General features: G+C 71.2%; 52 protein-coding genes. 30 read left to right on the forward strand and 22 right to left on the reverse strand.

What is annotated here, in order from left to right; all coding sequences use genetic code 11:
- Positions 1-822: 822 nt before the first annotated feature.
- The gene (locus tag ACE3Q2_RS08885; protein WP_374473766.1) at positions 823-3,696 is read right to left on the reverse strand and encodes a TonB-dependent receptor plug domain-containing protein; all 2,874 of its coding nucleotides are present in this window, start codon (positions 3,694-3,696) and stop codon (positions 823-825) included.
- A gap of 141 nt (positions 3,697-3,837) precedes the next feature.
- Complete coding sequence (locus tag ACE3Q2_RS08890; RefSeq protein ID WP_374473767.1) at positions 3,838-4,635, reverse strand: sulfite exporter TauE/SafE family protein; 798 nt, start codon at positions 4,633-4,635, stop codon at positions 3,838-3,840.
- Positions 4,636-4,693: 58 nt separating this feature from the next.
- On the opposite strand from ACE3Q2_RS08890, the gene ACE3Q2_RS08895 reads away from it, so the two are divergent.
- Genes ACE3Q2_RS08895 through ACE3Q2_RS08905 form a run of 3 tightly spaced genes read left to right on the forward strand, consistent with a single transcriptional unit; the run spans position 4,694 to position 8,830 of the window.
- Positions 4,694-6,667, forward strand: a complete 1,974-nt coding sequence (locus ACE3Q2_RS08895) for a transglycosylase SLT domain-containing protein (RefSeq protein ID WP_374473768.1) — start codon at positions 4,694-4,696, stop codon at positions 6,665-6,667.
- A complete protein-coding gene (locus tag ACE3Q2_RS08900; RefSeq protein ID WP_374473769.1) occupies positions 6,664-7,605 on the forward strand; it encodes a complex I NDUFA9 subunit family protein in 942 nt (313 codons plus the stop codon). The genes ACE3Q2_RS08895 and ACE3Q2_RS08900 overlap by 4 nt, the downstream gene beginning before the upstream one ends.
- A gap of 4 nt (positions 7,606-7,609) precedes the next feature.
- Entirely contained in the window at positions 7,610-8,830 is a 1,221-nt protein-coding gene (locus ACE3Q2_RS08905; protein WP_374473770.1) for a multifunctional CCA addition/repair protein, read from the forward strand.
- A 3-nt stretch (positions 8,831-8,833) separates the two neighbouring features.
- Here ACE3Q2_RS08905 and ACE3Q2_RS08910 read toward each other — a convergent pair whose 3' ends face one another.
- Both ACE3Q2_RS08910 and ACE3Q2_RS08915 read right to left on the reverse strand, forming a co-directional pair.
- Positions 8,834-9,217, reverse strand: coding sequence for a VanZ family protein (locus ACE3Q2_RS08910; protein WP_374473771.1), 384 nt, complete (start codon positions 9,215-9,217; stop codon positions 8,834-8,836).
- Positions 9,217-10,401, reverse strand: coding sequence for a class I SAM-dependent methyltransferase (locus ACE3Q2_RS08915; protein ID WP_374473772.1), 1,185 nt, complete (start codon positions 10,399-10,401; stop codon positions 9,217-9,219). The genes ACE3Q2_RS08910 and ACE3Q2_RS08915 overlap by 1 nt, the downstream gene beginning before the upstream one ends.
- A gap of 58 nt (positions 10,402-10,459) precedes the next feature.
- Here ACE3Q2_RS08915 and ACE3Q2_RS08920 point away from each other — a divergent pair, with 58 nt between their 5' ends.
- A complete protein-coding gene (locus tag ACE3Q2_RS08920) occupies positions 10,460-11,200 on the forward strand; it encodes a pteridine reductase (RefSeq protein ID WP_374473773.1) in 741 nt (246 codons plus the stop codon).
- A gap of 1 nt (position 11,201) precedes the next feature.
- On the opposite strand, the gene ACE3Q2_RS08925 is transcribed toward ACE3Q2_RS08920, so the two are convergent.
- Positions 11,202-12,035, reverse strand: a complete 834-nt coding sequence (locus ACE3Q2_RS08925; RefSeq protein WP_374473774.1) for a DUF6159 family protein — start codon at positions 12,033-12,035, stop codon at positions 11,202-11,204.
- Positions 12,036-12,150: 115 nt separating this feature from the next.
- On the opposite strand from ACE3Q2_RS08925, the gene ACE3Q2_RS08930 reads away from it, so the two are divergent.
- A complete protein-coding gene (locus ACE3Q2_RS08930) occupies positions 12,151-13,818 on the forward strand; it encodes a hypothetical protein (RefSeq protein WP_374473775.1) in 1,668 nt (555 codons plus the stop codon).
- Here ACE3Q2_RS08930 and folK read toward each other — a convergent pair.
- Genes folK through tsaD form a run of 3 tightly spaced genes read right to left on the reverse strand, consistent with a single transcriptional unit; the run spans position 13,815 to position 15,726 of the window.
- Positions 13,815-14,306, reverse strand: a complete 492-nt coding sequence (folK, locus tag ACE3Q2_RS08935; RefSeq protein WP_374473776.1) for a 2-amino-4-hydroxy-6-hydroxymethyldihydropteridine diphosphokinase — start codon at positions 14,304-14,306, stop codon at positions 13,815-13,817. The genes ACE3Q2_RS08930 and folK overlap by 4 nt on opposite strands.
- The gene (folB, locus tag ACE3Q2_RS08940; protein ID WP_374473777.1) at positions 14,306-14,659 is read right to left on the reverse strand and encodes a dihydroneopterin aldolase; all 354 of its coding nucleotides are present in this window, start codon (positions 14,657-14,659) and stop codon (positions 14,306-14,308) included. Before folB ends, folK begins: the two co-directional genes overlap by 1 nt.
- A gap of 14 nt (positions 14,660-14,673) precedes the next feature.
- The gene (gene tsaD / locus ACE3Q2_RS08945) at positions 14,674-15,726 is read right to left on the reverse strand and encodes a tRNA (adenosine(37)-N6)-threonylcarbamoyltransferase complex transferase subunit TsaD (RefSeq protein WP_374473778.1); all 1,053 of its coding nucleotides are present in this window, start codon (positions 15,724-15,726) and stop codon (positions 14,674-14,676) included.
- A gap of 137 nt (positions 15,727-15,863) precedes the next feature.
- Between tsaD and rpsU the strand changes: the two genes are divergently transcribed.
- From rpsU to ACE3Q2_RS08965, 4 genes are all read left to right on the forward strand, one after another.
- The gene (gene rpsU / locus ACE3Q2_RS08950) at positions 15,864-16,079 is read left to right on the forward strand and encodes a 30S ribosomal protein S21 (protein ID WP_002808376.1); all 216 of its coding nucleotides are present in this window, start codon (positions 15,864-15,866) and stop codon (positions 16,077-16,079) included.
- 76 nt (positions 16,080-16,155) lie between these two features.
- A complete protein-coding gene (locus ACE3Q2_RS08955; protein ID WP_374473779.1) occupies positions 16,156-16,602 on the forward strand; it encodes a GatB/YqeY domain-containing protein in 447 nt (148 codons plus the stop codon).
- A gap of 216 nt (positions 16,603-16,818) precedes the next feature.
- Complete coding sequence (gene dnaG / locus ACE3Q2_RS08960) at positions 16,819-18,552, forward strand: DNA primase (RefSeq protein WP_374473780.1); 1,734 nt, start codon at positions 16,819-16,821, stop codon at positions 18,550-18,552.
- A 128-nt stretch (positions 18,553-18,680) separates the two neighbouring features.
- Complete coding sequence (locus ACE3Q2_RS08965) at positions 18,681-20,627, forward strand: prolyl oligopeptidase family serine peptidase (RefSeq protein ID WP_374473781.1); 1,947 nt, start codon at positions 18,681-18,683, stop codon at positions 20,625-20,627.
- 60 nt (positions 20,628-20,687) lie between these two features.
- On the opposite strand, the gene ACE3Q2_RS08970 is transcribed toward ACE3Q2_RS08965, so the two are convergent.
- From ACE3Q2_RS08970 to ACE3Q2_RS08995, 6 genes are all read right to left on the reverse strand, one after another.
- Complete coding sequence (locus ACE3Q2_RS08970; RefSeq protein WP_374473782.1) at positions 20,688-22,340, reverse strand: TonB family protein; 1,653 nt, start codon at positions 22,338-22,340, stop codon at positions 20,688-20,690.
- Positions 22,330-22,698 carry a BlaI/MecI/CopY family transcriptional regulator gene (locus ACE3Q2_RS08975; protein ID WP_374473815.1) on the reverse strand — a complete coding sequence of 123 codons (369 nt, stop codon included), beginning with the start codon at positions 22,696-22,698 and terminating at the stop codon, positions 22,330-22,332. Before ACE3Q2_RS08975 ends, ACE3Q2_RS08970 begins: the two co-directional genes overlap by 11 nt.
- 143 nt (positions 22,699-22,841) lie before the next feature.
- Positions 22,842-23,771 (reverse strand): heme o synthase, encoded by a 930-nt coding sequence (cyoE, locus tag ACE3Q2_RS08980; protein WP_374473783.1) that lies wholly within the window; start codon positions 23,769-23,771, stop codon positions 22,842-22,844.
- Positions 23,768-24,916 (reverse strand): heme A synthase, encoded by a 1,149-nt coding sequence (locus ACE3Q2_RS08985; protein ID WP_374473784.1) that lies wholly within the window; start codon positions 24,914-24,916, stop codon positions 23,768-23,770. The genes cyoE and ACE3Q2_RS08985 overlap by 4 nt, the downstream gene beginning before the upstream one ends.
- Positions 24,917-24,925: 9 nt before the next feature.
- Complete coding sequence (locus tag ACE3Q2_RS08990; protein WP_374473785.1) at positions 24,926-25,477, reverse strand: hypothetical protein; 552 nt, start codon at positions 25,475-25,477, stop codon at positions 24,926-24,928.
- On the reverse strand, positions 25,474-26,178 hold the full coding sequence (locus tag ACE3Q2_RS08995) for an SURF1 family protein (RefSeq protein WP_374473786.1): 705 nt from the start codon (positions 26,176-26,178) through the stop codon (positions 25,474-25,476). The genes ACE3Q2_RS08990 and ACE3Q2_RS08995 overlap by 4 nt, the downstream gene beginning before the upstream one ends.
- A gap of 57 nt (positions 26,179-26,235) precedes the next feature.
- On the opposite strand from ACE3Q2_RS08995, the gene ACE3Q2_RS09000 reads away from it, so the two are divergent.
- Complete coding sequence (locus tag ACE3Q2_RS09000; protein WP_374473787.1) at positions 26,236-26,454, forward strand: twin transmembrane helix small protein; 219 nt, start codon at positions 26,236-26,238, stop codon at positions 26,452-26,454.
- Positions 26,455-26,515: 61 nt separating this feature from the next.
- Here the strand turns inward: ACE3Q2_RS09000 and ACE3Q2_RS09005 are convergent, their stop codons facing one another.
- The 6 genes from ACE3Q2_RS09005 to ACE3Q2_RS09030 are packed head-to-tail and all read right to left on the reverse strand — an operon-like array spanning position 26,516 to position 31,226.
- Positions 26,516-27,391, reverse strand: coding sequence for a cytochrome c oxidase subunit 3 (locus tag ACE3Q2_RS09005; protein WP_374473788.1), 876 nt, complete (start codon positions 27,389-27,391; stop codon positions 26,516-26,518).
- A 32-nt stretch (positions 27,392-27,423) separates the two neighbouring features.
- Complete coding sequence (locus tag ACE3Q2_RS09010; protein ID WP_374473789.1) at positions 27,424-28,005, reverse strand: cytochrome c oxidase assembly protein; 582 nt, start codon at positions 28,003-28,005, stop codon at positions 27,424-27,426.
- Positions 28,002-28,130 carry a hypothetical protein gene (locus ACE3Q2_RS09015; RefSeq protein ID WP_374473790.1) on the reverse strand — a complete coding sequence of 43 codons (129 nt, stop codon included), beginning with the start codon at positions 28,128-28,130 and terminating at the stop codon, positions 28,002-28,004. The genes ACE3Q2_RS09010 and ACE3Q2_RS09015 overlap by 4 nt, the downstream gene beginning before the upstream one ends.
- Before the next feature lie 40 nt (positions 28,131-28,170).
- Positions 28,171-29,802, reverse strand: coding sequence for a cytochrome c oxidase subunit I (gene ctaD, locus ACE3Q2_RS09020; RefSeq protein WP_374473791.1), 1,632 nt, complete (start codon positions 29,800-29,802; stop codon positions 28,171-28,173).
- A 26-nt stretch (positions 29,803-29,828) separates the two neighbouring features.
- Positions 29,829-30,704, reverse strand: coding sequence for a cytochrome c oxidase subunit II (gene coxB / locus ACE3Q2_RS09025; protein ID WP_374473792.1), 876 nt, complete (start codon positions 30,702-30,704; stop codon positions 29,829-29,831).
- A 15-nt stretch (positions 30,705-30,719) separates the two neighbouring features.
- The gene (locus ACE3Q2_RS09030) at positions 30,720-31,226 is read right to left on the reverse strand and encodes a DUF2244 domain-containing protein (RefSeq protein ID WP_374473793.1); all 507 of its coding nucleotides are present in this window, start codon (positions 31,224-31,226) and stop codon (positions 30,720-30,722) included.
- 183 nt (positions 31,227-31,409) lie between these two features.
- On the opposite strand from ACE3Q2_RS09030, the gene putA reads away from it, so the two are divergent.
- Entirely contained in the window at positions 31,410-34,565 is a 3,156-nt protein-coding gene (gene putA / locus ACE3Q2_RS09035; RefSeq protein ID WP_374473794.1) for a bifunctional proline dehydrogenase/L-glutamate gamma-semialdehyde dehydrogenase PutA, read from the forward strand.
- Between the two features lie 63 nt (positions 34,566-34,628).
- Here the strand turns inward: putA and ACE3Q2_RS09040 are convergent, their stop codons facing one another.
- Entirely contained in the window at positions 34,629-34,910 is a 282-nt protein-coding gene (locus ACE3Q2_RS09040; protein WP_374473795.1) for a hypothetical protein, read from the reverse strand.
- 202 nt (positions 34,911-35,112) lie between these two features.
- Here ACE3Q2_RS09040 and ACE3Q2_RS09045 point away from each other — a divergent pair, with 202 nt between their 5' ends.
- From ACE3Q2_RS09045 to ACE3Q2_RS09135, 19 genes are all read left to right on the forward strand, one after another.
- Positions 35,113-36,723, forward strand: a complete 1,611-nt coding sequence (locus ACE3Q2_RS09045) for an AAA family ATPase (RefSeq protein WP_374473796.1) — start codon at positions 35,113-35,115, stop codon at positions 36,721-36,723.
- Positions 36,723-37,355: a general secretion pathway protein GspB gene (locus ACE3Q2_RS09050; RefSeq protein ID WP_374473797.1), complete on the forward strand. Its 633-nt coding sequence runs from the start codon at positions 36,723-36,725 to the stop codon at positions 37,353-37,355. The genes ACE3Q2_RS09045 and ACE3Q2_RS09050 overlap by 1 nt, the downstream gene beginning before the upstream one ends.
- A gap of 10 nt (positions 37,356-37,365) precedes the next feature.
- Positions 37,366-38,043: a rhomboid family intramembrane serine protease gene (locus ACE3Q2_RS09055; RefSeq protein WP_374473798.1), complete on the forward strand. Its 678-nt coding sequence runs from the start codon at positions 37,366-37,368 to the stop codon at positions 38,041-38,043.
- A gap of 23 nt (positions 38,044-38,066) precedes the next feature.
- Entirely contained in the window at positions 38,067-38,390 is a 324-nt protein-coding gene (locus tag ACE3Q2_RS09060; protein ID WP_043801019.1) for a DUF1820 family protein, read from the forward strand.
- A 5-nt stretch (positions 38,391-38,395) separates the two neighbouring features.
- A complete protein-coding gene (locus ACE3Q2_RS09065; protein ID WP_374473799.1) occupies positions 38,396-40,195 on the forward strand; it encodes a tetratricopeptide repeat protein in 1,800 nt (599 codons plus the stop codon).
- Between the two features lie 109 nt (positions 40,196-40,304).
- Positions 40,305-40,484 (forward strand): hypothetical protein, encoded by a 180-nt coding sequence (locus ACE3Q2_RS09070; RefSeq protein WP_374473800.1) that lies wholly within the window; start codon positions 40,305-40,307, stop codon positions 40,482-40,484.
- A complete protein-coding gene (locus ACE3Q2_RS09075; RefSeq protein WP_374473801.1) occupies positions 40,484-40,870 on the forward strand; it encodes a hypothetical protein in 387 nt (128 codons plus the stop codon). The genes ACE3Q2_RS09070 and ACE3Q2_RS09075 overlap by 1 nt, the downstream gene beginning before the upstream one ends.
- Positions 40,871-40,930: 60 nt before the next feature.
- Positions 40,931-41,122: a hypothetical protein gene (locus ACE3Q2_RS09080; protein WP_374473802.1), complete on the forward strand. Its 192-nt coding sequence runs from the start codon at positions 40,931-40,933 to the stop codon at positions 41,120-41,122.
- A gap of 31 nt (positions 41,123-41,153) precedes the next feature.
- Positions 41,154-41,492, forward strand: a complete 339-nt coding sequence (locus ACE3Q2_RS09085) for a hypothetical protein (RefSeq protein ID WP_374473803.1) — start codon at positions 41,154-41,156, stop codon at positions 41,490-41,492.
- 31 nt (positions 41,493-41,523) lie between these two features.
- Positions 41,524-41,793: a hypothetical protein gene (locus tag ACE3Q2_RS09090; RefSeq protein WP_374473804.1), complete on the forward strand. Its 270-nt coding sequence runs from the start codon at positions 41,524-41,526 to the stop codon at positions 41,791-41,793.
- A gap of 9 nt (positions 41,794-41,802) precedes the next feature.
- Positions 41,803-42,114, forward strand: coding sequence for a hypothetical protein (locus ACE3Q2_RS09095; protein WP_374473805.1), 312 nt, complete (start codon positions 41,803-41,805; stop codon positions 42,112-42,114).
- 31 nt (positions 42,115-42,145) lie between these two features.
- Positions 42,146-42,505, forward strand: coding sequence for a DUF6404 family protein (locus ACE3Q2_RS09100; protein WP_374473806.1), 360 nt, complete (start codon positions 42,146-42,148; stop codon positions 42,503-42,505).
- Between the two features lie 26 nt (positions 42,506-42,531).
- Complete coding sequence (locus tag ACE3Q2_RS09105) at positions 42,532-43,791, forward strand: serine hydrolase domain-containing protein (RefSeq protein WP_374473807.1); 1,260 nt, start codon at positions 42,532-42,534, stop codon at positions 43,789-43,791.
- 25 nt (positions 43,792-43,816) lie between these two features.
- A complete protein-coding gene (locus ACE3Q2_RS09110) occupies positions 43,817-44,353 on the forward strand; it encodes a flavin reductase family protein (RefSeq protein ID WP_374473808.1) in 537 nt (178 codons plus the stop codon).
- 12 nt (positions 44,354-44,365) lie between these two features.
- Positions 44,366-44,785 carry an MAPEG family protein gene (locus tag ACE3Q2_RS09115; protein ID WP_374473809.1) on the forward strand — a complete coding sequence of 140 codons (420 nt, stop codon included), beginning with the start codon at positions 44,366-44,368 and terminating at the stop codon, positions 44,783-44,785.
- Positions 44,782-45,624, forward strand: coding sequence for an EamA family transporter (locus tag ACE3Q2_RS09120; RefSeq protein ID WP_374473810.1), 843 nt, complete (start codon positions 44,782-44,784; stop codon positions 45,622-45,624). Before ACE3Q2_RS09115 ends, ACE3Q2_RS09120 begins: the two co-directional genes overlap by 4 nt.
- A 60-nt stretch (positions 45,625-45,684) precedes the next feature.
- On the forward strand, positions 45,685-46,107 hold the full coding sequence (locus ACE3Q2_RS09125) for a GFA family protein (RefSeq protein ID WP_374473811.1): 423 nt from the start codon (positions 45,685-45,687) through the stop codon (positions 46,105-46,107).
- Between the two features lie 66 nt (positions 46,108-46,173).
- The gene (locus ACE3Q2_RS09130; RefSeq protein WP_374473812.1) at positions 46,174-46,443 is read left to right on the forward strand and encodes a hypothetical protein; all 270 of its coding nucleotides are present in this window, start codon (positions 46,174-46,176) and stop codon (positions 46,441-46,443) included.
- A gap of 36 nt (positions 46,444-46,479) precedes the next feature.
- A complete protein-coding gene (locus ACE3Q2_RS09135; RefSeq protein ID WP_374473813.1) occupies positions 46,480-46,944 on the forward strand; it encodes a DUF4262 domain-containing protein in 465 nt (154 codons plus the stop codon).
- 3 nt (positions 46,945-46,947) lie between these two features.
- Here the strand turns inward: ACE3Q2_RS09135 and ACE3Q2_RS09140 are convergent, their stop codons facing one another.
- Positions 46,948-48,216 (reverse strand): S41 family peptidase, encoded by a 1,269-nt coding sequence (locus ACE3Q2_RS09140; RefSeq protein ID WP_374473814.1) that lies wholly within the window; start codon positions 48,214-48,216, stop codon positions 46,948-46,950.
- Between the last annotated feature and the right edge of the window lie 175 nt (positions 48,217-48,391).

Raw genomic sequence — 48,391 nt, forward strand, 5'->3', positions numbered from 1 at the left:
TCGCCCCCACAGTCCAAAACAGACTAGCGTTGCGATGACCGGTTGAGACCGCCGCCTTTATTTCGCGGGAATCGACCCTCGCCTTCACGGCGCGTCCGGACCGGGGCACCCGGTTGGCTGGACGAAAGGCCCGTGGCTGTCCGCTCCGATGCTTGCGCGTCCCGCTCGGGGCCGGAGCGAGGCATTTTTCTTGCGGATCAGGCTGGGCTAAGTCGGTCCGGGCACGAAACAGGGCATGACCTGTCGTTCGCGTCCCGCCGGACGCGGGGTGTGGCTGCCTCGCCAGCATGGAAGACGGCCAGTACGAACCGGCTCGCCGCCCGGCGGCGGGTGTGGGTTCGCGGCGGGCACACCGAAGCCTCCGGCATCTGAGCAGACTATCCGGGTTGGCGACGAGCCCTTCGCCTCAGCCCCGCACCCGCCGCCGGGCGGCGAGGACTCTCACGCTGGCCACCTTCCACGCTGGCCCTGCCGCCGCATCAAGTGTCCGAAGGGACACGCAGGCGTGCACGTGCTGGCGGCAAGTACGTGGACCCGCTCAACCCACCGGATCGGCAAGAGAAATCCTTCCCTGCGGCCCGGGTCGAAACGCGCAAGCATCGCAGCGCGCGCTACCTGCCCTTCGTCACGAAACCGGATGCAATGCACCGGCGCCGCCGTGAAGGTGAAGGTCTCCTCCTGCGAAATGGAGGCTTCACTGAGCAGGAGGAGACCTTCACCTCCGCGGTGGGGACGGCGCGGTCCCGGACTCGGGAGAAGAGCCAAATGAAAGGGCCGGCGGTTTCCCGCCGGCCCTTCGTCACGCGGTGAAGCGGGCGCCGGTCAGAACTTGATGTCGGCGCGCAGGTACCAGAAGCGGCCACCCGGGATGTCGTAGGTGGACGCGTCGTAGCCGTTGAGCGAGCACGACAGGCAGATCGGCGGGTCGTTGTCGAACACGTTGTTCACGCCCACGGCGACGCGCAGGTCGTTGAACTGCTCGAAGCGATAGCCCAGCTGCATGTCGTTGTACGTGGTGGCCTCGAGCACGTTGATGCCCGTGGCCGGGTTGGAGCAGACCGGGAAGCCCACCGCGCGGCCGCACTCCTCGCGCAGCTCGCTGATGTGGCGCAGGGTCCACGAAGCGTCGAAGTTGCCGCGCTTGAAGTCCAGGGTGAAGTTCGAGGTCCACTCCGGGATGGCGCTGTCGACCACCTCGATGCCCGGGCCCTGCGGCTGCACCTGGCCGGCGGCGCCGACGGCCTGGTAGTCGCCGACGAAGGTGTTGCGCCACGAGGCCTTGAACTGGCCGAAATCGGTGGCGGGGAACACCCAGAACAGGTCCACGTCCCAGCCGTCGGTGTCGATGGTGCCGAGGTTGGTCAGGCGGTTGTTGAAGCCGTTGATGCCGCCGGTGACGGCGCGGCTGATGCCGTCGCAGTACAGCGCGTCCAGGGTCTGCACGCACAGGTCGAGCTGGGTCTGGGCGTCGATGGCCTGGATGGCGCCTTCGATCTCATGCCGGTAGTAGGTGACCTCGAAGTCCACGCGCTCGGCCCAGGCCGAATCCTCGAGGAAGCCCGGGCTCCAGATGAAACCGGCCGAGAAGCTCTTGGAGCTTTCCGGGTCCAGCTGGTCGTTGCCGCCGGTGGTGACCGAGATCTGCGGGTTCGGCTGCTGGTAGTTCGCCGGCACGCCCAGCGCGGCGCAGTTGCCGGCCAGGGACGGGTTGAGCAGCGGCGTGTCGCAGGGGTCGTTGAGCTGGGCGTCGAAGCGGCTGGCCGAACCGAACAGCTCGCCGATGGACGGCGCGCGGAAGCCCTCGGCGTAGCTGGCGCGCAGCACCAGTTCCTCGACCAGCTGGAAGCGCAGGCCGTACTTCGGGGTGAACTCCGAGATGCCGGTGGAGTAGTCGGAGTAGCGGCCGGCCACGGTGAAGTCGAGCTTCTGGCCGATCTCGGTGTCCTGCAGCAGCGGGAAGTTGAGCTCGAAGAACAGCTCGCTCACGTCGTACTTGCCCGAGGTGGGCAGGGACGGCACGCCGTTGTAGTCGCCGGCGATGGTGAGCGCGTCGGGCTGGTACCAGCCCTTCAGGCGGCGATGCTCGAGGCCCGCGGCGAAGTCCACCGAACCGGCCGGCAGCTCGAACAGGCTGCCGGAGAGGTTGGCCGTGAACAGCGCCAGCTCGTTCTTGCTCTCGTCGCGCACCACCGGCTGGATCCAGGCCAGCATGGCCGGGGTGATGGTGCCCGGGCCGCCGAAGATGTTGAGCGGCGTGCAGCCCGCCACGGCCGCGCAGGCCGCCGGGTTGCCCAGGGCCAGGGCGATGTTGCGGATGTTGTAGCTGCCGAAGTTGGTCTGCTCGGCCTTGTTCTCGCTGAAGGCCATGTTGACGTCCCAGTACAGCGTGCGCTGGCCGGCGTCGAACACGCCCTCGAGGCCGGCGCCGACGTACCAGGTGTCCACGTCCTGCTCGAACACGCGCGCGCCGCCTTCCACCGGGCGACGGCCGATCAGGATGAGGTTGGTGGCCGAGTCGAGGTCGAAGCCGAACGGGTTGAACGGGTTCAGGGCCGAAATGAAGATGTTGTCGGCCTGCGGGTTGCCGGTGCCGGCTTCCGGGCCGAAGAACAGCGGCTCGGGCGCCGCCTGGTTGGTGGACTCGCGGCGGTTGTAGAGCACCTTGGCGTAGCCGCTCACCGCGTCGCTGAACTCGAAGCGCACCTGGCCGAAGGCGCCCATGCGCTCGGACGGCGTCAGCAGCAGGTTGTACTGCGAGAAGTTGAAGCGGTCGGCGGTGGAGAAGCAGTGGTAGTCGTCGGTGCGCACGCAGCCGATCTGCGAGCCGTCGTAGCTCGGGTCGCTGGCGCCGTTGTTGGGCGTGATGTCGAGCACCTCGCCGGTGTTCGGGTCGACGAAGATGAAGCGGCCGGTCGGCGTGCCCGAGCTGCCGAAGGACAGGCCCGTGCCCGGCACCGGGAAGCTCGACTGCTCGCGGTCCTTCGAATAGATCACGTCCTGGTCGGTGTAGCTCAGGCCCAGGAAGAAGTTGGCGCGGTCGGTGCTGCCGCCCCAGGCCAGGTCGATGGACTTGGTGGCGCCGTCGCCTTCGCTGTACTCGCCGTACTGCGCGTTGACCGAGATGCCCTCGAAGTCCTTGCGGGTGATGATGTTGATCACGCCGGCGATGGCGTCCGAGCCGTACAGCGAGGACGCGCCGTCCTCGAGCACTTCGATGCGCTCGATGATGGCCAGCGGGATGGTGTTGAGGTCGGTGGCCGAACCCACGCCCGAGGCGGAGGCTTCGTTGACCCAGCGCACGCCGTCCACGAGGACCAGCACGCGCTTGGAGCCCAGGTGGCGCAGGTCGGCCTGCGCGGAACCCGCGCCGACGCCGCTGCCGTCCGGCGGGAAGCCGAAGTTGCCGCTGGAGTTGAACTTGGTGTTGAGCGCCGAACCCGAACCCGTCAGGGACTGGATGATGTCGGCGACGGAAGTAAGGCCGCTGCGGTCGATGTCCTCGCGCGTGATGCGCTGCACGGGCACCAGGCCTTCGGCTTCCGAGGTCTTGATGCGCGTGCCGGTGACCTCGACGCGGTCGAGCGTCTTGACCTCTTCGGACGGCGCGTCCTGCGCGGCGACCGCCGCCGGGATCAGTGCGAACAGCAATGCACCGCGGACCGCCTGGCTCAGGCGGGTAGTACGGATGGTCTTCATTGCATTCCCCATGGGTTGGTGGTGCCGGCGCCTTGCCCCCAATGCCCCGGCTGTCTCCCTTGTAAAGAAATCGTCAAAGGGCGACAAGCGTCACGCTTTCTTAACCCGTTACCGGACAAGGACAAACCGGGCCGGTTTCGTTCAGGGAGCCAGCCAGACGCTGGTGCCCACCACCGCCAGGAAGACCGCGAACACCCGGCGCAGCGCCGGGCCGCTGAGCCGGTGGGCCAGCCGGGTGCCCAGGGGCGCCGTGAGCACCGAGGCCACCGCGATGCCCACCGCGGCGGGCAGGAACACATAGCCCCAGCTGCCGGCCGGCAGGCCCTGCGGCGCCCCCTGCAGGGCGTAGCCGGCGGCGCTGGCCAGGGCGATGGCCACGCCGCAGGCGCTGGAGGTGCCCACCGCCCGCACCGGGCGCACGCCGCGCCAGACCAGCAGGGGCACGGTCATGCTGCCGCCGCCGATGCCCACCAGGGCCGACACCGCGCCGATGCCGGCGCCTGCGGCGGTGTAGCCGGGGCCGCGCGGCGCGTCGGCGCGTTCGAGCCGCGAGCGCGGCCAGTCCAGCGCCATCTGCGCCGCGGCCAGGTAGCAGTACCCGGCGATGAAGACGCGCAGCCAGGCCCCCTCGAGCGCCGTGGCCAGGCCGCTGCCCAGCCAGCCGCCCAGCACCAGGCCCGGCACCAGCCAGGCCACCGTGGGCCAGAGCACGCTGCCGCGCCGGTGGTGCGCCCGCGCCGAGGACAGCCCGGTGAGCACGATGCTCGCCAGCGCGGTGGCCAGGGCCACGTGCACGGCGTGTTCCGGCGGAATGCCCTGGGTGGGCAGCAGCCACACCAGCGCGGCCACCAGCACCAGGCCGCCGCCGATGCCCAGCAGGCCGGCCAGCACGCCGGCCACCGCCCCGAGGGCGAGGTAGATCAACCAGGCCAGGCTCATGCGGCGCGGGCCGCGCGGTGGGCGGAGGAGTCGGAAGGCATGGGCTAGACTCTGCCTCATGTCGCGCCGAATTCCGAGTTTCCTGGCCCTTTGCCTGCTGGCTGGCGCCAGCCTGGCGCAGGACCGCCCCCCCGACCTCTCCGGCGAGCGCCGCGCCGTGCTCGAAGCCTTCCGCCTGGCCGAACTGGGCCAGCTGGACAAGGCCGGCCGCGCCCGCGTGGCCGACCACCCGCTGCTGCCCTGGATCGACGCCACGCAGCTGCGCAGGCAGCTGGCCGGCACGCCGGCGAACGAGGTGCGCGCCGCCCTGCGCCGCCACGACGGCACCGCCGCCGCCGACTGGCTGCGCGAGGCCTGGCTGCGCGAGCTGGCGAAGCAGTCGCGCTGGGCCGACTTCCTGGCCGACTACCGCGACCAGTCCGCCACCGACCTGCGCTGCGCCCACCTGGCGGCGCGCCTGGCCACCGGCGCCACCGACGCCGCCTGGATCGCCGACGGCCGCGCACTCTGGCTCAGCGCCGAAACGCTGCCGGCGGCCTGCGACACGCCCTTCAAGTCGCTGCAGTCGCTGGGCCAGCTCGACGCCGACCTGCGCTGGCAGCGCATCGAACTGGCCGCGCTCGCCGGGCAGACCGGGCTCGTGCGCTTCCTCGCCGGCGGCCTGCCCACCGGCGACGCCGCGCTGGCGCGCGACTACGCCGACTTCATCGACGCGCCGCACGCCCGCGCCGCCGGCTGGCCGAAGACGCCGCGCAGCCGCGCCATCGCCGCCGAAGGCCTGGCCCGCCTGGCCAAGCGCTCGCCCGACGCCGCCGGGGCGCAGCTGGCCACGCTGGCGCCCGCGCTGGATTTCGGCGAGGCCGAACGCGGCAAGGTCCTTTACCAGGTTGCGCTGTGGACCGTGGCCTCCTACCTGCCCGGCTCGCGCGAACGGCTCGAGGCCGTGCCCGAGTCCGCCTACGACGAGCGCCTGCACGAATGGCGCGCCCGCGAAGCCATGAACCGCCGCGACGACGCCGGCGCCCTGCGCGCGATCGAACGCATGCCCGCCGCGCAGCGCCAGGACCCGCGCTGGCAGTACTTCGAAGCGCGCCTGCGCGAGCGCCTGGGCCAGCACGACGCGGCGAAGGCGCTTTACCTGCAGGCCGCCGGCACCGCCACCTTCCACGGCTTCCTTGCCGCCGACCGCAGCGGCCAGCCGTACGCGCTGTGCCCGCTGGAACCGTCGAAGGACCCGGCGCTGCGCGCCCGCGTGGCGCGCGACCCGGGCCTGGTGCGCGCACTGGAGCTGTGGGAAATCGAGCGCCTGTCGCTGGCCACCCGCGAATGGGCGGCGCTGCTGCGGGTCCTTTCGCCCGAGGAACGCAAGGTGGCGATCGAGTTCGCGCGCGACGCGCACTGGTACGACCGCGCCGTCTTCACCATCGGCGACACGCCCGACGACCTGCGCCACTACTCGCTGCGCTTCCCGCTGCACCACGAGAACGTGCTGCGCCGCGAGGCGCGCCGGCACGGCATCGACCCGGCCTGGGTGGCCGCGCAGACCCGCGCCGAAAGCGCCTTCATGCCCAACGCGCGCTCGCACGCCGACGCCCGCGGCCTGATGCAGCTGCTGCCCTCCACCGCGGCGCGCACCGCGCGCAAGCTGGGCATCGCCTTCAACGGCGCGGCCAGCCTGTACCAGCCCGAGACCAACCTGGTGCTGGGCATCGCCCACCTGCGCCACGAGCTCGACCAGCACGGCGGCATCGCCTACCAGGCCATCGCGGCCTACAATGCCGGCCCGACGCCGGTGCAGCGCTGGAACCGCGACCGTCCCGGCTTCGACCCGGATTTCTGGATCGAAACCGTGACGTACAAGGAAACCCGCGACTACGTCGCGCGTGTGCTGGCCTTCAGCGTCATCTACGATTGGCGCCTGGACGGCAGCGCGGTGCCGGTGGGCGAGCGCCTGCTCGGCCGCACCGTCGCCAAGTCCGCCCGGCGTCCCTTCGCCTGCCCCCTCAGCCCTGGTTCCCTGCCCACGCCATGATCCCGCTCAAGCTCGTCGTCCTCGGTGGCACCGGTTTCGTCGGCCGCCACCTGGTGGCCCGCCTCGCCGCCGACGGCCACGCCATCACCCTGCTCAGCCGCAACCTCGGCGTTCACCACGAGCGCCTGCTGCCGCCCGGCGTGGTGCTGCGCGAAGTGGACGTGTACGACCCGGATGCGCTGCGCCATGCCTTCGCCGGCGCCGACGCGGTGATCAACCTGGTCGGCATCCTCAACGAGAAGGGCGACAACGGCCGCGGTTTCCGCCGCGCCCACGTCGAGCTGACCAAGCTGGTGCTGGCGGCGATGCAGCTGGCCGGCGTGCGCCGCCTGCTGCAGATGAGCTCGCTCAACGCCGGCCGCGGCCACAGCCATTACCTGAAGTCGCGCGGCGAAGCCGAGGCGGCGGTGAAGGCCTCGGGCCTGGACTGGACCATCTTCGAGCCGTCGGTGATCTTCGGGCCGGGCGACGGGCTGTTCTGCCGCTTCGCCGCACTCATCCGCCACGCCCCGGCGCTGCCGCTGGCGCGCGCGAACGCGCGCTTCGCGCCGGTGTACGTGGGCGACGTGGTGGAAGCCATGGTGCGCTGCCTGCACGAGCGGCGCAGCCGCGGCGAGGTGTACGAGCTCTACGGGCCGGACGTGTACACGATGGCCGAGATCGTGAAGATGACCGCGCGCCAGTGCGGCCTGCGCCGCTTCGTGCTGCCGCTGCCGGACGCGCTGGGCCGCCTGCAGGGCCTGGTGTTCGACTTCGTGCCGGGCAAGCCGTTCTCGTCGGACAACTTCCGCTCCCTGCTCACCGATTCGGTGGGCGGCATCGACGGCCTGCACCGCCTGGGCATCACGCCCACGCGCGTGGCGGCCAAGTTGCCGGAAATCCTGGGGCACGCCGCGGACCGCCAGGCCCGCTACGCCCGCTTCCGCGCGGCGCGCTGAACCCATGCGGCGCTACCTGGTCGGCGGCGCGGTGCGCGACCGGCTGCTCGGCCTGCCGGGCGGCGACCGCGACTGGGTGGTGGTGGGCGCCACGCCGGAGGAAATGATCCGCGCCGGCTACCTGCCGGTGGGCAAGGACTTCCCGGTGTTCCTGCACGCGCAGACGAAGGAAGAGCACGCGCTGGCGCGCACCGAGCGCAAGACCGCGCCGGGCTACCACGGCTTCGTCTTCCACGCCGCGCCCGACGTGACGCTGGAACAGGACCTGGCGCGCCGCGACTTCACCATCAACGCCATCGCGGAAGCCGAAGACGGCACGCTGGTGGACCCGTACGGCGGCCAGCGCGACGTGGACGCGCGCGTGCTGCGCCATGTCTCGCCCGCCTTCGCCGAAGACCCGGTGCGCATCCTGCGCGCGGCGCGCTTCCTGGCGCGGTTCGCGCCGCTCGGCTTCACCATCGCGCCGGAAACGCTGCAGCTGATGCGCGGGATGGTGGCGGCGGGGGAAGTGGACCACCTGGTGCCCGAGCGCGTGTGGCAGGAGCTGAAGAAGGCGCTGGAAATGCCGCAGCCCTCGGCGGCCATCGCCCTGCTGCGCGACTGCGGCGCGCTGGCGCGGCTGCTGCCGGAAGTGGACGCGCTCTACGGCGTGCCGCAGCGCCCGGAATACCACCCCGAGGTGGACACCGGCGTGCACCTGGAAATGGTGCTCGACATGGCCGCGCGGCTGGCGCCGGGCGACGCGCTCATCGGCTTCTGCGCACTCACCCACGACCTGGGCAAGGCGCTCACGCCGAAGGACCAGCTGCCGCGCCACGTCGGCCACGAACACGGCGGCGTGCGGCCGCTGCGCGCGGTGTGCGCGCGCTACAAGGTGCCGGCGGAATACGCGGCGGTGGCGGAAATCGTCTGCCGCGAACACCTGAACATCCATCGCCTGGCCGAGCTGCGCGCGGACACCGTGCACGAGCTGATCGCCCGCTGCGACGGCTTCCGCAAGCCCGAACGCATCCGCCAGCTGGCCATCGCCTGCGAAGCCGATGCCCGCGGCCGCCTGGGCCGCCAGGAAACGCCCTACCCGTCCGCGGCCCTGCTGCTGGAGCTGCACGCCGCCGCCGCGGCCATCTCCGCCGGCCACGCCGTCGCCTCCGGCCTCAGCGGCCCCGACGTCGGCGAGTGGCTGCGCAAGGCGCGCATCGCCGCGATCCAGTCCGCCAAGGAATAGGCGTCAGCCACCCAGGCGGCGGTCGAGGTGCTGGAGCAGCCTGGCGGCCGGGGTGAACGAGAGCGACAGGCCGAGGGCGACGCCGGCGGTGTTGGCCAGCGCGTCGCGCAGGTCGCCCAGGCGCACGGTGGTGAGCGTGGCCTGCGCCAGTTCCATGGCCACGCCCAGCGCCACCAGCGACAGCGCCGCCAGCAGGTGCGCCTTGCGTGTTCGGAAAAGGGCCACCGCCCAGAAGCTGAGCGTGAAGTAGGCCAGGAAATGCCCGACCTTGTCGGAATCGGGCGCGTCCGGCAGCGGCAGCGTGGGCACCAGCGAAAGCACCACGCACAGCACCCAGCCGCAGAGCCACAGCCCCAGCCAGAGCCGGGGGCGGCGGAATTCGCGCATCACAGCCGCCGGCTCAGGTCGCCACGCGCGAACGCCGGGCGGATGTCCACGCCGCGCTGGAAGGCCATGGCCTGGAAACGTTCGCCCATCTCGCCCGGCAACGTGAGGCGCTTGACCTCGTTGGTGCGGCGATGGCGCAGCACCGGGTCTTCGATGGCCTCGATCACCGCCAGCCGTTCGGCCAGGCCGCTGTTGAGCAGGAAGCTGGCCTGGGCGCAGTAGCCGGCCAGGTCGAAGCCGGCGCCCACGCCGGCCTCGGCCAGCGCGGTGAAATCCACGAAGGCGGTGATGTCGGTCAGGCCCGGCAGGTGGAAGGGGTTGCCGTGCGCGTGGTGGCGGTAGTGGCAGACCAGGGTGCCATCGCTGCGCTCGGGCAGGTAGTACTCGCGCCGCGGGTAGCCGTAGTCGACGAACAGCATCGCGCCGTCGACGAGCAGGCCGCCCACGGCCTGGATCCAGTAGGGCAGCTGCGGCAGCAGTTCCGAACGGTAGCCGTCGGCGAAGGGCGCGCCGATATCGCGTTCGACGTGGCGCACGGCCGCGTGCAGCATCGCGTCGGCCGGCTGCTGCACGCTCACCAGTTCGCCGTCGGCGCCCAATGCCACGAATTCCTCGAACACCTCGCCGCCGTGGATGGCGAAACGCGGCGTCGGCAGTGCGTCGATCACCTCGTTGGCGAACAGGAAGCCGCGCCATTCCTCTTCGGGCGGGCCATTGAGCCAGCGCACGCGCGCGAACACCTCCGGCGCCAGCGCCTCGCGCAGGCGCTGCTGCTGGCGCTCGCGCAGGTCGGCGCTGGGCTCGAGGATGAGGTACTGCGCGGGCAACGCCCCGAGCTCCTGCAGCCGCTGCAGCGCCGCCTCGGCGAAGGCGCCGCTGCCGCCGCCCAGCTCCAGGAAATCGGCCTGGCCGCCCAGCTGTTCGAACACCTGCGCGGCGCACTGCGCCACGCACTCGGCGAAGGTGGGGCCCAGCTCGGGCGAGGTGACGAAATCGCCCTCGGCGCCGAACTTGCGGGCGCCGGCGCTGTAGTAGCCCAGGCCCGGCGCGTACAGCGCCAGCTCCATGTAGCGGGAAAAGGGGATGGCGCCGCCGGCGGCGGCCACCTGGGCCTTCACCAGCGCCAGCAGGCGGTCGCTGTGGGCGCGGGCGTCGGCATCGGGGGTGGGTAGCGGGGTGCTCATGTTGGAATCTTCATGTGCCAGCGCGCAGGATACCGGCAAACGCACGGAGCCCCGCCCAATGCCTGCCGAACGTCCCGTCGCCCTGGTCACCGGCGCCGCCAAGCGCGTCGGCGCCGCCATCGCCCGCCGCCTGCACGCCGCCGGTTACGACCTGGCCCTGCACCACCGCCATTCCGGCGCCGACATGGCTGCGCTGGTGGCCGGGCTCGAGGCCGCGCGGCCCTTCAGCACCCTGGTGCTGCGGGCCGAACTGGCCGACGCCGCGGCCCTGCCCGACCTGGTCACCGCCACCGAGGCGCACTTCGGCCGCCTCGACGCGCTGGTGAACAACGCAAGCGCCTTTCGCCCCACGCCGCTCGGCCACGCCACGCCGGCGGACTGGGACGAGCTGTTCGCCTCGAACGCGCGCGCGCCCTTCTTCCTGGCGCAGGCCGCGGCGCCGGCGCTGCGCCGCGCCGGCGGCGCCATCGTGAACCTCGGCGACATCTACGGCGAGCGGCCGCTGGCCAACCACCCGGTCTACTGCATGGCCAAGGCCGCGCTGCTGATGCTGACGCAGTCGCTGGCGAAGGAGCTGGGCCCCGAGGTGCGCGTGAACGCCGTGGCGCCCGGCGCGGTGATGTGGCCCGAGGAAGGCAAGGCCGAACACGAGAAGGGGGCGATGCTGGCCGCGACCGCGCTCAGGCGCGCCGGCGAGCCCGACGACGTGGCCGAAGCCGTGCGCTGGCTGCTGCAGGACGCCCGCTACACCACCGGCCAGGTCATCCGCGTCGACGGCGGCCGCTCCCTCAACCTCTGAGTTATTTCGGGCGGAAGGCGGCCTGCAGTTCGCCGCCGCCGAAGCCGGCCGGGGCGGTGCCGTCCACGGCATAGCGGTACACCGCCGCGGCGTAGATGCCCGACAGCGCCGCCTGCACCACCGCCACCAGCGCGATGGCGATGGCGCCCAGCACCGCCACGGTGATGGCCACGGCGGCGCCGGCGATGAGCGCCGCGGCCACCGTCAGGCCCACCGCCAGCACTACCACCAGCGCGGTGAGCAGGCCGAAGGCCAGGTTGATGCCCACGTTGCCCACCACGTTCTCGCCCCAGGTGCGCTTGAGCAGGTCGACGCTCTCCTTCACCGCGTCCACCGGGCCGATGTCGCGCGACACCAGGATGGGCACCACCAGGAAGGTGGCGAGCGTCCAGGCCATGCCGATGAGCCCGATGATGATCTTGCCCACCGCGCCGGCGCGTTCGCCCAGCATCTTCAGCACCAGGCCCACGGTGGCCGCAAGCGCGGCGTAACCGAGGATGGCGCCGAGCTTGCCGCGCGCGATGCGCAGGCCGTCGGCCACGGTCGGGTCGCCGCCCTCGAGGCGGATCATGGCCGCGCCCACCAGGGCGGTGTTGAAGAAGAAGATGACGAAATACTGGCTGAGGTAGAACAGGAAGCCGACGACCGCGCCCATCGGCCCGATCTCGCCGCCCTCGAACAGGCGCAGCCCCAGCACCGGCACCAGGAAGGTGGCCGCCACCAGCAGGGTGGCGATCGCGGAGATGACCGGGAACAGCAGCAGTTCCTTGTCGGTGCGCAGCACGCCGGCGCTGGCCTTGACCAGGTGCCAGCTGCGGGAAACCTTGTCGAACATGGCGCCACCTCCGCGGGATTCGTGTGCCGATCATGCGATTGCGCCCAAGGCCCCGCAAGGCCGGAAGTCACCCCTGCGCTGCCTATAATCGCGGCAGGCCAACCCGGACGACCCGATGACCCTTCGCCTGGCCGCGCTCGCGGCAACCACCGGCCTGGCCCTGCTGGCCGGCTGCCAGCGCGCGCCCGCGCCGGATGCCGCCGACACCCCGGCCGCCACCGTCGCCAGCACGCCCGCCGACGCCGTGCGCGGCCGCGTGGCGGCGCACTGGTTCGGCCGCCAGTGGCCGAAGAACTTCCTGCCGGGCTTCCGCCGCGAACACGTGGCAGACGATTTCGCCCAGCTCAAGGCCGACGGCTTCGACACCGTGGTGCTGCTGGTGGCCTGGGGCGATTTCCAGCCGGTGTTCTCGCCCTGCTGCACCTACGACGAGCGCGCCTTCGAACGCCTGCGCTTCCTGCTCGACCAGGCCGACGCCGCCGGCCTGAAGGTGATGCTGCGCCTGGGCTACGGCTGGAGCTTCCACCCCGACGCGGGCGACGTGGGCGACCGCCAGCAGCGCGTGCTCAACGACCCGGCCGCGCGGGAGGCCTTCCTGGCCTTCCTGGCGCGCATTTCGAAGGAAACCGCAGGCCGCGATGGCCTGGTGCTGTCCTTCCTGAGCTGGGAAGACCTGTGGCTGCGCCGCGTGGACGACAGCGCCGCCGGCACCTGGGCTGAATTCCTCGCCACGCACCCCGCCGGCGAGCCGCGCCCCGCCGCCCTGCCCGACCCGGTCGCCGACGCGAAGCTTTTCCACGCCTACTGGGACTGGCTGCTGGTGGAGGAATTCGTCGCCCCGGCCGCGCCGCTGTTCCCGGCGCTGTCGCTGGAGGCGCGCGTGGATAGCGACCCGCGCTTCGAAACCGGACCCGACGGCGCGCCGGTGGTCGCCGAGTGGATCAGCCACGACGGCATGCTGCGCCTGCCCGCCGGCCAGCCGCTTACGCTGTACTGGGCGCCCTACTGGGGCGCGCTCAACCAGGGCGAACAGCTGCCCGCCACGCGCAGCCTGGAACTGCTGGACGCGATGCTGGCGCAGGTGGCGGAGAAATCCGACGCGCCCGTCTTCATCGACCAGTTCAACGTGGTGGACAACACGCCGGGCCACGAGCACAACGCGGTGATCCGGCCCGAGGAAACCGCGGCCTTCCTGCACGCCTCCGTGTGCACCATGAAGCGCCGCGGCGTGCTCGGCTACGGCTACTGGACCACGCGCGACTACGCCGAAAGCCCGCTGCACAACCCGGCCTTCGGCTACGGCCTCGAAGGCTGGACGCTGCGGCGCGCGCAGGGCGAACCGGCGCAGGCGCTGGAGGCCCTGCCCAGCGGCGATTTCCAGCTGGCCTTCGCCGCCGGCGACCACCTGGCGCAGCTCATCCCGCCGCGCCGCGGGCGCCTGCCGCGCGCCGACGACGCCCGCCCCGACCAGGCCTGCGTCGAAGCCGAGGTGCGCACGCCGGGCGTGCTCGAAGTCAGCGCCGGCGGCAAGCGCGTGCCGCTGCGCTTCGACGCCACCGGCCTGCAGCGCCGCTGCGCCGGCCTGGCGCCGCAGCCGGGCGCGGAAGGGCTCGCCTTCGACGTGCACGCCCGCAGCGGCGAGTTCGCGCTGCGCGACCTGTCGCTGTTCGACCACGTGCAGTACGGCGGCCTGTACGACCTCGACGGCCGCCCCGCGGCGCTGCTGGAGCCCGTGCAGCGCATGAACCGCGACTTCCGCGGCGACGCCGCGCGCTGCGACTAGCCCAGCCGCAGCGGGTCGGTGGCCGGCGGCGAGGCCGCTTCCGGGTGCGCGGCCCACAGCTCGGCCAGCGTGCGGCCGTCACCGGGCACGCGGTAGCCGGGCGCGATGTCGGCCAGCGGCTTGAGCACGAAGGCGTGGCGCAGCTCGGGCCGCGGCAGTTCCAGGTTGCCCGGGCCCTTGAGCACGCGCTGGTCGTAGAACACGATGTCCACGTCGATCGGGCGGCTGGAGAAACGCGGGCCGCTGCGGTCGCGGCCCAGACGCTCCTCGAGCGCGTGCAGCCAGTCGTTGAGCTCGTAGGGATCGAGCGTCGTTTCAATGACGGCGGCGGCGTTGAGGAAATCCGGCCCCTCGAAGCCCACCGCCGGCGTGCGGTACACCGGCGAAAACACCACCGCGCCGAAACGTTCGCGCAGCGCCCCGGCGGCGGCGCGCAGGTTGGCTTCGGCCTGCTGGTTGCTGCCCAGGCTCAGCCAGGCGGTGCCCATCAGCGGGCGCGGCGCTCGATGATCACGCCCACGGCCTTCGAGCCGCGCACGGCACCGGGCTTGCTCAGCTTCAGGCGCACGTGGGAGACGCCGAACTCGCCGAGGATGATGGCGGCGCAGCGTTCGGCCAGGGTCTCCACCAGGCCGAAATCGGACTCGGACACGAACTGGATCAGGCGCTTGCTCACCGCCTTGTAGTCGAGCGTGTCGGCGATGTCGTCGGTGGCGGCCGGCAGCGTGTTGTCGAACGCCATCTCGATGTCGAGCACGACGGGCTGGCGGATCTTGCGCTCCCAGTCGTAGATGCCGATGACGCACTCGATCTCGAGCGCCTCGATGAAAACCTTGTCCATGGGGTGTCCCGGGTTCAAACAGGCGGCAAGCTTGCCATGTCCCAGCGTGGCGTCACGGTGACGGCCGGGGTTTCGCGCTGGCCGGCCTGCAGGCGAAGGGCGCCGGCGAAGGCGATCATGGCGCCGTTGTCGGTGCAGAAGGCCGGGCGCGGGAAGCACACGCGACCTGTGGGAGGGCCTTCAGGCCCGACTTGCTTCGTCGGGCCTGAAAGCCCTCCCACAAGGGCCTGCAGGCGGGCGCGCAGGCGAACGTTCGCACCCACGCCGCCGGCCACCACCAGGGTGCGGATGCCGGTCTGGTCCAGCGCGCGCTGGCACTTGATGGCCAGGGTCTCGACCACCGCGTCCTCGAAGCCGCGGGCGATGTCGGCCCGGGTTTCCGGCGTCTGGTCGGAGGCCTGCCAGGCCAGCAGCACCTGGGTCTTGAGCCCCGAGAAGCTGAAATCCAGGCCCGGCCGGTCGGTCATGGGGCGGGAGAAGGCGTAGGCGCCAGGGCGGCCGGTTTCGGCCAGGCGGGCCAGCTCCGGGCCGCCGGGGTAAGGCAGGCCCATGAGCTTGGCGGTCTTGTCGAAGGCCTCGCCGGCGGCGTCGTCCAGGGTTTCGCCCAGCAGGCGGTATTCGCCGATGCCGGCCACCTCCACCAGCTGGGTGTGGCCGCCCGAGACCAGCAGGGCCACGAAGGGCGGCCTGAGCGTGGGGTCTTCCAGCAGCGGGGCCAGCAGGTGGCCTTCCATGTGGTGCACGCCCACGGCCGGCAGGTCCAGGGCCCAGGCCAGGGCCCGGCCGGCGGCGGCGCCCACCATCAGGGCGCCCACCAGGCCGGGGCCGGCGGTGTAGGCCACGCCGTCCAGGTCGGCCGGGGCCAGGCCGGCCTCGGCCAGGGCCTCGCGGACCAGGGGCAGCAGCTTGCGCACGTGGTCGCGGCTGGCCAGCTCGGGCACCACGCCGCCGTATTCGGCGTGCAGGGCCACCTGGGTGTAGAGGGCGTGCGCGAGCAGGCCGCGGTCGGTGTCGTACACCGCCACGCCGGTTTCGTCACAGCTGGTTTCGATGCCCAGGACGCGCATGTGGCTGTTTTTCGGGGCTTTCCGGCCGGATTCAAGGGGAAAGGCACGGTTTGGCTTGCCTGCCGCCCCGGGACCCGCGTATCATACGCGGCTCGCCGGCCAAGCCGGGCGAAATCCACGTATCCAGGAATTCCACAATGCCGTCTGTCAAAGTCCGCGAAAACGAGCCGTTTGAGTTTGCGCTGCGTCGCTTCAAGCGCACTTGCGAGAAGGCCGGCGTGCTCGCCGAAACCCGCAAGCGCGAGTTCTACGAGAAGCCGACCCAGGAGCGCAAGCGCAAGGCCGCCGCCGCGGTGAAGCGCCAGCTGCGTCGCAGCTCGCGCGACGTCACCAAGCGCCAGCGCCTGTACTGAGTCGCGTTGCTTGCCAGAAAGCCGGCACGCGCGAGCGTGGCCGGCTTTTTGTGTTTCTGACTCCAGGAGAACCCCTATGAGCCTCAAGACCCAGCTGACCGAAGACATGAAGGCCGCGATGAAGGCCGGCGAGAAGGACCGCCTGGCGGTCATCCGCCTGATCAACGCCGCCATCAAGCAGAAGGAAGTGGACGAGCGCGTGGAGATGACCGACGCGCTGGTGCTGGCCGTGCTGGAGAAGATGGTCAAGCAGCGCAAGGATTCGATCAGCCAGTACGAAGGCGCCGGCCGCGAGGACCTGGCCGCCATCGAGCGCTACGAGCTGGGCGTGATCGAGGCCTACCTGCCGGCCAAGATGTCCGAGTCCGAGGTGCAGGCCGCCATCGACGCGGCCAAGGCCGAAACCAACGCCGCCGGCCCCGCCGACATGGGCAAGCTGATGGCCGTGCTCAAGCCGCGCCTCGCCGGCCAGGCCGACATGGGCCTGGTCTCGCAGCTCGTTAAAAAGGCCCTGGCGGGCTGAGCCCCCGGGCTTCGGAAGGTTCTTATCTTCAACACGGATCAGATCGGATCCAAAAGCGGATAAACACGGATAGAGCGCTTTCAGATTAAGAGCGCTTTTGCCCTATCCGCGTTTATCCGCTTCCATCAGATCTGATCCGTGTTCAAAACCCAAATCCCATCGAAGCCGACCCCCGGCACGCCGCCGGGGGTGGGTTTTCGGGCATCCTAGGCGGCGATGGCACGGATCCCCGACGCGTTCATTGACGACCTGCTGGCCCGGACGGACATCGTCGAGGTCGTGGGTTCGCGCGTGCCGCTCAAGCGCCAGGGGCGCGAGTATTCGGCGCGCTGCCCCTTCCACGACGAGCGCTCGCCCTCGTTCACGGTGTCGCCGACCAAGCAGTTCTACCACTGCTTTGGCTGCGGCGCGCACGGCACCGCCATCAGCTTCCTGATGAACTACGACCGCCTCGAGTTCCTCGACGCGGTCGAGGAGCTGGCCAAGCGCGTCGGCCTGGAAGTGCCGCGCGACACCCGCCAGCGCAACGAGAGCGGCGAGTCGCGCGAGCTGTACGCGGCGGTGGAAGCGGCCGCGCATTTCTTCCAGCAGCAGCTGCAGGCCAGCGCCAAGGCCAAGGCCTACCTCGAACGCCGCGGCGTGGACGCCGAGAACCGCGCCCGCTTCGGCATCGGCTACGCGCCCGAGGGCTGGGAAGGCCTGAAGTCGGCGCTGGGCACCGACGCGCGCCGGCTGGCCCTGCTCGAGAAGGTGGGCCTGTTTTCGCGCAACGACAGCGGCCGCGTCTACGACAAGTTCCGCGACCGGGTGATGTTCCCCATCCACGACCGCCGCGGCCGCGTCATCGCCTTCGGCGGGCGCGTGCTGGAAAAGGACGACGGGCCGAAGTACCTCAACTCGCCCGAGACCGTGCTCTTCCACAAGGGCCGCGAACTCTACGGCCTGTGGCAGGTGCGGCAGGCGCACGCGAAGATCCCGCGGCTGATCGTGGTCGAGGGCTACATGGACGTGGTGGCGCTGTTCCAGTACGGCGTGAACACCGCCGTGGCCACGCTGGGCACGGCCACCACGCCCGACCACGCCGAGCTGCTGTTCCGCAACGCGGCCGACGTGTTCTTCTGCTTCGACGGCGACCGCGCCGGCCGCGGCGCGGCGTGGAAGGCGCTTGAATCGGTGCTGCCGCGCATGCGCGACGGCCGCCAGACCTTCTTCCTGTTCCTGCCCGAGGGCGAAGACCCGGACACCATCGTGCGCAAGGAAGGCGCGGCCGGTTTCGACGCGCGCCTGGCGCAAGCCATGCCGCTGTCGGAGTTCTTCTACAACGAACTGTCCAAGGACGTGAACCTGGCCGGCATGGAAGGCAAGGCGCGCCTGGCCGAACGCGCCAAGCCGCTGCTGGCGGGCATTCCCGACGGCGCCTTCCGCGACCTGATGCTGCAGCGGCTCACCGAAATGACCGGCGTCGGCCAGCGCGCCGCGGCGGCCGAGCCGGCCAGGCCCGCGCCGTCGGTGCGCCCGGGCCGCGGCGGCGCGCCGGCGCCCAAGCGCAGCCTGGTGCGCACGGCCATCGCGCTGCTGCTGCAGAAGCCGGCGCTGGCGGCGGCCATCGAACCGCCCTACCTGTTCGGCGCGCTGCGCCAGCCGGGCATTCCCCTGCTGGTGGAACTGGTGTCGCTGGCGCGCGAACGGCCGGGCATCACCACCGGCGCCGTGCTCGAGCATTTCGCCGGGCGCGAGGAAGAGGCGGCGCTACAGAAACTGGCGCTGCAGGTCTTCCCCGGCGACGAATCCGGCTGGCGTGCGGAACTGCTCGACGCCCTCGCCCAGCTCGACCGCCAGGTCCGCCAGCAGCGCGTGGAAGAGCTGCAGGCCCGCATCAACGAAGTGGGCATGTCCGGCCTCAGCGCCGACGAAAAAGCCGAACTCCGCGACCTCCACGCCTCCCGCTGAAAAGAATAGGGGTCAGAGTACTAATTCCCCGGCGGGGAATTAGTACTCTGACCCCTCAACTTTGCTTCACGCGACCGCGGCGCGGGGGGCGGCTATGCTCGGGGTTCCGTTTCAAAGGGGACCCCGGAATGCGTACGACCAGCCTGCTGCTTTGCCTGGCGCTGATGGCGCCGCCCGCGTTTGCCGATGCACCCGCCGTGGCGCGGGTGGAGGTGGGCAACCGCGTCAGCGAGAACCTGCCCGAGGTGCCGGCGGAACTGGTGGAGCGGCTCGACCGCTACCAGAACACCCGCGGCGCCAGCTTCGCCGGCTGGCTGGAGGACGGCAGCCTGGTCGTCACCACCCGCTTCGCCGAAACCAACCAGGCCCACCGCGTGCGCACGCCGCTGGGCATGCGCGAGCAGCTCACCTTCTACCGCGAACCGATCAACGCCGTCGGCACCGCGCCGGCCAAGGGCGCCGACGGCTTCGTGTTCGGCAAGGACGTGGGCGGCTCCGAGTTCTGGCAGCTGTTCTGGTACGACCTGGCCAGCCGCGGGGTGACGATGCTCACCGACGGCCAGCGCAGCCAGAACACCACCCCGCTGTGGTCGCACGATGGCCGCCAGCTGGCCTGGGCCAGCACCGCCCGCAACGGCACCGACTACGACCTGTGGGTGCGCGACATGGCCACCGGCGAGGCCCGCATCGTGCTCGAGGAAGGCGGCCTGTGGACGCCGATGGACTTCTCGCCCGACGGCAGGCGCCTGCTTGTGCTGCGCTACGTCTCGATCAACGAGTCCTACCCGGGCGAACTCGACCTGGCCACCGGCAAGCTCGAGCTGTTCCCGGTCGACGGCGGCAAGGCCGCGTTCAACGCCTTCCGCTACGCCCCCGACGGCCGCGGCGTGTACTACGTTTCCGACGAGGAGCGCGAGTTCCTCACCCTGCGCCACCACGACCCGGCCGGCGGCGCGCCCACGCTGGTGAGCGGCCACGTGCCCTGGGACGTGTCCGAGCTCGCCATCGCCGACGACGGCAGGCACCTGGCCTACGTGGCCAACGAAGACGGCATCGGCAAGCTGCGCGTGCTGTCCCTGCCCGGGCACCGCGAAATCCCGCTGCCGGAACTGCCCATCGGCGTGATCGGCGGCCTGGGCTTCTCGCCCGACGGCCAGCGCCTGGCCTTCACGCTCAACAGCGCCACCTCGCCCAGCGACGTGTACGTGGTGGAGCTGGCCACGGCCACGCTGGTGCGCTGGACCCAGAGCGAAGTGGGCGGCCTGGACGCTTCGAACTTCCGTGCGCCCACGCTGGTGCGCTACCCCACCTTCGACAGCGTGGACGGCCAGCCGCGCACCATCCCGGCCTTCTACTACCGCCCCGAGGGCGAGGGCCCGTTCCCGGTGGTGGTGAACATCCACGGCGGCCCGGAATCGCAGGCCCTGCCGGTGTTCAACCCGACCATCCAGTTCATGCTCGAGGAGCTGAAGGTGGCGGTGCTGGTGCCGAACGTGCGCGGCTCGGCCGGCTACGGCAAGGGCTACCTGAAGCTCGACAACGGTTTCCTGCGCGAGGATTCGGTCAGGGACATCGGCGCCTTGCTCGACTGGATCGGCAAGCAGCCCGAGCTGGATGCGAACCGCGTGGGCGTGTCGGGCGGCAGCTACGGCGGCTACATGGTGCTGGCCAGCCTGGTGCACTTCCACGACCGCATCCGCGCCGGCATCGACGTGGTGGGCATCTCCGACTTCGGCACCTTCCTGGCCAACACCGAGAGCTACCGCCGCGACCTGCGCCGCGCCGAATACGGCGACGAGCGCATCCCGGAAATGAAGGCCTTCCACGACCGCATCGCGCCGCTCAACAACGCTGGCAAGATCACGGCGCCTTTGTTCGTGGCCCAGGGCTACAACGACCCGCGCGTGCCGTGGACCGAAGCCGAGCAGATCGTGAAGGCCGTGCGCGGCAACGGCGGCGACGTCTGGTACCTGCTGTTCAAGGACGAGGGCCACGGCTTCCGCAAGAAGGCCAACAGCGACTACTTCGGCGCGGCCAGCGTGCTGTTCTGGCAGAAGCACCTGCTGGCTAAATGACGCAACAAGGGCGGGGCAGCGCTGGCATCGCCAGTCCTGCCCCGCCCCCGAAGGTCTTGCCTAGCGGTTGCCGCCCGGCTGCGGCGCCGGCTGCGGCTGCGGATACATCACGTAGGGTGGCTGCGGCAGGTAGGTGGGCTTGGGGTGCGAAACGGCCTCGCCCGCCAGCGAATCGGCCCGCAGCGTGCGCGTCCCGAACGACACCGGCACCAGCACCGTGGCGGGCTCGGCCACGCCGTTGCGGCGCGCCGGCTCGAAGCGCCAGCGCTTGACCGCGGCAATGGCGTTGCGCGCATAGACCGGGCTGAGCTGGTTGTCCTGCACGGCCACCTGCACCGGCTTGCCGGTTGCGTCGAGGTCCACCCGCATCACCACGGCGCCGATCAGCACCGCGTCCGCGCGTCCGGCCAGCGACGGCAACCGGGCCGGCTTGGCCAGGATGGCGCGCGGCGGCTCATACCCCGCCTCGGGCGCGGCGCCGCCGGCCAGCGTGACCTCCGGCGTCGGTGTGCGGGGCGTGTCGCCCTGCGGCGTCGGCGGGCGCGGCAGCGGCGCGGGTTCCTGGATGAAGCGCGGCGCCGGGGCCTCGCGCAGCGGGGCGCGTTCGGCGGCGGGCGCGACGGGCGCGACAGGCGCCACGGCCGGCGTGGCCTCAACCGGAGCCACGGGCGCCACGACGGCCAAGTGGGTGGCGGCCATCGGCGCGGGGGCCGGGGCGCCGGACTCGACCGCCAGCGAAGGCAGCGGTGCGCTGGCGGCCGGCGCGGCGATGGCGGGCAACATCACGATCGTGGGCGGCTGGTGCTGCCAGAGCGCGGCGGCGGTGGCCGAGGTGGCGAGCAGGGCCAGTCCGGCCCCCAGCAGCAGCCGGGACGGTCCCGGCAAGGGTTTGCTGAGCATGGTGATTCTCCAGGCGAGGGGATGGCTGGACTGCCATGCGCAGCCGACCGGCAGTCCAAGGTCGGCCAGCTGCGTGTTCAGGAGCGCGGTCGCGTAGGCGCGCCTCGCGCGAGGATGGTGGGCCAGCACGCTGGCGTCGCAGGCCAGCTCCTGGTCCTGGCGCAGGCGCGCCGCGGCCAGGTGCACCAACGGGTGGAACCAGAAGGCGCAGCGCAGAGCGCAGGCGAGCAGGTTCACCGCCAGGTCGCCGCGGCGCAGGTGGCAGCGTTCGTGCGCCAGCACGAGGGCGCGCTGCTCTTCGTCGTAGCGTTGTTCGAAATCGGAGGGCACGACGATGCGCGGTGCGAACACGCCGATCACCACCGGGCCGATGGCGTCCGTCCGCGCGGCCCAGCTGCCGTCCTCGCGCGGTCGCAGCGTGCCCAGCCGGCGGCGGAAGCGGCGCTGCTGCCGCACCAGCACGACGGCCAGCGCCAGCGCGCCCGCAGCCCAGGCCGAAATCAGCGCGGCGGACGTGGCGGGCGTGGTGGGGGCGTCGGCCACGGCCTGCGCGGGTGCGGGCTGGGGCACCGGCGCCGCCGCGTCGGCCAGCACCACCACGGCGGGAAGCGCCTCGGCCGGCACCTCACGCACCACGGTCGGGCCGGGCAGGCTCACCGCCAGCAGCGCGGCCGGAATCAGCAGCCACAGCCAGGGCACGCTGCGCGCGCCCAGCCAGCGCCGCCAGGGCGCGCGCAGGGCCAGCACCAGCACGATGGCCACCGCCAGCGCGAGGCTGGCGCGCAGGCCCCAGTCGAGCAGTTCAGCGGCCATCGTCGAAGCCCTCGATGAGCTTGCGCAGTTCGTCGATGTCGGCACGGGTGAGCTTGCGCTGCTCGCTGAAGTGCGCCACCAGCGGGGCGATGCGGCCGCCGAACAGGCGGTCGACCACGCCGGTGCTTTCCTCGGCCATCCAGTCGGCGCGCTGGAGCACCGGGCGGTAGCGGTAGCGGCGCCCCTCGCGCTCGGCGGAAATGGCGCCCTTGGTGAGCAGGCGGTTGATGAGGGTGCGCACGGTGCCCTCGGCCCAGCCCTGGGGCCCGGCCACGGCGGCGATCAGGTCCTCGGCCGTGGCCTCGCCCGCGGCCCACAGGGCCTGCATGACTTCGCTCTCCGCCTCGCTGATGGATATCGGGGCCATGGCCGTTCCTTTTACATTCGTAATTGGAACTTACTTTTACGCCCGTAAAACCAAAAGTCAAGCCCCAAAGAATAGGGGTCAGAGTACTAATTCCCTGCAGGGGAATTAGTACTCTGACCCCTATTCTTTGGGCGTCAGGGGGAGGGAACGAAGTCGAGTGTGGGTGTGGCGGCGACTGCGGGCAGCAGCCAGTGGTCCGCCAGCAGGAAGGCGAACAGGGCCATCAGGTACACGATGGAATAGTTGAACACCTTCATCGCGTACAGCTCGCCCGGCGGGTCGAGCAGGCGCACCGCGTACCACAGGAACACCGCGCCCAGCACCAGCGCGCCGCCCAGGTAGAACACGCCGCTCATGCCCGTGGCGAAGGGCAGCACCGTCACCAGCACCAGCAGCACCGTGTAGAACAGGATCTGCCAGCGCGTGTAGGGCACGCCGTACACCACCGGCAGCATGGGGATCATGGCCTTGGCGTAGTCGTCGCGGCGGAAGATGGCCAGCGCCCAGAAATGCGGCGGCGTCCACACGAAGATGATCAGCACCAGCAGCAGCGCGTACGGGTCGACGCCCCAGGGCGGCACGAAGCCGTCCACCGCCGCCCAGCCCAGCGCCGGCGGCGCCGCGCCGGCCAGGCCGCCGATGACGATGTTCTGCGGCGTGGCCCGCTTGAGCCAGCCGGTGTAGATCACCGCGTAGCCGATCAGCGACGCGAAGGTGAGCAGCGCCGTGAAACCGTTCACGCGCCAGGTGAGCAGCGCCATCGAAATCGCGCCCAGCACCAGCGCGAACACCAGCACCTGCACCGGCCGCAGCGAGCCGGTGGCCAGCGGGCGGTGCTGGGTGCGCGCCATCAGCACGTCGATGCGCTGGTCGAGCAGGTGGTTGATGGCCGCCGCCGACGACGCCGCCAGCCAGATGCCCACCGCGCCGAGCACGATGCGCTCCCACGGCCAGGCCTCGCCCGGCTCGATGGCCAGGAACATGCCGATGATGGTGGTGAACACGATCAGCGCCACCACGCGCGGCTTGGTCAGCTCCCAGTAGGCGGCCAGCGGCAGCTTCATTCGGGCGCCCGCAGGCGGGCCAGCAGGCCCACCACGGTGAACAGCAGCAGGGCCGCGCCGGCGTTGTGCGCCACGGCCACCCATAGCGGCAGGCCGGCGACGATGTTGCTGATGCCCAGCGTCACCTGCGTGGCCAGCAGCACCAGCAGCACGCTGCCCCAGAACACCAGGCCCGGGGTGCGCAGCATCCTGATGCCCACGAACAGCAGGTGGCCGGCGACCAGCAGCGCGAACAGGCGGTGCACCATCTGGATGGCCACGCGCGCGGGGCCGTCTAGCACGCCGCCTTCGTAATCCACGCCGATGCCGCGCCAGAGCACGAAGGCCTCGCCGTAGTCCTGCTCCGGCCACCACTGGCCCAGGCAGGTCGGGTAGTCGGTGCCGCAGGCCAGCGCGGCGTAGTTGGCGCTGGTCCAGCCGCCGAGCGCGATCTGCACCACCAGCAGGCCCAGGCTGATCCACAGCAGGCGGCGCAGCTTCGGCGCCTCGGCCACCACCAGCGCGGCCGAGGGCGTGGTCTTCCACGCCAGCCACACCAGCAGCGAGAAGGTGAGCAGGCCGCCCAGCAGGTGCGCCATCACGATCACCGGCTTCACCAGCCAGATCACCGTCCACATGCCGAGCACGGCCTGGAACACGATGACCATCAGGATGACGGCGCTGAAGCGCGAGGCGTCCACGTTCGACCAGCGCAGCGCCTGCACCAGCAGCACCAGTTCGCCGGCCAGCCACAGCGCCACCGAAAGTTCATGGTTCGGCTCGAGGCTGCCGCTGCCCATGTAGATCGGAATCGACAGGCCCACCAGCGCCGCCGCCGCGACCACGCTGGCCACGCCGCCCTTGCGCTTGCGCGCGGCCAGCAGCGCCAGCGCGAACACCATCAGGCCCAGCAGCGCGGCGATGTGCCGGTGGAACTGCTCGCGCCAGGCCTTGCCCACTTCCACCGCGCGCTCGAAGGATTCGTTCGCGGCGTGGATCTCGTGGTCCTGGGTGGGCCAGGTGGCCTTGCCGTAGCAGGTGGGCCAGTCGGGGCAGCTCAGGCCGGCGTTGGACAGGCGCACGAAGCCGCCGAACACGATGACGGTGAGCGCCAGCAGCACGGCGGCCCAGGCAAGGCGGTGGTAATGGCGGGAAGGAGAATTCATGGGCAGGCCTTACTTCAGCACACGTCCGAGGTCCTTGCGCATGCCGGACGGGTCGAAGCCCGGAGCGTAGCGCAGGACGAGGTAACCGTTGGGGTCGGCCAGGTAGGCCGGCAGGGCATCGGGGCGGGCCGCGTCGGGCAGGCGCGCGGCCAATTCGGCATTGGGCTGCATGGGCACCAGGCCCGGGAAGGCCGGGCCGCCGGCGGGCAGTTCGCCGAACCACAGCACCTTCAGGCGGTCGGCGTGCCGGCCTTCCGAGAGCCACACGCGGTGCAGCGCGTCGAGCATGCGCAGGCAGGGTTCGCCGCAGTTTTCCGGCGCCGTGAACACCACGTGCCAGTTGCGCGCGGTGGGGTTCCAGTCGAAGGCCTGGCCGTCGGCCTGCACCAGCGCGATGTCGCGCAGGTCGGGGTACGGGTCGAGCATCTCGCCGATGTTGCGCGTCTGCCCGGGCTTCCAGCCGCTGAAGAACAGCGTGGCGGCGACGCCGAAGCTGCCGAGGAACAGCGCCGCCACCAGCAGCAGCTGCAGGCGCGAGCGGGTTTGCGAAGGAGCGGTCATGGGCGTTTCCGGAACCAGAGGAGAAGGGTGACCACGGCGGCCGCGGCGGCCAGGCCGAACCACTGCAGGGCGTAGCCGCGGTGTTTTTCAGGCGGAAGGGTATTCGCCAGCAGCTCAAGGTCGCGTTCATGGCCCAGGGGCAGCGCCGGGTCCAGGCGCAGCACGCGCGGCGCCAGCGCCGGCAGTCGCCAGGCGGCGGCCACGGCGGCGGGCTCGAGCCGCAGGGCCAGCCAGCGTGCGCCGTCGTCGCGGGCCTCCAGGCCGGGACCCAGGCGCAGGCCCACGGCCGGCGGCGGCACCAGCAGGCCGGCCAGCGTGGCGGCGCCGCGGGGGCAGCCTTCCGTCGGCAGCGCCCGGTCGCCGGCCAGCGGCAGCCAACCCAGGTCCACCAGCAGCGGCGTGCCGGCCTCGGGCGCGAACGCGCAGTACAGGCGCACGCCCACCCGCTGGCCACGGCGCTGGTTGTCCAGCCACAGCGGCGGCGTGTCGAGGAAACGGCCGGCGCCGGACACCTTCAGCGCCCCCTCGCCCGCCTGCGTGCTGGCGGGGCCGAGCGGTCGCGCCGGCGCGGCGAGCGCGGCGGCGGCTTCGGCCAGCATCGCTTCCTTTTCCACGCCCCGGCCCAGCTGCCAGCGGCCCAGCGCCGAGAACCCCAGCGCCAGGCACAGGCCGAACGCGGCGAGCAGGACGCGGCGTTTCACCACGCGCGGCCCCGCGGGGCGGATAATGCGCAGCTTCCTTTCCCAACGGCCCTAGCCATGAGCAGCGAGCTGAAAACCCTGGTCATCGTCGCATTCCTCTGCCTGATCGTCTGGAACCTGGGCGCCGGGCTGTACTACATGATGGTGGACAAGGGCCGCACCAACCGCACGGTGAAGTCGCTGAGCTGGCGCATCGGCCTGTCGGTGGGCCTGATCATCCTGGTGGTGATCGGCATCGCCACCGGCTTCATCCAGCCGCACGGCGTGGGCCGCTGAACCCCCCAGAAAACGAAGGGCCGGCGCGATGGCCGGCCCCGCGTCGTGGTGTCGTGCCGGCTTAGAGCACGTACACGAACAGGAACAGGCCCAGCCAGACCACGTCCACGAAGTGCCAGTACCAGGCCACCGCCTCGAACGCGAAGTGGTGGTCCTTGCTGAAGTGGCCCTTCATGCAGCGCAGCCAGATGATGGCCAGCATGATGGTGCCCAGCATCACGTGCATGCCGTGGAAGCCGGTGAGCATGAAGAAGGTGGAGCCGTAGATGCCCGAACCCAGCGTCAGGTTGAGTTCGTGGTAGGCGTGGATGTACTCCTCCGCCTGCAGCGCCAGGAAGATGATGCCCAGCAGCACCGTGGCGCCCAGCCACACCAGCAGGCCGCGGCGCTGGTTGGCCTTGAGCGCGTGGTGGGCGAGGGTGATGGTCACGCCCGAGGTGAGCAGGATCAGGGTGTTGATCAGCGGCAGGCCCCAGGCCGGGATGGTCTGGAAGGCGCCGCCCACTTCGGCCGGGCCGTTGGTCGGCCAGCCGGCGCTGAAGCCCTGCCACAGGAACTGGTTGGTCAGGGCGCCGTCGCCCTCGCCCGACAGCCACGGCAGCGCGAACTGGCGGGCATAGAACAGGGCGCCGAAGAAGGCCGCGAAGAACATCACTTCCGAGAAGATGAACCACATCATTCCCATGCGGAACGAGGCGTCGACCCGCTCGTTGTACTTGCCGGCCAGCGACTCGGCGATGACGTTGCCGAACCAGCCGAACAGCACCGACAGCGTGGCCACCAGGCCGATGAAGAACACCGGCTGGCCCCAGGCATGGCCGTTGAACCAGTTCGCCACGCCCACCATGGTGGTGAACAGGGTGATCGAACCGATGAACGGCCACGGGCTGTGGTGCGGGACGTAATAGATATTCGGGTCGTCGTGGGTCTGTGCCATGGTGTTCCCCGGTACTCCTGGTAGGCCTTGGGTCACGGTGCCGTGCGGGCGGCGGCGGGCGCGTGGGCGCCCTCGCCGAGCTTGGCCGTGGCCGTGTCGTTGCTGAAGAAAGTGTAGGACAGCGTGAGCGTGGTGACGTTTTCCGGCAGCGCCGGGTCCACGATGAAGCGCACCGGCATCAGGCGCTCCTCGCCCGCCGCGAGCAACTGCTCGGTGAAGCAGAAGCACTCGGTCTTGTTGAAGAAGGTGGAAGCCGTTGACGGCGCCACCGACGGCGCCGCGTTGCCGACGATGGCATGGTCGGAAACGTTGCGCGCCACGTAGTTCATTTCGTAGAGCTTGCCCGGGTGCACCTGCATGGACAGCTGGGTGGGCTTGAACTCCCAGGGCAGCTTCGAGTTCACGGTGCCGTCGAACTCCACCAGCACGGTGCGCGCCTCGTCCACCGCCATGCCGGCCACCTGCGCTTCGCCGGCCGGGCCCTGTTCGAGCTTGATGCCGAACACCTTCTCGCAGGCGATGCGGTACAGCGGCACCAGCGAGAAGGCGAACACGAAGGATGCGGCCGAAACCAGCGCGATCGTGCGGAAGGTCTTGAAGGAGCTCGGCTTCACGGGATCATCGCCGCCAGCATGAAGGCCAGGTACACGCCCACGGCTACCAGGCCCACGGCCCAGGCCGTGCGGCGGATGCCACGGCGGCGGGAGGCTTCGGTCTTGTTGGCGTCGGGCTGGGTCATGGCGGGGTGCGGCGCCCGCGCGGGGCGCCGCTTCCTTGGCTTAGTGGGTCACGTCGCCGTGGGCCAGGTCGCCGTCCTTGATGACCGGCGGCAGGGTGAAGGTGTGGTGCGGCGCCGGCGACGGCACGGTCCACTCCAGGCCCTTGGCGCCTTCCCAGGAACGGGCTTCGGCCTTGGCGCCGCCGCGGGCGGTCTTCCAGACGATGTAGGCGAACAGCAGCTGGCTCAGGCCGAAGCCGAAGCCGCCGATGGTGGACCACATGTTGAAGTCGGCGAAGGCGACGTTGTAGTCCGGCACGCGGCGCTGCATGCCCGCCAGGCCCAGGAAGTGCTGCGGGAAGAACAGCAGGTTCACGAAGATGGTGGACAGCCAGAAGTGCCACTTGCCCAGCGTCTCGTTGTACATGTGGCCGGTCCACTTCGGCAGCCAGTAGTACACGCCGGCCATGATGCCGAACACGGCGCCAGTCACCAGCACGTAGTGGAAGTGCGCCACCACGAAGTAGGTGTCGTGGTACTGGAAGTCGGCCGGGACGATGGCCAGCATCAGGCCCGAGAAGCCGCCGATGGTGAACATCACCACGAAGCCCAGGGCGAACAGCATCGGGGTCTCGAAGGTCATCGAGCCGCGCCACATGGTGGTGACCCAGTTGAAGACCTTCACGCCGGTCGGGATCGAGATGAGCATGGTGGCGTACATGAAGTACAGCTCGCCGCCCAGCGGCATGCCGACCGTGAACATGTGGTGGGCCCACACGATGAACGACAGGAAGGCGATCGCGGCGGTGGCGTACACCATGGCCTGGTAGCCGAACAGCGGCTTGCGGGCGAAGGTCGGGATGATCTCCGACACGATGCCGAAGGCCGGGAGGATCATGATGTAGACCTCCGGGTGGCCGAAGAACCAGAAGATGTGCTGGTACATCACCGGGTCGCCGCCGCCGGCGGCGTTGAAGAAGCTGGTGCCGAAGAACTTGTCGGTAAGCAGCATGGTGACCGCGCCCGCCAGCACCGGCATCACGGCGATCAGCAGGAACGCGGTGATCAGCCAGGTCCACACGAACACCGGCATCTTCAGCAGGTCCACGCCCGGGGCGCGCATGTTGAGCACGGTGGCGATGATGTTGATCGCGCCCATGATCGAGCTGATGCCCATCAGGTGGATGGCGAAGATGGTGAAGGCCGTGCTGTTGCCGCCCTGCAGCGACAGCGGCGGGTAGAGCGTCCAGCCGCCGGCCGGGCCGCCGCCGCCGATGCCGAACACCAGCTGGAGCACCAGCGGCATCAGCAGCAGGGTGAAGGCGAAGGGCATGATCCAGAACGACCAGTTGTTCATGCGCGGCAGCGCCATGTCCGGCGCGCCGATCATCAGCGGGATCATCCAGTTGGCCAGGCCCACGAACGCGGGCATGACGGCGCCGAAGATCATCACCAGCGCGTGCATGGTGGTCATCTGGTTGAAGAATTCCGGCTCGACCAGCTGCAGGCCGGGCTGGAACAACTCGGCGCGGATCACCAGCGCCATCGAGCCGCCGACGAAGAACATCACCAGCGAGAACACCAGGTACAGGGTACCGATGTCCTTGTGGTTGGTGGAGTAGAACCAGCGCTGGAAGAAGCTCTGCTTGTGCTCGCCGTGGTGGTCGGCGTGGGCAGCGTCAGTGTGTGCCATGGTCTTGTGCCTCTCTCGGGTTCTTCTCAGCCCTCGCCGCCCGCGGCGGCGGGGGCGGTGGCGGCGATGCGGGCGGCCTCGGCCAGGTCACCGGCCTTCTGGGCGGTCAGCCAGGCTTCGTACTCGGCGCGCGGGACGGCCTTGACCACGATCGGCATGAAGCCGTGGTCCTTGCCGCACAGTTCGGCGCAGACGCCGCGGTAGGTGCCCGGCTGCTTGATTTCCGTCCAGGCTTCGTTGATCAGGCCCGGGATGGCGTCCTGCTTCCAGCCCAGCGCCGGCACCCACCAGGCGTGGATGACGTCGTCGGCGGTGATGACGAAGCGGATCTTGGTGTCGGTGGGCAGCACCAGCACGTTGTCGACGTTGCGCAGGTAGTGCGGGGCCTGCTCGGCGTCCGGGCGCTCGCCGCTCTGGCGGATGCGGTCGGACTCGCGGTCGAGGCGGGAGATGAAGTTCACGTCCTCGCCGACGATCTCGTAGCGCCACATCCACTGGTAGCCGGTGACCTTCACCGTCATCTCGTGGCCCTTGGCGTCGTACTGCTCGATCACCTTGGTGGTGGCCGGCACGGCCATCACGACCAGGATGACGATGGGGATCACCGTCCAGATGATCTCGAGCTTGGTGCTATGGGTGAAGTCCACGTCCGGCTTGGCGCCCTTGGACTTGCGGAACTTGACCATGGCGACGGCCATCGCGCCGAACACCACCACGCCGATCACCACGCAGATCCACAGCATCAGCATGTGCATGTTGTAGGCGTTCTCCGCGGTGCGGGTGACGCCCTCGGGCATGTTCAGCTGCCAGCGGACCGGCTCACTGTCGGCCCAGGCCGTGGCGCTGGCCGTGGCGGCCGCGAGGCCGGCGGCGACCCTGGCGGCAATGGCGCTTGCATTCATCGCTTTCATCCGAACTTACCCCAACGTGTGGTCTTGGTCCCGGCCCCGGCCCGAGGCCGACGCCAGCAGTGTCTTCAAGCGGGCCGCGAGGTCGCGGCGTTCCTCGCAGGAGAGGAAGGCCCCGACTTCGACCTGCCGGCCTTGCGAGCCCAGCAGCACCCGTTCCCTTCCCTCGCCGCCGTCCACCCGGACGCGCACCCAGTAGGGATGCGCCTCGAAGGCGGGCTGGGCCTGGGCCGAGCGGCGTACCTCGAGGTGGCGCTCGTCGAGCGCGATCACCTCGAAACGCTCGCCCTGGCGCCACACCCATCGCAGCACGAACGCAATGAAAACCGCGTCCAGCACCGCGAAGGCCGGGGCCAGGACATTGCCCTGGCTCCAGGCGACCCCGGCCACCCCGAAGGCGGCCAGCGACAGGGCCAGGAACAGCCGCGTGAACTGCCTGGCCGTCAGGGCGCGCCTTGGCCGGAGCACCAATTGGGCTCCGGGGCCAGGCGGCGCCGAAACGACGAGTTCGATCACGCGGACGCTCCGCGACCCGGTTACGGGAGAACTGCGAGATTCTAGCGACCCCCGCGAGGGGGGGGCAAGCCGATACTCCCCCGGGGAATGCCGGGAACGTGAAGGGAGGCGGCTTCCGCGCCCCCCGCCCGGGGCTTAGAATCCGCGTTCTCGCGCGCCCCGCGCCGACCCTCGTGGACCCCCGTGAAGCCGATCCTCAGCCCTGAACTGCCCAGTGCGCCGTCGGAACTGCGCGCCCGGGTGACCGCTGCCTTCCACCGCGACGAGGCCCAGCACCTGGCCGAACTGCTGGACCAGGCCCGCCTGCCGGCCGACGAACAGGCCAAGGTCCAGGCCACCGCCGTGGCACTGGTGGGCCGCACCCGCATCCGCGCCGCCGACCCGGGCATGGTCGAGGCCTTCATGCGCCAGTACGACCTGTCCAGCGAGGAAGGCGTGCTGCTGATGTGCGTGGCCGAGGCCCTGCTGCGCATCCCCGACCGCGCCACCGCCGACAAGCTCATCCGCGACAAGCTCGGCGACGCCGACTGGGACCGCCACATGGGCCAGTCCAGCTCGGTGCTGGTGAACGCCTCCACCTGGGGCCTGATGCTCACCGGCCGCATGGTGAACCTGGCCGAGGAAACCCGCCGCAACGCCATCGGCGCCTTCCGCCGCCTGGTGGGCCGGGCCGGCGAGCCGGCCATCCGCCTGGCCGTGCGCCAGGCCATGCGCATCATGGGCCACCAGTTCGTCATGGGCCGCACCATCGCCGAGGCGCTGGAGCGCAGCCGCAAGGGCGAGCAGGCCAAGTACCTGTATTCGTTCGACATGTTGGGCGAGGCGGCCTTCACCCAGGCCGATGCCGACCGCTATTTCCGCGCCTACCGCGACGCCATCGAGGCCATCGGCGCCGGCGGCCCTTACCCCGATGTGCTGGCCGCGCCTTCGATCTCGGTGAAGCTCTCGGCCCTGCACCCGCGCTACGAGCTGGCCAAGCGCGCCCGCGTGCAGGCCGAACTGACCCCGCGCGTGCTGGAACTGGCGCGGCTGGCCAAGGCCAAGGGCATCGGCTTCACCATCGACGCCGAGGAATCCGAGCGCCTCGAACTGAGCCTGGACGTGATCGTCGGCGCCTTCGCCGACCCCTCGCTCGACGGCTGGGAGGGCTACGGCCTGGCCGTGCAGGCCTACCAGAAGCGCGCGCCCTTCGTCATCGACTACCTGGCCGACGCCGCCCGCAAGGCCGGCCGCCGCATGCCCATGCGCCTGGTGAAGGGCGCCTACTGGGACAGCGAGGTCAAGAAGGCGCAGGCCGAAGGCTACGCCGGCTACCCGGTGTTCACCCGCAAGGCCAACACCGACGTGAGCTACCTGGCCTGCGCCCGCCGCATGCTGGCCGCCAGCGACGCCATCTACCCGATGTTCGCCACCCACAACGCCCAGACCATCGCGGCCATCCACCACTTCGCCAAGGGCCAGCGCTTCGAGTACCAGAAGCTGCACGGCATGGGCGACGACCTGTACGCCGAGGTGATCCCGGCCGACCGCCTGGGCGTGCCCTGCCGCGTGTACGCGCCGGTGGGTTCGCACGAAGACCTGCTGCCCTACCTGGTGCGCCGCCTGCTCGAGAACGGCGCCAACTCCAGCTTCGTCAACCGCATCACCGACGAATCGCTGCCGGCGGCCGAGCTGGTCGCCGACCCGGTGTCGGTGGTGTCCGCCTACGCCAGCAAGCCGCATACCCGCATCCCCCAGCCGCGCGACCTCTACCGGGCCGCCGGCGAAGACAGGAACAATTCCATGGGCGCCAACCTCGCCAACGACGACACCCTCGCCACCCTCGCGCGCGACATCAACGCCGCGCTCAAGCCGGTTTCGGCCACGCCGCTGGTGCCGGGCGCCAGCGCCGCCGGCACGCCGGTGGCCGTGACCAACCCCGCCGACCGCCGCGAACGCGTGGGCGAATGGACCGGCGCCGACGCCGCCACCGTCGAGCGCGCGCTGGCCAATGCCGTGGCCGCGCAGGAAGGCTGGGACCGCATGCCGGCCGCCAGCCGCGCGCTCATCCTCGAGCACGCCGCCGACCAGCTGGAAAAGCGCATGCCCGAGTTCATGGCGCTGTGCGTGAAGGAAGCCGGCAAGTCGCTCTCGGCCTCGGTGGCCGAGGTGCGCGAGGCGGTGGACTTCCTGCGCTACTACGCCATGCAGGCGCGCAAGCTGTTCGGCGCCCCGGAAAAGCTGCCGGGCCCCACCGGTGAATCGAACGAGCTGTGGCTGCACGGCCGCGGCGTGTTCGTGTGCATCAGCCCCTGGAACTTCCCGCTGGCCATCTACCTGGGCCAGGTGGCCGCGGCGCTGGCCTCGGGCAACAGCGTCATCGCCAAGCCGGCCGAGCAGACCACGCTCACCGCCTTCGTCGCCACCCAGCTGCTGCACGAGGCCGGCGTGCCCAAGGACGTGCTGCAGTTCGTGCCGGGCGACGGCGCCACCGTGGGCGCCGCCCTCACCCGCGACCCGCGCGTGGCCGGCGTGTGCTTCACCGGTTCCACCGAGACCGCCTGGGCCATCAACCGCGCCCTGGCCGCGCGCAACGCGCCCATCGCCGCGCTGATCGCCGAAACCGGCGGCCAGAACGCGCTGATCGCCGACTCCTCCGCCCTGCCCGAGCAGCTGGTGAAGGACGCCATGACCTCGGCCTTCGACTCGGCCGGCCAGCGCTGCTCGGCGGCGCGCGTGCTGTTCGTGCAGCAGGACATCGCCGACAAGGTGGTGCACATGCTCGCCGGCGCCATGGACGAGCTGGTGGTGGGCGACCCGGGCCTGCTGTCCACCGACGTGGGCCCGGTGATCGACGAGGACGCCCGCAAGATCCTCGCCGACCACGCCGCGCGCATGGACAGGGAAGCCACCCTCATCAAGGAAGTGAAGCTGCCGGAAGCCGCCGCGCACGGCTGCTTCTTCGCCCCGCGCGCCTACGAGCTGAAGTCGCTCTCGCAGCTCACCCGCGAGGTGTTCGGCCCGGTGCTGCACGTCATCCGCTACCCGGCCGACCAGCTCGACCAGGTGCTGGCCGACATCAACGCCACCGGCTACGGCCTGACCCTGGGCATCCACTCGCGCATCGACGCCACGGTGGAGAAGATCGCCCGCACCGTGAAGGTGGGCAACTGCTACGTCAACCGCAACCAGATCGGCGCCGTGGTGGGCGTGCAGCCCTTCGGCGGCGAAGGCCTGAGCGGCACCGGCCCCAAGGCCGGCGGCCCGCACTACCTGCTGCGCTTCGCCTCCGAGCGCACCGTCACCGTGAACACCACCGCGGCCGGCGGCAACGCCTCGCTGCTCACGCTCGACGACTGAGGCCCGCCCCCGCGGCCGGGAACGAACGGGCAGCGCGCCTCGCGGCGGCTGCCCGTTTCGTTTTCAGCGCAGAAGGTCCTGGCTGGCGTAATAAGTACAGGTGCAGGCGCCGCCCACCCCGCACACGCCGGCCTTGTAGGCGCCGAACATGCCTTCGCGGTAGCAGAAGTTCAGGCAGCTGTTCCGGCGCTCGGTTTCGCGCATGGCGCACTGCTCGTCGATCAGCTCCTGCTCGCTGGGCATCCAGGGCGGCCGCTCCAGGTCGGGCCTCGGGGGGTAGGCCGCCGCCGCGCCACCCATGGCCAGCAGCAGCGCCGCCAGCCACAGCTTCGTCGTATTCCTCATCGTCGTCTCCTTGCGCGCCGACAGGGCGCAGGGACACGATCCGCCGCGCGCGGCCCGCGCCGAATCGGCGTTGTCCCGGCGCGGCCGTCAGCCGCCGGCCGCGGCGCGGCGTGGAAGCCCGCCCGCCGCCGCCGTGGAAAACCCGATTCCTGCGCGCCGCCCCGTCGTGGCATCCTGACGGCCCCTTCCCGCCGAGCCGCGCATGTACCTCGAGCACTACGGCCTGAACGAGCCGCCGTTCTCGATCACCCCGGACCCGCGCTTCGTGTACCTGAGCGAGCGGCACCGGGACGCGCTCGCGCACCTGCTGTTCGGCATCGGCCAGGGCGGCGGCGGCGGCTTCGTGCAGCTCACTGGCGAAGTGGGCACCGGCAAGACCACGCTCTGCCGCCTGCTGCTCGAGCAACTGCCCGAGAACGTGCGCGTGGCGCTGGTGCTCAACCCGCGCGTCAGCCCGGTGGAGCTGCTGGAAACGATCTGCGAAGAACTGCGCATCGACGTCGCCGGCCGCCAGGGCAGCCTGAAGGCGCTGGTGGACGCGCTCAACCACTACCTGCTCGATGCGTACGCGCAGGGCCTGCGCGTGGTGCTGATCATCGACGAGGCGCAGAACCTGGGCGCCGACGCGCTGGAGCAGGTGCGCCTGCTCACCAACCTGGAAACGCCCACCCAGAAGCTGCTGCAGATCCTGCTGCTGGGCCAGCCCGAGCTGCGCGACCTGCTGGCGCGCGAAGACCTGCGCCAGCTGGCCCAGCGCGTCACCGCGCGCTTCCACCTCACGCCGCTCGACGCCGCCGAAACCGAGGCCTACCTGCGCCACCGCTACGCCGTGGCCGGCGGCACCCGCTTCCCGTTCACCAAGCTCGCCATCAGGCGCATCCAGCACCATTCCGGCGGCGTGCCGCGGCTGGTGAACATCATCGCCGAACGCGCGTTGCTGGCCGGCTACGCGCATGACGAAGTGCAGATCGGCGAACGCTGGGTCGACCAGGCCGCGCGCGAAGCACTGGCGCCGCGGCTGGCGCGCCTGCCGAAGCCGGACCTGGCCTGGGGCGTGGCCGGCGTGCTGGCCGTGCTGGCGCTCGCGCTGGCCCTGCGCGACCGCGCGCCGCCGCCGGCGCCTGCGCCCGACACCGCTTCAGCGCGCACGGTGAAAGCCGACGCCGCGCCGGCCGTGCCCTACCTGCCGGGCGAAGAACTGCCCGCGCGTATCGCGCTGGCCGGGCCGTCGCCGCAGCCGGCCTGGGGCCAGCTGCTGGGCCTGTGGACGGTGCGCGCGCACGAGACCACGCTCGACCGCGCCCAGGCCTGCGCGCCCACGCTGGCGCCGGGCCTGTACTGCCTGCGTGGCCGCGCCGGGCTCGACAAACTGGCCGCGCTGGGCCGCCCCGCCCTGCTGCGCCTGCGCGTCGAAGGCAACGAAACCTGGGCCGTGCTGCTGGGCGCCGACGCGCTGCGCGTGCGCCTGTGGCTGGGCGGCGGCCGCTTCGACACCGACCGCCTGGCCTTCGAGCGCAGCTGGAATGGCGAATACGCCGCCCTGTGGCGCGGCCCCACCTTCCTGCTGCCCGCGCCGGGGCCCGGCGACAGCGGCCCGGCGGTGGACTGGATCCACGACCGCCTGCGCGACCGCGCCGGCCTGGCCTCGCCCGAGGAAGGCCCGGCGGTACTCGACGCCGACAGCGTCGCGGCGGTGCGCCGCCTGCAGGCCGCGCACGGCCTGGCCGCCGACGGCGTGGTGGGCCCCGAAACCCTGCTGGCGCTTTCCGCGCGCGAAAACGAGGGCCCGCGCCTGCGCCGGGTGCTGGACTGATGTCGGTCATCCTCGACGCACTGCGCAAATCGGAAGCCGAACGCCAGCGCGGGCGCGCGCCGGGGCTGTTCGTCGAACAGGTGGCGCTGCCCTCGCGCAGGCGGCGCCGGCCCGCGTGGATCTTCGTGCTGCCGGCGCTGCTGGCCGCGGGCATCGTTGCGGGCTGGTTCCTGAGGCCGCAGACGAACGGGCCCACGGTGGCCGCCGTGCCGGTGGATGCGCCGCCGGCGGACACCGCGATGCCCCCGCCGGAACTGCCGACCACGACCGCAGCGTTGCCGGCCCGGCCCGTGCCTGCGAATCAGGAGGCGCTGGTTCCGCCGCCGCAGTTGCTGCCGCCCGAGCCGGAAGCGCCGCCCGCTCCCGTGCCGGCGGAAGCCACCGCGCTCCCCGTCGAACCCCTGCTCCCGCGCCTGGCCGACCTGCCCGCCGCCGAACGCGCCACGCTGCCGCCGCTCAAGCTCAGCATGCACGTGTTCGCCGACGAACCCGCGCAGCGTTTCGTCATCCTCGACGGCCGCCGCCAGGGCGAAGGCGCCTCGCCCGCCGCCGGCGTGGTGATCGAGGAAATCCGCCGCGACGGCGTGGTGCTGTCGGCCAACGGCCGCCGCCTGCTGCTGCCACGGCCCTGAGGCACGCGCCGTGTTCGTGAGCATGCCCACCCGACGCAAGGCCCAGTGGCGCTGGGCCACGCCGCTGCTGGCGGCGCTGATGGTGGCCGCCTTCATCTGGATCGCGCTGCTGCCCGACGACGCCGCCTGGCGCGCCACGCTGCTGCGCTGGGGCACGCTCTCGGGCAGCGTCACCGAATGGCGCGCGGCGCTGCGCGACGAGCGCCTGCTCACCCTGCTCAGCGCGCTGTTCATCCACGCCGGGCCGGTGCACCTGGTGGGCAACCTGCTGTTCCTGCTGATCTTCGGCCTGCCCTCGGAACGCATCATGGGGCCCTGGCGCTACCTGCTGCTGTTCCTGGCCGGCGGCGCGCTGGCGAACCTGGCCGCCGCGCTGCTGATGGGCACGCCGGCGCGCGCCATCATCGGCGCCAGCGGCGGCGTGTCGGCGGTCATCGGCGCCTACCTGGCGCTGTTCCCGAATGCGCGCCTGGGCGTGGTGGTGCCGCTGGGCCTGTGGCTGGAATTCATCAAGGTGCCGGCGGCGCTGCTGATCGGCCTGTGGGCCACGCTGCAGCTCATCTTCACCTTCGTCGGCCCCAGCTTCGGCGCCGTGGCCTGGTGGGCGCACCTGGCCGGTTTCCTGGTGGGCCTGGTGTACGCGCTGGCGCTCAAGCCCATGCTGGCGCGGCGTTCGCGCGGCCAGTGAGGCCGGGAATATAATCGGCCGCCATGAACCAGCGCATCCTCTACAAGGTTACGTTCCTCAACGCCGGCAAGATCTACGAGCTGTACGCGCGGCGCGTCACCGCCAGCTCGCTGTGGGGCTTCACCGAAGTGGCCGACCTGGTGTTCGACGCCAAGGAAGGCGTGGTGGTGGACCCGACCGAAGAACGCCTGCGCGACGAATTCGCCGACACCCGCGTGCTGCACCTGCCGATGCAGAGCGTGGTGCGCGTGGAGGAAGTGGACCGCAAGGGCCAGCTGAGCATCCGCGACGCCGGCACCGGCGAGAAGGTGGTCACGCCCTTCCCGCTGCCCGCCAAGCCGCGCTGAATTCCATGGCCACGCCGGCCGAGCTGTATGCCCAGGCCGCCGCGGCCTTCAACGCCGGCCGGCGCGACGAGGCCCGGCGCCTGCTCGACCTGCTCTTCGCCGCCGACCCGCGCCACGCCGCCGGCTGGAACCTGGCCGGCATCCTGGCCCAGACGGCCCGCGACTTCGCCGGCGCCCGAACCTGCTTCCAGCGCGCCGTGGCCGGCGGCGGCAGCGCCGGCCTGTGGGTGAACCTGGGCTTCGCGCACCAGAAGCTGGGCGAAGACGCACAGGCGCTCGCGGCCTACACGCAGGCCATTAACCGCGAACCGCGGCTGGCGCTGGCCTGGCAGAAGCTGGGCGGCCTGAAGGAAGCGCAGGGCCGCACGAAGGAAGCGCTGGACTGCTACCGGCGCGCCGTGAAGCTCGACCCCGACGACCTCAAGAGCCTGGGCGACGGCCTGTACCTGCGCCGGCACCTGGCCGACTGGGCGCCGGACCCGGTGCTCAACGCGGAGAACCTGCTGGCCACGTTCGCGCGCGCGCCGCGCAGCGATTTTTCGCCGGGGCTGCTGCTGTCGCTGCCCGAGGCCGACGCCGCCGCGCAGCGCGAGGCCGCGCGCAAGTTCGCCCGTTCGCAGTGGGGCGCCGCGCTGGCCGCGCCGCCGCTGGCGCCCGCCGCGCGCGCCACCGACGGGCCGCTGCGCGTGGGCTACCTGTCGGCCGATTTCTGCAACCACGCGGTGTCGTTCCTGGTGAGCGAAGTGATCGCCGCGCACGACCGTTCGCGCGTGCAGGTGTTCGCCTACGCCTACCGCGCGCCGGCGTCGGGCGACCCATGGCGCGCCGCCATCGAACGCGGCGTGGACGTGTTCCGCGACATCGACGCGCTCGACGACCGCGCCGCCGCGCAGCGCATCCGCGACGACGGCATCGACGTACTGGTGGACCTGACCGGCTACACCGGCCACGGCCGCGTGGGCATCAACGCCTGGCGGCCGGCGCCGGTGATCGCGCAGTGGATAGGCTACATCGGCACGCTGGGCGAACCGCGCCTGGCCGACTACGTGATTGCCGACGACTTCGTGCTGCCGCCGGCGCTGGAAAGCGGCTTCAGCGAAGCCGTGGCGCGAATGCCCGGCTGCTTCCAGCCCAACGGCCGGCTGGTGCCACTGCCGGCGCCGCCCACGCGCGCCGCGGCCGGGCTGCCGGAAGACGGCGTGGTGTTCTGCAGCTTCAACCAGGCCTACAAGTTCAACGCGCCACTCTGGGACGACTGGTGCGCGGTGCTGCGCGGCGTGCCCGGCAGCGTGCTGTGGCTGGTGGCGCCGAAAGACCCCGCCACGGCCGACAACCTGCGCGCCGAAACCGCCCGCCGCGGCGTGGCGCCCGAGCGCCTGGTGTTCGCCCCGCCGCTGCCGCGCGAAGCCCACCTCTCGCGCCTGGCCCTGGCCGACCTGGCGCTCGACACCCACCCCTACAACTCCGGCACCACCGCCAGCGACGCACTGCGCATGGGCGTGCCGGTACTCACCTGGCCCGGCGAGAACTTCGTGAGCCGCATGGCCGCCAGCCTGCTGCACGCCGCCGGCCTGCCCGAGGCCGTGGCCCGCGACCGCGCGGGCCTGGTGGCGATGGCCACGCAGCTCGGCAACGACGCCGCGGCGCGCGACACGCTGCGCACGCGACTGCAGGCCAGCCTGGCCGAAGGGCGGCTGTTCCAGCCGGAGCGGTTCGCGCGGGATCTGGAGCGACTTTACGCGGCGATGCATGCCCAGGCGCTGGATGGCACGCGCACGTCGTTTACCCTCAAGGCCGGCGCTTGATCCATCGGGTTGCACCGCGAGATTGACGCCACGCCACTCCATGGGGCATTCAGGCGTTACCGCGGGTTCGCGGCGTTTGGCGCCTGGTCCGGTTGAAGAGGGGAATCCGATGTCCGTGGCAAATTCCAGCGAGTTCGCCGTGGGGTGGGGCACGCTGTCGCTGATCAATGCCGGGCTGGCGCAGGGCAAGGGGCGCAGCGGGCTGAACTGGTGGCTGCTGTCGCTGCTGCTGGGGCCCATCGCCACCTTGCTCATCGTGGTCATGGAACCGCTGCCGCCGCGGGCATGATGCGCCTTGCGCTGCCGCTGCTGGTCCTGGCCGGGCTTTCCATCGGTGCGCTCGCCTCGGGTTCGGGTTTGGCCGAGTACCTGCTGCCAGGCGGCCTGCCGCTGGGCAACCTGCTGATGGCCACGGCCCTGGGCGCACTTTCCGGCGCGGCGTGGGTGCTGACCCCGCCTGGTTCGGCCCGGCGTCGGTTCGCCAGCGTCTCGCTGGCCGCCTCGCTGGTTTGGCTGCCGGCGTCGGCGCTGCTGGCCGGCAACCTGGCCCTCAATCTTTCAGGCGCGCGCGGCACGGTTTGGCTGGTGGGCAGCGTGGTGGTTATCGTGGCGGCGCTGGCATCGCTGGGCTGGGCCCTGGCGGGCTGCGCTGCCGGCCAATTCCGTCGGCGTTGACCGAGGCGCGCCGCATCGCGCGTTCCCACGGTGGGAACAGGCACATCGGAGGGCAGGACCATGGATCTATCCCGTATCCGCTCGAGCACCGTCGCGCTGGCGGTCGCCGCCGGCGTGATGTTCCTCGTCGGCAAGTACACGGAAAACGCGGGCTTCGTGTATGCCGGCGTCATCCTTGGCGTGGTGGTGCTCATCACGGGCTTCAACCAGGCCACGTCGCGCGATGGTTCCGACGGCGACGACCCGAAGTGAATTGGGCCATCGAAAGGAATCACGGATGGAAATGACGGTCCCCCAAGCGCAGGCGGACATGCGCGAGGGTTACTACGGCGGCGCGGCCGGCATCCTGGCCTCGGCCTTGGCCTGGTCGGTGGCGGCGGGGTATGCCTTTTTCGCCACGCCTGGCCACGCCATCTGGGCGCTGCTGGTCGGCGGCATGCTGATCCACCCGGTGGGCTTGCTGATCTGCAAGCTCCTGGGCGCGCGCGGTGCGCACACGAAGGGCAATCCGCTGTGCCTGCTGGCCGTGCTCGGGGCCAAGGCCCATTACGTCGCCCTCGCCGGCGCGGCGCTGGAATGGGTGTTCGGCCTCGCTTGCCTGGTGCAGCACCGGCGCCGATAGTCCACGAACCCAGCGCCCCGTGGAGGAACGGATGGACCTTGAACAGGCCAGGAAGGAAGCCGACGCCGTGATGGCCAAGGCCGCCGCGGAAGCCGCCGCGCAACAGGCGAGGCGCGCGCGCCATGCCTGGGTTTGGGAGCGGCTGCGTACCGCCGTCATCGCCCTGTCGGCCAGCTACTTCGCCACGGGGTTCGCCGCGTCCTATCTCGGCGAAGGCATCCATCCGCTGCTCGTGGGCCTGCCGGCCGGCCTGCTGGCCGCCGTGCTGCTGCCGCCGCGGCGCGCACGCAGTCCGGGCTGAGGCATGCGCATGCCGCCGCGTCCTTGGAAGGTCTTCGCCATTATCGTGGGCAGCTACTCCTTGCTGCTGGCGCTGGGCACGCTGTTCGAGGAAACGCTCGGCGCCGTGGCGCTGGCGCTGGTGGTGGTGCCGTATTTTTCGGTGCTGCTGATGCACAAGGCCGGCCTGCCCGGCGTGCTGGAACACGACGGCCTGTGCGGCTGGGGCTGGTGCGCGCCCACGCCGCTGGGCTGGGTGCTCACGGCGGCGCTGTGGCTGGGGCTGGCGTGGGTGCTGTCAGTGGGCATCGCGGCACTGCTGCGCGCGCGCCGCGCGGGCTAGACCGGCGGGCCGGCTTGTGTAGGATGGAGGCATGAAGCACGCCGAGAAAGTCGCCCACCTGCACAAGCACATGGCCGCCGTCGGCGTGTCGCCGTACACCGCCGCGCCGCCCGCCTGGCGCCTGCTCTGGTGGCTGGGCGCGGAAATCCCGCCGCCCATGTTCCTTTCCTTTCCGGTGCTGGCCGCCAGCGCGGGCGTGGTGTTCGCGGTGCTGTTCGGGCTGGCGCACTGGCTGCTGCCGTTCATGCCGGGCCTGCAGTCGCCGCTGGAAGTGATGGTGGTCGCGGGCGTGGCCGGCCTGCTGTTCGGCCTGGTGCTGGCGGCCATTTACCGCGGCATCGCGCGCCGGCACGGCCTGGCGTCGTGGTCGGACTACCGCGGGCAGCCCTGAGCCTCGCCGGCGGGGGCCCTCGCAACGTGGCGCACCCGCCCTTCCCCGGACGACGCCGCTTCCTCGCCGCCACCGCGGCGCTGTGCGTGGCCGGCGCCCTGCCCTGGCAGCGCGCGTTCGCCGCACCTTGCCGGCCTGACGGCCCGTGGATCCCGGGCGACGATTTCCTGGCCGAACTGCCGCGCCTGATGCAGGCCTTCGCCGTGCCCGGCGTGGGCATCGCGGTGGTGGAAGACAGCGCGCTGGCCTGGAGCCGCGTGTTCGGCGTGGGCAACGTGGAAACCGCCGCACCGCTCGACGCGCGCACCGTGTTCGAAACTGCCTCGCTCAGCAAGCCGGTGTTCGCCTACCTGGTGATGCAACTGGCCGACCAGGGCGTGATCGACCTCGACCACCCCCTGGTGGACTACCACCGCCCCGTCTATCTCGGTGAACATCCCTGGCTTGCGCGCATCACCGCCCGCGACGTGCTGCGCCATTCCACCGGCCTGCCGAACTGGCGCGCCGCGCCAGCGACTGAAAAGCTCGTGCCGCTGGCCGAGCCCGGCACCCGCATCGACTATTCCGGCGAAGCTTTCGTGTGGCTGCAGCTGGTGCTGGAAAAACTCACCGGCCAGAGCCTCGACGAGGCCATGCAGGCCCGGCTGTTCGGCCCGGCCGGCATGCGCGACAGCAGCTACACCTGGAACGCCGACCTCGCCGCGCGCTCGGTGTTCGGCCACCGCGCCCACGACGAGCCCGGCGAAGGCCTGCCGCCGCAGATGTTCCGCGAACAGTGGAACGCGGCGCTGCCCGTGGCCGAACACTGGGGCAAGCCACTTTCCGCCTGGAAATACGAAGACGCCGAGCGCGCGCTGCCCGAAGTGATGAAGCGGGCCAGGCCCGGCCTGGTGACCGTGCCCGGCGACCTGCTGGCCAACGCGGCCGCCAGCCTGCGCTGCACCGTGCAGGACTACGCGCGTTTCCTGGCCCGGATGGTGCAGCGCCAGCCGCGCGCCGACTGGGAGGTGGCCGAAGCCACGCGCCAGGCCATGCTCACGCCGCAGATCCGGGTACCCGGCCGCTGGACGGAAAAGGGCCTGGGCTGGAACCTGGAAAGCACGCCCGCCGGCCCGGTGTTCTGCCACGCCGGCAGCAACGGCGGCATCTTCAAGAACTTCGTGGTGGGCGACGCCCGGCGCCGCCGCGGCATCGTGGTGCTCACCAACGGCGGCAGCGGCGGCTTCGTGTACCAGCGCGTGGTGCGCGCCGCCACCGGCCTCGACCTGCTCTCGCACGACGTCTAGCGGGCGGCCTGTGTAGGATGCCCGCATGGCCAAACGCACGCTGCCGCTGGGCAAGGTCTACACCCTGCTGGAACCGGGCCCCGTGGTGCTGCTGGGCACGGCCTGGCGCGGCGAACGCAACCTGATGGCCATGTCCTGGCATTCCATGCTCGACTTCGAGCCGCCGCTGCTGGGATGCGTGGTGAGCCAGGGCAACCATTCGTTTTCGCTGCTGCGCAAGGCGCGCGAGTGCGTCATCAACATCCCCACCGACGAGCTCGCGGCGCAGGTGGTGGGCTGCGGCAACACCACCGGCGCGAAGATGGACAAGTTCGCCCGCTTCGGCCTGACGCCCAAACCCGCGCGCACCGTGGCCGTGCCGCTGGTGCACGAGTGTTTCGCCAACCTCGAATGCCGCGTCGTCGACACCCGCGGCGTGAACAAATACAACTGGTTCGTGCTGGAAGTGACGCAGGCCTGGGTGGACCCGGCGGTGAAGGCGCCGCGCACCCTGCACCACCGCGGCCACGGTCGCTTCATGCGCGCCGGCGACGAAACCACCCTTCCCTCGCGCATGAAATAACCCGGAGCCGCCATGACCGCCACCGCCTTCGCCCTGCTCGGCTACATTGGCTGGACCCTGCTCCTGCTGCTGGTGATGGAAACGCAGCGCAGCGCACTGGTGCTTGGCGGCCTGCGCCGCTCCGACAGCTTCCGCCCCGACGGCAGCGACGCCTCGCCCTTCGGCCAGCGCCTGCTGCGCGCGCATGCGAACTGCCTGGAAGGTTTCCCGATCTTCGGCGCGCTGATGCTGCTGGCGCTGGTGCTCGACCTGGCCGCCGTGACCGACCCGCTGGCGCCCTGGCTGCTGGCCGCGCGCGTGGCGCAGTCGTCGGTGCACCTGGTGTCGGTGTCGGCGATGGCGATCAACGTGCGCTTCACGTTCTTCGCGGTGCAGATGGGCATCGCGGCCTGGTGGTGCGTGGCCCTGCTGCGCGCCGGCCTGGCCGGATGAACCCACGCACCGGCTGGCGCCTGGCCGCGCTGGTGGCGCTGGCCCTGCTGGCCTTCGCCGGCAACAGCCTGCTGGCGCGCCTGGCGCTGCGCGAGGGCGGCATGGACGCGGCCAGTTTCACCGGCCTGCGCCTGGCCTCGGGCGCGGGGGTGCTATGGGCGCTGGCGGCCGGCTGGCGCCGCGGCCAGGCCGGGCGCGGCAGCTGGGGTTCGGCATTGGCGCTGTTCCTTTACGCCGCGGCGTTTTCGCTGGCCTACGTGGACCTGCAGGCCGGCGCCGGCGCGCTGCTGCTGTTCGGCGCGGTGCAGGTGACCATGGTGGGGCGCGGGCTGTGGGCCGGCGAACGCCTGGCGGCGTGGCAGTGGCTGGGCCTGGCGCTGGCGCTGGCCGGGCTGGCGGGCCTGCTTCTGCCCGGGCTGTCGGCGCCGCCGCTGTTGCCAGCGTTGCTCATGCTGGCGGCGGGCGTGGCCTGGGGCGTGTATTCCCTGCGCGGCCGCGGCGCCGGCGACCCGGTGCGGGTGAGCGCGGGCAACTTCCTGCGCACGCTGCCCTTCGCCGCCGCGTTCAGCCTGCTGATGATCGGCCAGGCCCGGCTGGACGCGGCCGGCGTCGCCTATGCCCTGGCGTCGGGCGCGCTGGCCTCGGGGCTGGGTTACGCGCTCTGGTACACGGCGCTGCCTTTGCTGCGCGCCAGCACCGCGGCCAGCCTGCAGCTGGCGGTGCCACTGCTGGTGGCGCTGGCGGGCGTGGCCTTCCTGGGCGAAGCGCCCACGCTGCGGCTGGCGTTGGCCGCGATTGCCATCCTGGGCGGCATCGCCCTGGTGGTCAGGCGCGGCTAAGACAGCCGGGCGGCGACTGCTGCACCATGGGGCTTCCCCGTCCACGAAAAGGATTTCCCCATGCTCGTCCACGGCGCCTGCCACTGCGGCGCGGTCCGCTTCACCGCCGAGATCGACCCGCAGCGCGTCATCGCCTGCCACTGCAGCGACTGCCAGGTGATGTCGGGCGCCCCGTTCCGCGTGTCTTCGCCCGCGGCCATGGACAGCGTGAAGCTCGAGGGCCGCACGAAGGCGTACCTCAAGACCGCCGACAGCGGCAACCGCCGCGCCATGGTGTTCTGCCCGGAATGCGGCACGCACCTGTGGGCCACGCAGCCGGAAAACGCCACGCTGGCGATGATCCGCCTGGGCTGCGTGCGCGAGCGCGCCGAACTGCCGCCGACGCTGCAGATCTGGACCCATTCGGCCATGCCCTGGCTGGACACGCTGGCCAGCGTGCCGGGCGTGCCGGGCCAGCCCACCGCGCCGCCGCCGGCCCGCTGAGCGGGCGCGGCCTGATTCGCCCCGCCACTGCGTGAACCCCGACAGGCAGGTCACACCCCCCGGCACATGACACCACAGCATCCCACCCCCCCGCTCAAGCCTTCGGCCAAGGGCCACGCCGCGCGCGCCCTGCTGGTGTTCGTGGCGTGGCTGGCGTCGCTGGGGCTGGTGGCGGTGGCGTCGCTCCTGGCGGTGCTGCTGCTCGCGGGGCCGCACGGTGGGCTGCTGCCGGGGCGGTTCGAACCGCTGGTGCTGTGGGTGGGCTGGGGCCTGGTGCTGGTGCTGCCCCTGCTGGCCGCGCGCTGGACCTGGCGGCGCCTCTCGCACGGTAGCTGATACCCTGTCGGCCCATCGATTTCGCAGGACCGAGGCATGGCGTTGAACGCGGACCAGGAGCGGGTGCTGGCGGACATCCGCAAGTACGGCTGCCACGTGATCCAGGTGCTGGCCGAAGGCGACCTGCCGCCCTACGCCTATTCGATCGGCATCAGCCGCACCTCGGATTCGCCCGACGTGTGCGTGTTCGGCCTGCCGGCCGACAAGTCGCACCGGCTGCTGCACCACTACAACAAGCGCGTGCGCGAAGGCGAACGCTTCGAATCCGGGCAGGTGCTGCAGGGTTTCATCAAGGGCATGGACTGCGTGCTGCGCCCGGTGCATGAATCGCAGCTGCGCGAACACTTCGGCTGGAACCTGTGGCTGCACGACGGCCGCCCGTTCCCGATGGTGCAGCTGGTGTACCCCACCAACGAAGGCATCTGGCCCTGGAGCGAGATGGCCAACGACTGGCTCAGGCGCTGGCAGCCGCTGCTCGAGCAGCCCGCCTACGGCGACTGAGGTTCAGAGCCGGCGGCGCGCCCGCGCGGTGGCCTTGCCGGCCTTGAGCGCGTCGAGCGCGCGGCCGATGGCGGCGTCGCCTTCGATCACTTCGCCCGGGCCGCCGGTGATTTCCTCGTTCTCGCCGCGCAGGTGGCCGGCAAGCTCCTGCTCGCGCATGCCGCGCGCCGCTTCGCCGCGCAGCACGATGTCGGGGCGGATGCCACGGGCCTGGATGGACTTGCCGCTGGGCGTGTAATAGCGCGCCGTGGTGAGCTTGATCGAGTCGCCGTTGTCCAGCGGCACCACCGACTGCACCGAGCCCTTGCCGTAGGTGCGGCTGCCCATGATCGTGGCGCGATGGTGGTCGCGCAGCGCGCCGGCCAGCACTTCGGCGGCGCTGGCGGTGCCGGCGTCCACCAGCACGATGACCGGTGCGCCATCCAGCAGGTCGCCGGGCTTGGCGTGGAAGCTGGCATTGGAATATTCCAGGCGGCCGCGCGTGCTGACGATGACGCCCTCCTCGAGCAGCGCGTCGGCGGCTTCCACCGCGGCGCTGAGCAGGCCGCCGGGGTTCGAGCGCAGGTCCAGCACCAGGCCGCGCAGCGGCGTGGCGCCGCGGCCGGTGAGCTGGGCCAGCTGGCGCCGCACCTGCGGGCCGGTGTCGGACTGGAAGGTGCTGATGCGCAGGTAGCCGAAGCCCGGCTCGAGCAGGCGCGTTTCGACCGAGCTGACGCGGATGGTTTCGCGCACGATCACCAGGTCGCGCGGGGCCGGTTCGCCCGTGCGCGTGAGCGTGATGGTGACCGGCTCGCCGGCCTTGCCGCGCAGCGCGGTGTGCGGGTTGGGGTTCGAGAGCAGCGGTTCGCCGTCGATGGCGACGATCACGTCGCCGGCGCGCAGGCCGGCGCGCTGCGCCGGGGTGCCGTCGATGGGCGCCACCACCAGCAGGGTGTCGTCGGGGCGACGCTCGGTTTCCACGCCGATGCCCACGTAGGCGCCTTCGGTGTCGTCGAGCAGGGCCTCGGCTTCTTCCTTGTCGAGGTAGGCGCTGTGCGGGTCGAGGTCGGACAGCAGGCCGCGCAGCGCGGCCTTCATCAGCGTCTGGTCGTCCACCGGCTCGACGTAGGCGTCCTTGACCGCGTTGTACACGGCCACGTAGCGGCGGATTTCGGTGAGCGGGATTTCCGTGGGCGGCGTTTCGGCCACCACCGGGTCGGCGGCGTCCACCGGCGCCTGGGCCTGGGCGAAGGCCGGAAGCAGCAGGGTCGAAAGCAGGAGGGCGTGGCGCATCGCCTGATTATGCGCTTCCCCTGCCGACTTGCAGCCCCCTCCGGCAAAGAAAAGGGCCCGCTTCCGCGGGCCCCTTCCTGGGTGCCTCCGTAGGAGCGGCTTCAGCCGCGACCGCTCCTGGCCGGATCTCAGTTCAACCCCGGCCGCACCATCACATGGTTGCTGATCGTGCCCG

Source organism: Arenimonas sp., assembly GCF_041913985.1.
In the GTDB taxonomy this organism is placed as follows: Bacteria; Pseudomonadota; Gammaproteobacteria; order Xanthomonadales; family Xanthomonadaceae; genus Arenimonas.

Coding starts and splice junctions, on each gene's coding strand:
- ACE3Q2_RS08885 (WP_374473766.1), bottom strand. CDS start 3,696: ATGAAGACCATCCGTACTACCCGCCTGAGCCAGGCGGTCCGCGGTGCA.
- ACE3Q2_RS08890 (WP_374473767.1), bottom strand. CDS start 4,635: ATGAGCCTGGCCTGGTTGATCTACCTCGCCCTCGGGGCGGTGGCCGGC.
- ACE3Q2_RS08895 (WP_374473768.1), top strand. CDS start 4,694: ATGTCGCGCCGAATTCCGAGTTTCCTGGCCCTTTGCCTGCTGGCTGGC.
- ACE3Q2_RS08900 (WP_374473769.1), top strand. CDS start 6,664: ATGATCCCGCTCAAGCTCGTCGTCCTCGGTGGCACCGGTTTCGTCGGC.
- ACE3Q2_RS08905 (WP_374473770.1), top strand. CDS start 7,610: ATGCGGCGCTACCTGGTCGGCGGCGCGGTGCGCGACCGGCTGCTCGGC.
- ACE3Q2_RS08910 (WP_374473771.1), bottom strand. CDS start 9,217: ATGCGCGAATTCCGCCGCCCCCGGCTCTGGCTGGGGCTGTGGCTCTGC.
- ACE3Q2_RS08915 (WP_374473772.1), bottom strand. CDS start 10,401: ATGAGCACCCCGCTACCCACCCCCGATGCCGACGCCCGCGCCCACAGC.
- ACE3Q2_RS08920 (WP_374473773.1), top strand. CDS start 10,460: ATGCCTGCCGAACGTCCCGTCGCCCTGGTCACCGGCGCCGCCAAGCGC.
- ACE3Q2_RS08925 (WP_374473774.1), bottom strand. CDS start 12,035: ATGTTCGACAAGGTTTCCCGCAGCTGGCACCTGGTCAAGGCCAGCGCC.
- ACE3Q2_RS08930 (WP_374473775.1), top strand. CDS start 12,151: ATGACCCTTCGCCTGGCCGCGCTCGCGGCAACCACCGGCCTGGCCCTG.
- folK (WP_374473776.1), bottom strand. CDS start 14,306: ATGGGCACCGCCTGGCTGAGCCTGGGCAGCAACCAGCAGGCCGAAGCC.
- folB (WP_374473777.1), bottom strand. CDS start 14,659: ATGGACAAGGTTTTCATCGAGGCGCTCGAGATCGAGTGCGTCATCGGC.
- tsaD (WP_374473778.1), bottom strand. CDS start 15,726: ATGCGCGTCCTGGGCATCGAAACCAGCTGTGACGAAACCGGCGTGGCG.
- rpsU (WP_002808376.1), top strand. CDS start 15,864: ATGCCGTCTGTCAAAGTCCGCGAAAACGAGCCGTTTGAGTTTGCGCTG.
- ACE3Q2_RS08955 (WP_374473779.1), top strand. CDS start 16,156: ATGAGCCTCAAGACCCAGCTGACCGAAGACATGAAGGCCGCGATGAAG.
- dnaG (WP_374473780.1), top strand. CDS start 16,819: ATGGCACGGATCCCCGACGCGTTCATTGACGACCTGCTGGCCCGGACG.
- ACE3Q2_RS08965 (WP_374473781.1), top strand. CDS start 18,681: ATGCGTACGACCAGCCTGCTGCTTTGCCTGGCGCTGATGGCGCCGCCC.
- ACE3Q2_RS08970 (WP_374473782.1), bottom strand. CDS start 22,340: ATGGCCGCTGAACTGCTCGACTGGGGCCTGCGCGCCAGCCTCGCGCTG.
- cyoE (WP_374473783.1), bottom strand. CDS start 23,771: ATGAAGCTGCCGCTGGCCGCCTACTGGGAGCTGACCAAGCCGCGCGTG.
- ACE3Q2_RS08985 (WP_374473784.1), bottom strand. CDS start 24,916: ATGAATTCTCCTTCCCGCCATTACCACCGCCTTGCCTGGGCCGCCGTG.
- ACE3Q2_RS08990 (WP_374473785.1), bottom strand. CDS start 25,477: ATGACCGCTCCTTCGCAAACCCGCTCGCGCCTGCAGCTGCTGCTGGTG.
- ACE3Q2_RS09000 (WP_374473787.1), top strand. CDS start 26,236: ATGAGCAGCGAGCTGAAAACCCTGGTCATCGTCGCATTCCTCTGCCTG.
- ACE3Q2_RS09005 (WP_374473788.1), bottom strand. CDS start 27,391: ATGGCACAGACCCACGACGACCCGAATATCTATTACGTCCCGCACCAC.
- ACE3Q2_RS09015 (WP_374473790.1), bottom strand. CDS start 28,130: ATGACCCAGCCCGACGCCAACAAGACCGAAGCCTCCCGCCGCCGTGGC.
- ctaD (WP_374473791.1), bottom strand. CDS start 29,802: ATGGCACACACTGACGCTGCCCACGCCGACCACCACGGCGAGCACAAG.
- coxB (WP_374473792.1), bottom strand. CDS start 30,704: ATGAATGCAAGCGCCATTGCCGCCAGGGTCGCCGCCGGCCTCGCGGCC.
- ACE3Q2_RS09040 (WP_374473795.1), bottom strand. CDS start 34,910: ATGAGGAATACGACGAAGCTGTGGCTGGCGGCGCTGCTGCTGGCCATG.
- ACE3Q2_RS09045 (WP_374473796.1), top strand. CDS start 35,113: ATGTACCTCGAGCACTACGGCCTGAACGAGCCGCCGTTCTCGATCACC.
- ACE3Q2_RS09050 (WP_374473797.1), top strand. CDS start 36,723: ATGTCGGTCATCCTCGACGCACTGCGCAAATCGGAAGCCGAACGCCAG.
- ACE3Q2_RS09060 (WP_043801019.1), top strand. CDS start 38,067: ATGAACCAGCGCATCCTCTACAAGGTTACGTTCCTCAACGCCGGCAAG.
- ACE3Q2_RS09065 (WP_374473799.1), top strand. CDS start 38,396: ATGGCCACGCCGGCCGAGCTGTATGCCCAGGCCGCCGCGGCCTTCAAC.
- ACE3Q2_RS09070 (WP_374473800.1), top strand. CDS start 40,305: ATGTCCGTGGCAAATTCCAGCGAGTTCGCCGTGGGGTGGGGCACGCTG.
- ACE3Q2_RS09075 (WP_374473801.1), top strand. CDS start 40,484: ATGCGCCTTGCGCTGCCGCTGCTGGTCCTGGCCGGGCTTTCCATCGGT.
- ACE3Q2_RS09080 (WP_374473802.1), top strand. CDS start 40,931: ATGGATCTATCCCGTATCCGCTCGAGCACCGTCGCGCTGGCGGTCGCC.
- ACE3Q2_RS09085 (WP_374473803.1), top strand. CDS start 41,154: ATGACGGTCCCCCAAGCGCAGGCGGACATGCGCGAGGGTTACTACGGC.
- ACE3Q2_RS09090 (WP_374473804.1), top strand. CDS start 41,524: ATGGACCTTGAACAGGCCAGGAAGGAAGCCGACGCCGTGATGGCCAAG.
- ACE3Q2_RS09095 (WP_374473805.1), top strand. CDS start 41,803: ATGCCGCCGCGTCCTTGGAAGGTCTTCGCCATTATCGTGGGCAGCTAC.
- ACE3Q2_RS09100 (WP_374473806.1), top strand. CDS start 42,146: ATGAAGCACGCCGAGAAAGTCGCCCACCTGCACAAGCACATGGCCGCC.
- ACE3Q2_RS09110 (WP_374473808.1), top strand. CDS start 43,817: ATGGCCAAACGCACGCTGCCGCTGGGCAAGGTCTACACCCTGCTGGAA.
- ACE3Q2_RS09115 (WP_374473809.1), top strand. CDS start 44,366: ATGACCGCCACCGCCTTCGCCCTGCTCGGCTACATTGGCTGGACCCTG.
- ACE3Q2_RS09120 (WP_374473810.1), top strand. CDS start 44,782: ATGAACCCACGCACCGGCTGGCGCCTGGCCGCGCTGGTGGCGCTGGCC.
- ACE3Q2_RS09125 (WP_374473811.1), top strand. CDS start 45,685: ATGCTCGTCCACGGCGCCTGCCACTGCGGCGCGGTCCGCTTCACCGCC.
- ACE3Q2_RS09130 (WP_374473812.1), top strand. CDS start 46,174: ATGACACCACAGCATCCCACCCCCCCGCTCAAGCCTTCGGCCAAGGGC.
- ACE3Q2_RS09135 (WP_374473813.1), top strand. CDS start 46,480: ATGGCGTTGAACGCGGACCAGGAGCGGGTGCTGGCGGACATCCGCAAG.
- ACE3Q2_RS09140 (WP_374473814.1), bottom strand. CDS start 48,216: ATGCGCCACGCCCTCCTGCTTTCGACCCTGCTGCTTCCGGCCTTCGCC.